The following is a 57,000-nucleotide window of genomic DNA, read 5'->3' as shown; positions in this document are numbered from 1 at the left end:
AGTTTTGGGGGCCCTCCACCCGGCCCGCGCATGGTTCTTGGTTTCGACGAAGCATTTATCCCGGCCATCGTGGCGGGCACCAAAATCCACACCATCCGCGCCGGGCAGCGGTGGCAGGCCGGCGCGGTGGCCGAGTTTTGCGCCCGGGCCCAGCAGCCCGACTGCTACGCCTTCTGGGGCCCCCGGCCCATCGTGGCGGTGCAGGCCGTGGTGCTCACGGCCACCGAGCTGCGCATCGACGGCCGCCCGCTGGGCCCCGCCGAGCAGCTGGCCCTGGCCCGGGCCGATGGTTTTGCCACGGCGGCCGCGCTGCGGGCCTATTTTGCCGGCCAGCCGCTGCCCTTCCACGGCCAGCTTCTGCACTGGACGGCCTGCCGGTACTAGGCGTATTGGGCTGTTGGTTGTTAGGCTTTTCCCCGAATTATAAAAATGAGAAAAAAGGCCGTCACGCAGCGCGCAGCAAAGCATGACGGCCTTTTTTGTGCGATTCTTTTGGTTATAAGTCTTGAGCTGATGGCTCTTGCCCGACTGCTTCACCCCAACCCGCTGGGCCGATTGGCAGGGCCCCGGCGCAGCCCGGCACGGCCGGGCCAAGCCTTGGGCTGCGGTTGGGCCGGCGGGGTCTGGACATTCGGGCGGTTGGTCGAGGTTTTGGGGCCCCTGGGCCGAACGTTGCCGGCGCGGGCCATTTGCGGCCGCGGGTTTGCAAAGGGTAGTTCAGGCAGCGGTTGCCGGCAAGTAAGTTTGCAACCGGCTGTTTGTCAAATACTTTAACCCATCTACTAGTATGAAAACTGCCCTGCTTTCGTTCGCTGCCGCCCTTGGCCTGTTTGCCGCTACGGCCGCCACTGCCGCCCCCGCTCCCTTCGACCGCGGCCACGACCCGCGCCGGATGTCGCCCATCGAGCGCGCCCGCTACGACCGCGAACAGCGCCAGCTGGAGCGCCGCCGCGCCCAGGAGCGCGCCCGCTGGGAAGCCCAGCACCGCCACGACGACCGGCACGACGACCGGCACGACGATTACCGCCGCCACTAGCCGCGGGGGCCCTGCTGCCCTCCAGTGCCGCCGCCCCGCGCTTCGCCCGAAGCGCGGGGCGGTTGGCGTTTGGGGCCCCGGCGCGTGCGGGCCTGGGCAGTGTGCGGCGGTGTATTTCTTCACTTGATATTCACGCAAACGGGCAAATTCCGGTTTATTTGTAGGAAAATTACCCGATGCGATGCTACCAATTATAAGCGCTACTTACCTTAGAAAATGCGTGTTGCCGGGCTTGCTGGCCTTCGCAGCTGGGGCCCGGGCCCAGGAAATCCCGTCGGTGCCGCCCGTGTTCCCGCCCGCGGCGGCCACGGCGGCCGACAGCGCCGCCGGGGGCCCCGTGGGGCAGCGGCAGTTTGCCAATCCCTCGGTGCTGGGCATGGGCCCCAGCAAGGGCCTGATTGTGCGCTACGAACGCATGCCGGGCTTCGAAATTCGCTCGTCGGCGCAGGTGCTGGGGCTGCGCGACTACAACGGGCGGGCCACCAAAAACGCCCGCCTGTCCATTAAAGGCTACATTCCGGCCTGGAACCGGCCCCACCTCAAGGCCATTGTGGGCCTGAGCTACGAGCGCGAGGAGTTCAAATTCCAGAACCCGCCCACCAGCTACGAGCTCTTCGACAACATCCAGGACAAGGGCCTGAAAAGCACCGCCGTGCAGCTGGCCATCATCCGGCCCGTGGATGACGTGCACTGGTACCTGGCCCGCCTCAAGGGCGAGCTGAGCGGCGACTACAACACGTCGAGCGAGCTGACCAACCGCGACTACCTGCGCTTCTCGGCCGAGGCCTTGTACGGCTGGAAGCGCAGCCCCAACTTCTCGTGGGGCGTGGGCTTCCAGTACGGCTACACGTTTGGGCGCCTCAGCCTGTACCCGGCCGTGATTTACAACCGCACCTTCAACGAGCGGTGGGGCGTGGAGGCCTTGTTTCCGGCCCGCGTCACGCTGCGCTACAACCACTCGCCCAACTCGCTCTTCTACGTGGGCTACTCCGTCGATGGGCTCAACTACATCCTCAAGCTGCGCACGCCGCTGGAGCGCGTGGGCCAGCCCGACAAAGTGCCCCTGCAAACCCTGGAGCTGCGCGAAACCGAGGTGCGCTTCCGCCTGCGCTGGGAGGGCGAGCTGCTGAGCTTCCTCTGGCTGGGGGCCGAAACCGGCTACCGCTACAACTACGCCTTCGACGCCTTCGACCGCACCAACGCCGACCGCGAAAAAATCATCGACGCCCGCCAGGCCGGCACCGTCTACGCCAGCCTGGAGTTCTTCCTCACCCCGCCCCGCAAGCTGCTGGAACGGTCGGGCGTGCGCCGCTAGGCGGGGCCCCCGGGGCGGGCCGGGCGCGGCGGATGGGCCGGTACCTTTGGGGCCCCCAGGCTTTTTTTAACCTCCCTGCTATGGCCGTCGTTGCGCCTTCCACCGTGTTTCCGCTGGCCGGCTACGAGCGGCTGTGCTTCCTGAAAAACGTGGTGGACCACCCCCAGATAACGGTGGGTGACTACACGTACTACGATGATTTTGAAGATGTTCAGAATTTTCAAAAGCACGTGCGCTACCTGTTCGACTTCACCGGCGACCGGCTGGTAATCGGGAAGTTCTGCATGATTGCCTCCGGCGTGGAGTTCGTCATGAACGGGGCCAACCACTTGGCCAGCGCCGTCAGCGCCTACCCGTTCGCGGTGTTTGGCGGCGATTGGGCCGGGGCCATGGCCGGCAAAACCTACCCTACCAAAGGCGACACCACGGTGGGCCACGACGTGTGGATTGGCTACCGGGCCACCATTTTGCCCGGCGTCACCATCGGCGACGGCGCCATTGTGGGGGCCCACGCCGTCGTCACGCGCGACGTGGCCCCCTACACCATCGTGGGCGGCAACCCGGCGCAGCTCATCCGGCCGCGATTCGACGCCGCCACCACCGCCCGGCTGCTGGCCGTGGCCTGGTGGCACTGGCCCATCGAAAAAATTACCCGCCACGCCGCCCTGCTCACCGGCGACGCGGCCCACTTCCTGGCCGCGCTGGAGGCCGCCGATTAGGGCCCCGGGGGCCCCCGGCTACTTCCGCCGCTTCAGCTTTTTCAGCCACTGGTAGGTGGCCTCCTGGGCGCGCACGCGGGGGGCATTGGCGGGCTCGGGCAGGATGAAGTGGTTGTCGAAGTCGCGAGCTTTCACGTTGTCGGTGCGCTGGAAATCCAGCAGCTGGCGCACCTCGGCGCGCAGGGTTTCGTCGAAGATCGGGAAGGCCACCTCCACCCGGCGGTCGAGGTTGCGGGTCATCCAGTCGGCCGACGACACGAACACCTTTTCCTCGCCGCCGTTGCCGAACACGTACACCCGGCTGTGTTCCAGGTTGCGGTCCACGAGGCCGCGCTGGCTGATGTGCTCGCTCAGGCCCGGCTCGCCCGGCACCAGGCAGCCGATGCCGCGGATGATGAGCTCGACGCGCACGCCGGCCTTGCTGGCGGCGTAGAGCTTGGCAATCATGCCCGGGTCTTGCAGGGCGTTGATTTTAAGAATGATGTACGCCGGGGCCCCCTTGTGGGCCAGCTTGATTTCGTGGTCAATCAGCTCGTTCAGGCGGGGGCGCAGCGCGAAGGGCGCCATCAGCAGGTGCTCAAGCGGCGCGGCGGGGGCCGTCCGGTCGTGGCAGTAGTTGAACACGGCGGCCACTTCCTTGGTCAGGCGCTCGTCGGCCGTGAACAGGCCGTGGTCGGTGTAAATCTCGGCCGTGTCCTCGTTGAAATTGCCCGTGCTGAGGTAGGCGTACTGGCGGGTGGTTTCGGCCGCCTCGCGCCGCGTGATGAGCAGCAGCTTGGCGTGCACCTTCTGCTCGGGGGGCGTGAAGATGACGTGGGCCCCCGCCTTTTGCAGCTTCTCGGCCCAGTAAATGTTCGATTCCTCGTCGAAGCGCGCTTTCAGCTCCACCACCACCGTCACCTGTTTGCCATTTTTCACGGCCTTCAGCAGGGCCTTGGCCACGGCGCTTTTGGCGGCCACGCGGTAGAGCGTGATGGACACGGCCGACACTTGCGGGTCGGCGGCGGCTTCGCGCAGCAGGCGCGTCACGTGGTCGAAGCTCTGGTAGGGCGGGTGCAGCAGGTGGTCGCGCTGGCCGATGGCGGCCAGCAGGCTGCCCGTGCGCGGCAGCGTGGGGTGGGGCAGGGGCGGCCAGGCGGGGTTGAGCAGCTTGCCCTGCCCGAAGCTGGGGAAGCCAAAAAAGTCGCGGAAGTTGTGGTAGCGGCTGCCGGCCACCAGCTCCTCGTCGGTGATGCCGGTTTTCTGCTTGAGGGCCCGCAGCGCCTCGCGCGGCATCTCGGGGTCGTAGAGCATCCGGGCGGGGTAGCCGGTGGCGCGCTTGGCCAGGCTGCTGCGGATTTTGGCCAGCAAGTCGTCCGATACCTCTTCCTCGATGTCCAGCTCGGCGTCGCGGCTCAGCTTCACGGCGTGCACGGCCACCTGCTCGTAGGCCGGAAACAGGCTGGGGGCCCCCACGCGCACCACGTCGTCGAGGAACATCACGTAGCGCTCGTCGCCCTCGGCGGGCAGCTGCACGAAGCGGCCGCCGTGGCGCTTGGTGGGCAGCTCCATGGCCAGCACGCGCTCGGCCTCGGGGCCCTTGGCCTTGCCTTTGCCCTTGCCCGCCGCGGCGCGGGGCCCCGCCAGGAAGAAGGTGAGGTACACCGCCTGGTCCTTCAAAAACAAGTGGTGCAGCGTGTCGTCGAGCACCACCGGCGAGAGCAGGTCGCGCACCGAGGCGTTGAAGTAGTCGAGCACCCAGGCCCGCTGCGCGTCGCTCAGCTCGGCCTCGCCCACCAAGTGGATGTGGGCCCCCGTGAGGGCCGGCAGCAGCTGCTCGCGGTAGGTGGTGCCAAATTCTTCCTGCTGGCGCTGCACCTCGGCCAGCACGGCCTTCAGCTGGCGCTTGGGGCTCTCTTCGAGCTGGGCGCGGGTCTTCTTCTTGAGCTTGACCAGCCGCCGCAGCGTGGCCACGCGCACCTTAAAAAACTCGTCGAGGTTGGCGCTGAAAATGGCCAGGAACTTGAGGCGCTCGAGCAGCGGCACCGTGTCCGACTGGGCCTCTTGCAGCACGCGGGCGTTGAAGCGCAGCCAGCTCAGGTCGCGGGGAAGGGTTTTCATAATGGATAACAGAATAACGGAACGGGTTAATGAATAAAATGCGCCGCCCGGCGTGCGCAGCAATACGCCGCACGCGCCGGGCGGTTGGTTACCATAATGTTGCCAAACTGGCCCGCTGGGGCCCTGGCTGGCGCGATAAAAGGAGCCGGGGCCCTAGCTGGCGTTCTTCGGGTAGTCGTAGAAATAGAACTCGGCGTTGGCGCGGGCCACCTCCTCCCAGCTATCGGTGCTGAAGCGCAGGCAGACCACGGCCGCCGTAGGAAACTCGTTGAACGAGCTGGTCGATAGGGCGTTGGCCGCGTCGGTGATGGTGGGGTTGTGGCCCACCAGCAGCGCCGATTCGGCCGCTTCGGGCAGGGCCCGGATGATGGCGAGCAGCGCGTCGGCATCGGCCCGGTAAATGGCGGGGTCGACGACGATTTTCTCGTGCGCGAAGCCCAGCTCGCGGGCCACCAGCACGGCCGTGCTCAGGGCGCGCACCGCCGAGGAGCTCACCAGCACATCGGGCACAATGCCGCGCTTGGCCAGGGCCTGGCCCATGCGCGGGGCGTCCTCGCGGCCCCGGTCGTTGAGCGGGCGCTCCTGGTCGGTGAGGTCGTCGAAGCTCCAGCTCGATTTGGCGTGGCGGAGGAGGTACAGCGTTTTCATGGTGCGAAGCTAGGCCGGGCGCATTAATCCCAGGTTTCCCCGGCCAGCGCCTCCCGGATTTCGGCAAACAGCGGCCGGGCCCCTACGGCCGGCTGGGCGCAGCGGGCCTGCAAGTTGCGCAGCGGCTGCCGGGCAGCGGCGGGGGCCCCGCAGCGGTCCAGCAGCTCCTCGAGCAGGCAGGCAAAGGCGCGCACCTCCAGCCGCTGCAGGACCAGGGCCGTGGGGCTGTCGGGGGCGAAGAAGCAGGCCGCCCCAAAGTCGCCTAGCAAGCAGTTGCCGTCGCTGGTGTTCAAAATGTTGTGGGCATACAAGTCGCCGTGCAGCACGCCTTGGGTGTGCAAGTGTGCCGCCGCCGCCGCTACGCCGTGGGCCAGCCGCCGCAGGGCCCCCAGCTCGAAGGCGGTGCCGGGCGCGTACACGTCGCGGGTGCAGGTGGCCAGGCTGGGCGGCCCGGCCAGGTTGCCGAAGGCGGGGTCAATCAGCTCCAGCACCAGGCCCTCGGCCCCGGCCGGGTGGTCGGCCACTTGGCCGCGCACGGCAATGAGGTGGGGGTGGGCCCCGGCGCTGATGCAGGCGGCCATTTCGCTGTGCGGCAGGCCGTCGCTGGTCACGGCACCCTTAAATAGTTTTACCGCCACGTCGGCCGCCGGGGCCCCCAGCGGGTGCCAGCGGGCCCGGTAAATAACGCCCGACGCGCCTTCGCCCAATTGCTCTTCCAACGCCAGGCTGTGCCACTCGATGGCCGCAATGGGGTGGCGGGCCAGTGCGGCGGCCTCGGCCTCGGCGCAAAACGGGTTGCCGGCGTAGGCCAGCCACGCCAGCCGCGGCAGGGCCAGCAGCCACTCGGGCAGGGCCTCAAAGCGGTTGGCGGCGATGCGCAGCAGCTCGAGGCGGGTGCAGGTGGCCAGCGCTTCGGGCAGGTGCGTGAGGCGGTTGCCGGCCAGCATCAGCTTTTGCAGCTGCTGGCACTGGCCCAGCTCGGGCGGCAGGCTTTCGAGCTGGTTATCGGTGAGAATGAGCCAGCGCAGGGCCGGCGTGAGGGCCCCCGCGGGCAGCGTCCGAATCTGGTTGGCCTTGAAGCCCACCATGCTCAGCTGCGGGCACTGCCCGATGACGGCTGGCACTTCGGTAAATAAGTTGTCGGAGCAAAACAGCACGCGCAGCCGGTGCAGCCGCCCAAAATCGGCGGGTAGGGAAGCAAGGCGGTTGCCCGACAGGTTGAGGATTTCAAGCGTGTCGGCCAGGTCGAAAATCTCGGCTGGAAATTCCGTCAGGTCCGCCGCCAGGTCGAGGCGGGTAGCGCCGGCCAGCTGCCCGGCGCGGAGTTGGGCGAGGGTGTGCATGGCGCAAAGGTCGGGCGCAATTGGTGTGGGCGCGCACCCGAGCCAATGTGGACAATTGCAGCATAAAATGATTTGACGAATAGGTATTTAGGAAATCTGGACCTATTTTTAAAATACACCGAACAGCACTTTAATGTGGTTTTCTTAAAAAATTCTAAGCTTTTCAACCGCGCAATATTTTGTGCAAGGCGTGCGGACGGCGCCCAGCCGCTGCCCCGCAGGCCCCAACAATAGTTGTTTGTCTATTTTTTCACGTGGCCGGTGGTTTGCCCCAGGAGGTAAAGCGGGTCAGCTTCAACACTGCGCTATGAGTATTGTCTATTTTGATTCGGCCCTGCCCGAGCCGCAGGTGCGCCAGAAATTGTACGAGGGTGACTTGTTTGTGTACTCGCCCCGCCCGAGCGTGCTGGCCCTGTGCGATTTTGCCCGCGCCCTCACCGAGGAGGCATTTGGCAACGTGCACCCCACGCTGGCCCAGCACCACCTGGGCCCCGACGAATACACCCGAATCCTGAACCAGCTGAAGCCCAGGTTTATCAATCACCCGCATGCGAAGCGACTCATCCAGAACATCTTGCGCGAGATGGGCTTCGACTTGGACCAGACGTACTTCGACGTGCCCCGGATGCGCACCGCCACCAGCCACGGCTACCTCACCACGGGCATCGCCTACTCCTTCGACCCGCACCGCGACACCTGGTTTTCGGCCCCAATGAACCAGCTGAACTGGTGGATTCCGATGTACGAGTTGGAGGCCGACAACTGCCTCACGTTTTTCCCCGGCTACTGGGACCGGCCGGTGCGCAACGAATCGGACGGCTACGACTGCCGCGACTGGTACGCCGAGAGCCGGCGCATTCAGGCCGGGGGCCTCAAAGACGAGCGCAAGCGCCCGCGCCCGCTCGATGCCGTGGACCACGCCCACGAGTTGCGGCTGGTGGGCCAGGTCGGGGGCCTCATCCTGTTTTCGGGGGCCCACCTGCACGGCACCGTGCCCAACACCACCAACGCTACCCGGTTCAGCATCGATTTCCGCACCGTGCACCTCGGCGATGTGGCCGCCCGCACCGCTGCCCCCAACCTCGACAGCCACTGCACCGGCACGCTGCTCGGCGATTTCCACCACCCCGTCACCCTGGCTCCCATAGCCGCCGAACTCATTGCCCTCTACGAGCCCGGCACGCCGGTGCTGGCCCCCGCCGCCGCCGCCAGCCGCGCCAAAACAGGGGCCCCAGCCCAGTAGCCCTGGGTAGTTATGCAGGGCGGCGTGGCCCGGCGACTTTTTCCGTCGCCGGGCCACGCCGTTTTAAACCATCACCAAAAAACGAGCCCCGGGGGCCCTAGCTGATGCTGTGGAACAGCCGGCTCCAGCGGATTTTGTGGAGGAAATCGGCGTAGGGGTCCACGGAGAGCCACACGAGCACGGCCTTGCCTACCACGTGGTCTTCGGGCACGAAGCCCCAGAAGCGCGAGTCGAGCGAGTTGTGGCGGTTGTCGCCCATCATGAAGTAGTAGTTCTGCTGGAACGTGTAGCTAGTCAGCGGCTTGCCGTTTTGCAGGACGGTGAGGTCGTTGCCGACGGCTTTTAGCGTGATGCCTTCGTTGTGCTCGTAGCGCAGGATAAGCTTATAGTAGGCAGCCGCGTTTTGGGGCGTGAGCGCCACGGTTTGGCCCTTGCGGGGCACGGCCAGGGGGCCGTAATTGTCTTGGTTCCAGTGGCGCAGGCCGGGCGTGGCGGGGGCTACTTCGGTGGCCGGGTAGTCGGGGTTGTCGGGGAAGAGCGCGGGGCCCCAGGGCGCGGGCTGGCCGGCGGGCTCCACCACGGCCACCACGCCGCGCACGTAGGGCTGGTTCTTGAAAAACGCCGCCGTGGCGGGCGTGCAATCCACCTCGTAGCCGGGGCCGTAGCGGGCGTCGTTTTGCAGCGCCGGTTTGCCCTCGTTGTCGAAAATCAGCTGGTCGTCGGCCGTCAGGTGGTAGTCCACCACGCCGTGGTCGTGGAAGTCGCGCTGCACGTCGTCGTTATTTTCGGTGGTCTGGATGAAGTACTTGTGCTCCAGCGTGCCCTGCTCGGGGGCCGCTTGGCCATTCACCCACAGCTGGCCGTTGCGCAGCTCAAACTGGTCGCCGGCCACGGCCACGCAGCGCTTGATGTAGTTGTCGCGCAGGTCGGCCGGGTATTGCGCCTCGAACGGGACGTGGAACACCACCACGTCGTTGCGCTTGATTTCCGAGAAGCCCGGGAAGCGGTACGTGGGCAGCTGAATCAGGTCGGAGTAGCTTTTGAGGTGGAACAGCGGGTCCGTTTGGTGCGTGAGCGGGACTTGCAGCGGCGTTTGCGGGGTGATGGGGCCGTAGTGCAACTTGCTTACCACCAAGTATTCGCCTACCAGCAACGTGCCCTCCATGCTGGGCGAGGGGATGACGTAGGCCTCGGCCGCCGACCAGCGGAAAATGCTGGCCACCACCACGGCAAACAGCAGCGAATCGGCCCACTCGCGGGCGGTGCTTTTGGGCCGGGCGGGGGCCCCGGCGGGCTTCTTCTTAAAAAACGCCATAGCGAAGGAGGGGTTAGGGGAGAACAGAACGCCCAAGGTATCGGAATATTTCGTCCGTTCACTATTCGGGTTGGGGCCCCTGCTTTGCCACTGCCCGTCCACCGCCGGCCCGAGCCGTCCGGGGCCCTAAATCCCGCGTTCCCAACCCACAGCCTCCGCCGGGGCCCCATAAAAAAAGCCTGCCGCCCGTGGGTGTGAAACCACGGGCGGCAGGCGAATAATCCGGGCAAAGGCCCGTTCAATGGCGCTTAGAACGCGGTGTCTTTGTCTTTGATCCGCTTGTAGAGGTAGAAAACGCCGGCGGCCAGCAGCACGCCGCTCAGCACCCGGTGGCGGGCGGTGAAGCCTTTGGCCACGTCGGCGCCGGTTTTGTCGCCGCCGAAGATGGCCGAGGCCATGTCGCCGAGCGTGCTGCCGGGCTTGGCGCTGTTGTTGCCGCCGAAAATGGAAGATACGATGCCGCCCAGCGTGCCGCTCGGCGTGTTGTTGTTGTCGCTCATCAGTGAAAGAGATTTAAAGGAGAATATGGACGTTTTACGCGGGGGGCGCGGCTGGCGTTGCCCGCCGCCGGGCGGTTCGGTTCCTACATTCGCGGCGGGGCCCCGCGGGGGCCGATTATCACTTTTTCTTTTCTACGATGCACTTACTGACGACGCGCCGCTGGCTGGCGCCGGTGGCGGCCGGCCTGCTGCTGGCCGGCTGCCAAGGCAAAACCACCACCTCGGAAACTGCCACCGCCGGGGCCCCCGCCACCGAAGCGGCGCCCACCGACACGGCCAGCGTGCCCACGCCCGCCGATGGCATCACGCCCGCGCTGCTGGCCCGGCACATCCAGGTGCTGGCCTCCGACGCGTACCAGGGCCGGCGGCCGTTCACGGCGGGCGAGGACAAGGCCACGGCCTACCTCGCCAATGAGTTTAAGAAGCTGGGGCTGCAGCCGGGCCCCGGCGGCAGCTACTTTCAGCCGGTGCCGCTGGTGGAAATTGCCGGCCGGCCCGACTCGGTGGCCACCGTGGCCGGCAACGGCAAAAGCCTGGCGCTCAAGTACCGCACCGATTTCATGTTCCTCACCGAGCGCGAAAAGCCCACGGTGGAGATTAAGGATTCGCCGCTGGTGTTCGCCGGCTACGGCGTGACGGCCCCCGAATATAAGTGGGACGACTATGCTGGCCTCGACGTGAAGGGCAAGACCGTGGTGGTGCTCATCAACGACCCCGGCAACGCGGGCAACGACACCACCATGTTCCAGGGCAAGGCCATGACCTACTACGGCCGCTGGGGCTACAAGTACGAGGAGGCCGCCCGCCACGGCGCCGCCGGCCTGCTCATCATCCACGACACGAAGCCCGCCTCGTACCCCTGGACGGTGGTGCAGAGTAGCAACGGCGGCGCCAAGCTGCATCCCACCACGCCCGACCACGGCGCCAGCAAAGTGGCCCTGGAAGGCTGGATGACGCTCGACGCCGCCAAGCGCATCTTCGCCGCCGCCGGCCAGAACTACGACGCCCTGTACGCCGCTGCCAATAAGCGCGGCTTCAAAGGCCAGGCGCTGGGCCTGAACCTGACGACCACGCTGCACAACAAAATCACCTACAAAACCTCGAAAAACGTGGTGGCCGTGCTGCCCGGCACCGCCCGGCCCAAGGAGTACATCATTTACTCGGCGCACTGGGACCACTTGGGCATCGGCCCGGCCGTGAAGGGCGACTCGATTTACAACGGGGCCCTGGACAACGCCAGCGGCTGCGCGGGCCTGCTGGCCATTGCCACCGCCTTCCAGCAAGCCAAGGAAAAGCCGCAGCGCAGCATCGTGTTCCTGGCCGTGACCGGGGAGGAGCAGGGCCTGCTGGGCTCGGACTACTACGCCCAGCACCCACTGTTTCCGGTGGCTAATACCGTGGCCGACATTAACATGGACGAGCTGCTGGCCTTCGGGCCCATGCGCGACCTCACCGTGACCGGCTACGGTCAGTCGGACCTGGACGACTACGCCCGCGCCGCCGCCAAGGAGCAAAACCGCTACGTCATCCCGTACCAGCACCCCGAAACCGGCAGCTTCTACCGCTCCGACCACTTCAGCTTCGCCAAGGTGGGCATCCCGGCGCTCTACGCCAGCGGCTCGTTCGAGAGCCGCCTGCACGGCAAAGCCTTCGCCGAAAAGGAGCGCGAAGACTTCGAGGCCAACAACTACCACCAGCCCTCCGACCAGTACAACCCCAAGTGGGACCTGCGCGGCGCCGCCCAAGACGCCCGCCTCATGTTCCGCATCGGCCAAAAGCTGGCCGCCGAAACCACCTTCCCGCAGTGGAAAGCCAGCTCCGAGTTCCGGGCCATCCGCCTGAAAAGCCGACCGCAGTAAGTCGTTAAGTTAACGCAAAAGCCCTGGGCTACGACCGCGCAAATGGTCGCTGCCCAGGGCTTTTGGTTGCTTAATAGCCTGCCAGCCGCCGCAATGCTCCGTTGGGGCCCCGGGGACCCGGCAGGGGGTTATTCGACGCGCTTAAAGGGGCCCGGGGCCGTGGTGGCGGCGTGCCACTCCGCGGCAGTGAAGCCACGGGCGCCGTTCGAGGCCACCGAATCGCGCAGGGCCTGGGCAGCGCTGGCCGCCGACAGCGTGCCCCGAAGCGGGTTGCTCATGTTGCAGTACACGCTGTCGGGGGTGACGCGCGTGACCCCGGCCAAGATGTAGGGCACGCCACTGGGCGCGGCATCGACGCGGTAGTGGGCCCCCACGGTTTCGGTTGGGCCCGCGTATTTCGTCTGCGTGGCCAGGGCGTGGCGTGCGGGGGCCAGCAAGCCCACGGCGAAGATGAACACCACCAGCGCACCCACCAGCAGCAGCCCCGCGAAGTGGAAAATGGGCGTGCGGGCCCGGCTTTGCACGGCCTGCACGGGCGCGCGGTAGGCGGCGGGCAGGGCGCTGCCTGTCAGTTGTTGCTTGCAGTGCCCGCACACCGTCACGCTGCGCTTGCCGATGGGAAACACCGGCAGGAACATGAGTTTCAGGTAGCGCGAATAGACCGAGCACACCAGTGCGTCGGGCGTGCCGCAGTGCGCGCAGGCCAAGCCGGGTAGCGGCTCGGTGGCCACGCAGGAGCTGCCGGTTCCGTAGAAAAAGATCATGTAAAAAGGGGAAAGGATTAAGGGCCCAATGCACCCGTTGCCAGGGCCCCACGCGGCCAAAACTACTAACAAAAAGCCCCGATGACGCACGCCATCAGGGCTTTCCAGAATTAATTATACGCCGCCAGCCGCGTGGGGCCCCGGGCTATTCGGCCTCGTTGGTGCCCGCGGTTTCGTAGGGGTAGCGCTGCTGGTGCAGGGCCACCACGCGCTGCCCCAGCAACTGGCGCAGCTCGTCGAGGTTCTCGCGCGACTGGGCCGAGACGAATACCACCGGGTCGTGCAGCTTGGCCATGTATGTGGCCTGGAGCTGGGCCAGCGGCGGGCGGGCGTTGGTTTCGCGCTCTTCCTCAGCGGCTTCGGCGGCGAAGTGGTCGGCCGGAATCTCGTCGGGCCGGTACTGGTCAATCTTGTTGAACACGAGCAGCAGCGGCTTCTCAGCAGCCCCAATTTCGGCCAGCGTGTCGTTCACCACCTGGATTTGCTCCTCGAAGCCGGGGTGCGAAATGTCCACCACGTGCAGCAGCAAGTCGGCCTCCCGAATCTCGTCGAGCGTGCTCTTAAAGCTCTCGATCAGCTTGGTGGGCAGCTTGCGGATGAACCCGACGGTGTCGGAGAGCAAAAACGGCGTGTTTTCCAGCACCACCTTGCGGGTGGTGGCGTCCACGGTGGCAAAGAGCTTGTTTTCGGCGAACACCTCGGCCTTGCCCAGCGTGTTCATCAGCGTGCTCTTGCCCACGTTGGTGTAGCCCACCAGCGCCACCCGAATTAGGCCGCCGCGGGCCTTGCGCTGGGTGTGCGCCTGCTTGTCGAGCGTTTCCAGCTTCTCCTTGAGGAAGGCAATCCGGTCGCGCACAATGCGGCGGTCGGTCTCGATTTCCGTCTCGCCGGGACCCTTCATGCCCACGCCGCCGCGCTGCTTGTCCAAGTGGGTCCACAGGCCGGTGAGGCGAGGTAATAGGTATTGGTACTGAGCGAGTTCGACCTGCGTGCGGGCCGTGGCCGACTTGGCGCGCAGGGCGAAAATGTCCAAAATCAGCAGCGACCGGTCCACGATTTTCACCTTCAGCTCGGCCTCCAGGTTGCGGAGCTGCGAGGGCGTCAGATCGTCGTCGAACACGGCCATGCTCGTGTTGTGGTGGTGCACGTAGGCCTTGATTTCGGCCAGCTTGCCCTCGCCCACGTAGGTGCGGATGTCGGGCTTTTCGAGGCGCTGCACGAAGCGCTCGGTGGCAGTGGCGCCGGCGGTTTCCACCAGGAAGGCCAGCTCGTCGAGGTACTCGGTGGTTTGGTGCTCGTTCTGGCGGCGCGGGGGCACGCTGATGAGCACGGCGGTTTCCTGCTCCACGGCCGTGGCGTGCAGGCGGCTTTTGCCGGTGCCGGCCGAGGCGTGGGCCTGGGTGGTGTCGGTGGAGTAGTGGCGGGTGCTGCCGCTGGGGTTCCAGCTGTTGGATTTGGATTTGGCCATGTGGGTGGGAATAAATGGAGCCGCGGGGCCGGGGCCCCACCCGGCCCGCCGGCGCGGGGCAACGCCCGGGCCCGCCGCGCCGGCGGCAAGTAACTACTTAAAGGTAAGGGAATACGCCACCAGTTGCTCGATTTGGGCCGGGGTTAGCTTGGTTTTGAAGGCCGGCATCTTGCCCATGCCGTTGGTGACGAGGTAGGTGCGCCCGAAGGCGTTGAGGTTGCTCTTGGTCAGGTCGTGGGCCCCGTTCAGGCCCAGCTTGCCGTTGGCCCCGTGGCAGCGGGCGCAGTTTTGCTGAAACAAGGCTTTGCCCGGCGGCACGGGTGGGGCCGCCCGCAGCCCGGCCGGGGCCCCCAGCAACGCAAGGAATAAGAAACGAAACATCATACGGCAACAACAAAGATTACGGCCACAAAGGTCGGCGCGGCGGCGCGCTTGTGCCGACCTTTGCCCCTGAGTGAATGGGTGAACGAGCGAATGAGTGAATCAGGAAACGCCTGTTCATTCACTCATTCGCCCATTCGCTCATTCACTCACTGAATACCGAATGCGCGTCGCCCTCGTCATCAACACCAGCTGGAACATCTGGAATTTCCGCGCCGGCCTGGTTAGGGCCCTGCAAGCCGCCGGCCACGAGGTGCTGGCCATCGCCCCGCCCGACGACTATTCCGCGCGCCTCGAAACCGAGCTGGGCTGCCGCTTCGTGCCGATTTTGATGGAGAACAAGGGCACCAACCCCGCCAAGGATGCCCAGCTCACGCGCCGCTTCTACAAGATTTATAAGCGGGAAAAACCCGATGTGGTGCTGCACTACACCATCAAGCCCAACATCTACGGCACGCTGGCGGCGCGGCTGGCGGGCGTGCCGTGCATCAACAACGTGAGCGGGCTGGGCACGGTGTTCCTCATCCGCAACGTGGTGAGCCGGGTGGCGCTGGGCCTGTACCGGGTGGCGTTCCGGTTTCCGCGCAAGGTGTTTTTTCAGAACGCCGACGACCGCCAGCTCTTCATCGAGCACGGCCTGGTGCGGGCCGAAATTGCCGGCCTGCTGCCCGGCTCGGGCGTGGACACGGCCCGGTTCCAGCCCGCCGCGGCATTCGTGCGCAACGAGCCGTTCGTGTTCCTGATGGTGGCGCGGGTGCTCTACGAGAAGGGCATCCAGGAGTACTTTGAGGCGGCCAAAATCGTGCGCCAGGCCGCGCCCGGCACGCGGGTGCAGCTGCTGGGGGCCCTCGATGAGGCTGGCGGCGTGGGCGTGGCCCGCGCCGTGTTCGAGGGCTGGCTCGAAGCCGGCGACATTGAGTACCTGGGCCGTTCCGACGACGTAGCCGGCCACCTGCACCGCGCCGACTGCGTGGTACTGCCCAGCTACCGCGAGGGCACGCCCAAAACCCTGCTCGAAGCCGCCGCCTGCGGCAAGCCCTTGGTAACCACCGACGTGCCCGGTTGCCGCGACACCGTGGAGGACGGCCAGAACGGCTACCTCTGCCAGGTGCGCTCGGGCCCCGACCTGGCCGCGAAGATGCTGCAAGTGCTCCGCCTGGGGCCCCCAGCGTTGCAGCAAATGGGCCAAGCCAGCCGCACGCTGGCCGAAACCCGGTTCGACGAAAAGCTGGTGCTGGACCAGTACCTGCAGGCCGTGGCCGCCGTGCCAAGACCCAAAAAATAACTGATTTCCCTACGCGCTATTCTATAATTTTGCTGCCCTTATGCAAGTCAAAAAGACCGCCATTGCCGGCCCCATCGAGTTCGTTCCCCGCTTATTTGGTGACCCGCGCGGGGTGTTTTACGAAACCTTCAGCGCCCGCCTGATGCAGGAGGCCGGCCTGCCCGCCGACCTCGACTGGGTGCAGGACAACCAGAGCAAGTCGCAGCCCGGGGTGCTGCGCGGCCTGCACTTCCAAAAGCCGCCGCACGCGCAGGCCAAAATTGTGCGCGTGGCCCAGGGCCGGGCCCTGGACGTGATTGTGGACATCCGCCGCGGCTCGCCCACCTACGGCCAGCACGTGGCCGTGGAGCTGAGCGCCGCGCTGGGCAACATTTTCTACGTGCCCGTCGGCTTCGCCCACGGCTTCGTGGCCCTGGAAGAAGACACGCTGTTCCTCTACAAATGCTCGAATTACTACGCGCCGCCCTCCGAAGGCGGCTTGTTCTGGAACGACCCGGCGCTGGGCATCGACTGGAACGTGGAAAACCCCACGATTTCGCCCAAAGACGCTATCCTGCCTACGCTGGCCAATTTGGATAGCCCGTTTTAGGGGCCCCAGGAATTTTGGTTTAAGGGCATTAAAACGATTTTCTGCACGACGTTCTACTAAGGGGCCCCGGCTAGTTATTAGCCGGGGCCCTAATTTTTAGTACACTACGTCGTCGCCCAGGAAGTCCAGGCCGGGCATGCCGATGGGGGCCCCGGGGGGCGTGTCCACGCCGGGGGTGGGCACGAACTTGTTGGGCTCGGCTTCGAACTGGCGGATTTGAGCCAGGCCGAAGAGCAGGCTGGCTTTGTGGCGGGGCGGGGCGGCGGCCAAGTGGGCGCTCATCCACTGCTTGAGGCCGGCAATTTCGAGCAGGCTTTCACCGCGCACGCTCTCGGCAGCGTCGGGGGTGGCGGCCAGTTGCAGCAGGGCTTTCAGGGTGAGGTTGTTGACCAAGATTTGCAGCTCGCCCTTGTAGCCGGCGGGCAGGGGCGCCTTCCAGGTTTGGGCCAGCATCTTGTCTACCACGGGTAGGAAGCCGGGCTGCTGGGCGTCGCGGGCGTGGTACTCCACGAGGCGGGCGGCCCGCTCGGGGTTCAGCACCGAGGCGATGGTGAGGCCCGCGGCCGTTTCGGCGGCGGCGATGGGGTCGAAGGTGGGGCCCGTGTGGCCGCTGAATGTTTCGAGGCTGCTGGGGTAGCCCGAGGGCCGCGGCGGAATCTGCTTGATGAGGGCCTCGGGCAGGGCCAGGGCGGTGGGCGTCACGGTGGCCATCAGCGCGTCGAAGGCCCGCCACTGCTCGGCCGGCGCCACCATCCGCGTAATCACTTGGCCGTCGCCCTTTACGGCGGGGGTGAAGTAAAGGCCGCCCAGCGACTTGGCCGCGGCCTCCACTTGGTAGCGGTGCAGCAGGTACATGGGCACCAGCACTTCCTCCAGCGTGGCCATCGGGGCCCCGGCCGGAATGGCGTTGGTCGAGAAGCCGTCGAGCACGTGGCGGCGCACGTTCATCAACGTGTTCAGCTGGGTCACGGCGTTGGTGCCCTCGTCCCACTGGTTGGCGAGGGGGTGCGCGTAGCCGCCGATATCGGGGATGAAAATGTGGCCCTGGGCCAGCGTTTCCCGCATTATTTTTTCCAGCCCGGCCGCCTCGTCGGTGCCCTTCGGGAAGTCCTGGTAGCCCCAAAGGATGGCGCGCTTGTCCCAACTGCCGATGCCCGTGGCGTAGGCTTGCGACACGTCCACGGTGCCGTCGGCCCGCAGCGTGAAACGCGGAAACGGGTAGTCCATCACCGAGCCGCGCTCCTTGGTGCTGGAGGTGAAATTGTGGTAGAGGCCCAGGGTGTGGCCGATTTCGTGGGCCGAGAGCTGGCGCACGCGGGCCAGGGCCATTTCGGCCATGGCCGTGGGCACGGGCTGGCCGGGCTTGTAGGGCTGGAGCAGGCCCTCGGCCAGCAGGTAGTCCTGGCGGTGGCGGTCGGAGCCGAGCGTGACGACGCCCTTGATGATTTCGCCGGTGCGCGGGTCGATGTACGACGAGCCGTAGGAAAACGCGCGCGGGTTGCCGGCGCGGTCCACCCAGTTCACCACGTTGTAGCGGATGTCCATGGGGTCGGCGCCCTCGGGCAGCTCCTTCACCACAAAGGCGTTGCGGTAGCCAGCGGCCTCAAACGCCTGGTTCCACCAGCTGCCGCCCTCGATGAGGGCGCGCTTGACGTCGGGCGGGGCCCCGCGGTCGATGTAGTAGGTGATGGGCTTCACCGGGTCGCTGAGGGCGGCGGTGGGGTCTTGCTTGGCCAGGCGGTGCCGCCGGGAGTAGCGGCGCACCAGCGGCTCGGTCATGGGGGCCGAAAAATCCTGGTACGCGAACTGGTTGAAGCCCGAGCGCGGGTCGAATAGGCGGGGCTGGTAGCCGGCCTCGGGCAGGGCCACGAACGACTGGTGCATGCGCACGGTCACGGCGTTGGGGTCGGGGGCCAGGCCGGGGCCCCCGCCGAAGCCGCCTGCCGCGCCGGGGCCCCCCACGAAGGTGACGATGGCCTCAAACTCGGTGTTGCGGGGGAAATTCTTGGTGTTGTCAGGGTACACCGCCGAGCGGGTTTCGTCGAAGCGGTAGGGCGTGGGGGCCCCGCCGCCGCCCGCCGCGCCCCCGCGCAGCCCGGCGAAGTTGCGGCGGCCCAGCTGGTCGGCCAGCTTCTGGCTGTCGCGCACCAGAAAGGGCGTCAGGTCCACCAGCACCCGGTTGCCCTCCACGGCCACCGGCGCGAAGCCCCAGATGATGGACTTGGCAAAAGCGCTTTCCACTGCCCGCTGCTCGTCGGGCCCCGGCGCCGAGGCCCGGAAGTTGAGGTTGGGCTCCAGCAAAAACACCTTGCCCCCGGCGCGGGTGAACTTGGCCACCGCCGCGGCGGCCGTGCCCCGCTCGGGGCCCCCCTGGCCCACGCCGTCGGTGAGGGAGCTGAAGTACAGGAACTCTTGGTCGAACTGCTCCAGCTCGAGGTACACTTTGCCGGTTTTCTCGTCGTAGTAGTACGGAAAGTAGCCCTCGGTTTTTTTCAGGCCCTTCGTCACCGCGTCGAGCGTGGCGGCGGGCTGGCCGGCGGGGCGAGTGGTGGGTGCGGCCGCGGGGGCGTTCTTGTTGGCGCGTTGCGCCGTGGCCAGGCCGCTGGTGGCCAACAAGGTAACTAGCAGTAAAGAAATGTGCTTCATGCAGAAAGTAAGGGAGGATGGCCGCGGCAAGTTGGCTGGCAATATGGGCCCGAAGCCGCCCATTGCCAGCAGTATTGCCAATTAAAGTCGAAAAAATGCCATCGACTGGCTGGCCCGTACCCCTCCTGCACGGCGTGCCGCCCGCGCTACAGCAGCTCCACCAACGTTTCCAGAGCCATGCCGCGGCTGCCTTTCACCAGCACCTGCCGGCCGCTGAGGGGCTGGGCGGCCAGCCAGGCGGCGGCTTCGGCCTTAGTGGCGAAGTGCCGGGCCTGGGGCCCCAGTGCGGGCCGGGCGGCGGCCAGCAGGGGCCCCACCAGCACCACTTCGGACAGGGCTAGGCCGGCTAGTAGCTCGCCCAGAGCGCGGTGTTCGGCTTCGGCTTCGGGGCCCAGTTCAAACATGTCGCCGAGGATGACCAGCTTGCGCTGCCCGGCCGCGGTGGGCCGCTCGGCGAAGCTGCGCAGCGCGGCAGCCATGCTGCTGGGGTTGGCGTTGTAGGCGTCGAGCACCAGCTCGTTGCCGCGGGCGGTGCGCACGAGCTGCGAGCGGTTGTTCTGGGGGTTGTAGGCGGCCAGGGCAGCGGCCACGGCATCGGGCGGCACGCCAAAAAACTGGCCCACGGCGGCGGCGGCGGCCAGGTTGGGGAAGTTGTAGCCGCCGGTGAGCTGCACGGCCACGTCGGGGCCCTGGGGCCCTAGGCGCAGGGCCAGGGCGGGGTCGGCGGCGAGCAGGGCGGCGGGGAAATCGTCGGTGGGCCCCGGGTAAGTGCGGCGCTGGGGCACGGCCGCAGCGCGCGCCACTACCTGCGCGTCGAGCGTGTTCACGAAGGCTAGTCCGTCGTTATCGCGCAGGAAATCAAATAGCTCGCCCTTGCCCAGGGCCACGCCCTCGGCCCCGCCGAAGCCTTCGAGGTGGGCCTTGCCGATGTTGGTGAGCAGGCCGTGGGTGGGGCGGGCCCACTGGCAGTAGGCCGCAATTTCGCCCCGGTGGTTGGCGCCCATTTCCACCACCGCAAAGTCGTGCTCGTCGAGCCGCAGGCGCAGCAGCGTGAGCGGCACGCCGATGTGGTTGTTGAAGTTGCCGAGCGTGGCCAGCACCCGGAACCGCTTGGCTAACACGGCGGTGAGCAGCTCCTTGGTGGTGGTTTTGCCGTTCGAGCCCGACACGGCCAGCACGGGGCCCCCGAACTGCTGGCGGTGGTGCGCAGCCAGGGCTTGCAGGGCCCCCAGCGGGTCGGGGGCGAAGAAGTAGTGGGAAGCATCCTGGGCGGCCAGCGCGGCGTCGTCCACCACGGCCATTTGGGCCCCCTTGGCCACGGCCTGGGGCGCAAAGTCGGCGCCGCGGAAGCTGGGGCCGTTCAGGGCAAAGAACAGGGTGCCCGGCTGGGGCTGGCGCGAGTCGGTGCTGACGTGGCCGTGGGCAGCCAGGTAGTGGGCGTAGAGGGCGGGAAGGTCGAAGGCGGGCATGGGCAAAACGGCGGCGGCCAAACCCGGCCGCAACGCCGGGGCAAATTAAGCCGCGAACTTTGTGCGCTGCCCGCGCCTTAGGTAAGCGCCGCCGGGTGTTGGGGCCCCCGCCACCGGTGGCGGGCCCGTTTCCATTAGGTTCTAACCGTTTGCTTATGCTGCGCCGCTACGCCGTTTTGCTGTTGCTACTGCTGCTGGGGGCCCCGGCCGCCCGCGCCCAAACCGCTACTTTCGTCGGGTTCGAGTTCCGCGCCGCGGGGGCCGTGGTGGAGGGCGCCGACACGCTGCGCCAGGCCTGGGCCGGTGGCTTCAACACGCCCCAGTTCAGCAGCATCGACCTGAACGGCGACGGCCGCAACGACCTCTTCGCCTTCGACCGCCAAACCAACCGCTGCTACACGTTTCTGAACGCGGCGCAGCCGGGCGGCGGCCGCGGCTGGCAGTACGCGCCCGACTACGAGGCCCTGTTTCCGGCGGACCTGGCGGGCTGGGCCCTGCTGCGCGACTACGACTGCGACGGCCGCCCCGACCTGTTTAGCTACGTGAACGGGGGCGACATTCGGGTGTTTCGCAACGTAGCCGGCATCGGCGGGCGGCCCATCTTCCAGCTCACCACCAGCCAGCTGCGCTTCTCGGGAGCCGGCGTGGGCACCAGCAACCTCACCATTGGTGGCTACAACATGCCCGCCATTGCCGACGTGAACGGCGACGGCAAGCTCGACATTCTCAGCTACGACTTCGTGACGGCCAACATTATCGAGCTGTACCTGAATACCAGCCCCGATGCCTGCGGGGCGGCCCTAACCTATAAGATTGACACCAACTACTGGGCCCAGCTGCAAACGTGCGCCGCCTGCGCCGCCTACCAGCTGCCGGGCCTGGCCTGCCGGGGCGGCGTGCCGGCCGCCAAGCCCACCCACACCGGCGGCCACAACCTGCTGGTGCTCGACGTGAACGGCGACGGCGTGAACGACGTGCTCGACGGCCGCGACAACTGCCCCGAACTGGTGGCGCTGCTCAACCAAGGCACCAACCAGCTGGCCCGGCTCACGGCCAGTAGCATCCGCACCGATTTCCCATCGGCGGCCAACCCCGTGCGCCTGCCGGTGTTCCCGGCGGGGTACTTGGTTGATACCGATTTTGACGGCATTAACGACCTGGTGGTGGCCCCCAACATGCTGGACAACAGCCAGGACAACGTGAGCCAGCGCGACAACGTGCGCCTGTACCGCAACACGGCCGCCACCGGGGCCCCGGCCTTCGGTTACCAGCCCAAGGGCTTCCTCACCAACGACGTAATCGACGTGAGCGAGGCGGCGGCCCCCACCTTCGGCGATATTGACGGTGACGGCCTGGCCGATCTGCTCATCGGCAACAACGCCGACCGCGTGAACGGCCAGTACCGCGCCAGCCTCACCTACTACCGCAACGTGGGCACGGCCGCCAAGCCGGTGTTCAGCCTCGTGTCGCGCGACTACATGGGCCTGGCCGCCAAGGGCACCGCGCCCAACGTGTTCCTCGCCCTCAAGCCCGCGCTGGTGGACCTGAACCGCGACGGGGCCCTGGACCTGGCCTACGCCGCCAACTACCAGGGCGTCAACCGGATTTATTATATTTTGAACACGGCCGCTGCCGGCCGCCCGGCGGCGTTCGACCCCACCACGGCCAACTACTTCAAGCCCCAGGGCGCGGCGGGCAGCGGCGTGCTGCCCGGCTTTATGGGCGACATGCCGTGCTTCACCGACGTGGACGGCGACGGCAACGTGGACCTGCTGCTGGGCACCGACGACTACACCGAGCCGGGCCAGTCGCTGCGCTATTTCCGCAACCAGGGCCCCGGCGTGGTGCTCGAAAATGCCTTCGTGGCGGTGAATAACGACCTGGGCCAAATCCGCGACGGGGCCGGCGCCCGACCCTTCCACCTCAGCCCCACCGTGGCCGACTTCGACGGCGACGGCCTGCCCGACCTCGTGACGGCCGACAACACCGGCGCCGTCCGGTTCTTCAGCAACTACCGCACGCTGCTGGCCGGCCCCACCGCGCCCCGCACCAACCTGTTCTGGAACGCCCTGCTGAGCCAGTACGAAGCCAACCGCCTGGGCCAAAGCGCCCTGGTGCGCTACGGCCTGGCCGCGGCCGACGTGAACGCCGACGGCGTACCCGAGCTGTTCATCGGCACCGAAACCGGGGGCCTCAGCAGCTACGCCGTGCGCCGCGGCACGCCCACGCCCACGCGCCCTCCGGCAGCCGCCGCCACGCTGGGCCTAACCCTGTACCCCAACCCCGCCCACACCCAAGCCACCGTCGAAACCGCCCAGCCCACCCGCGTATCGGTAATCGACGCCACCGGCCGCCTCGTCCGGGCCCCCGACGCCCTGGCCCGCCAGCACGACTTGACCCTCAGCGGCCTGGCCCCCGGCCTCTACCTGGTGCGCGCCGAAGCCGCCGACGGCACCGCCGCCGTGCAGCGCTTGGCCGTGCAGTAGCGGCTAAGTCATGCCATTGAGTTGCCAAACTTGGTTCTGGGTAAAGACGCAGGTACAGTCGGTTGCGTCTAAATCACAGGATTCTCAAGCCGTGCAGGAGGTTAGCTGTGCTTTAATTATTGAACCGCTTTTTTGAACTGTTTTTCGCTGTTTCGCTTGAAACTTATTCCCGCGCCACTGCCCGTTGACTTGTTCACTAAAACGAGGGAATAAGTTAACCCTTACGGCGACCAGTTCAAAGCGCTTAACCCAAAGGGACGAACCGGCCGCTGGCGGGGACGAATGGCTGCCCACCGGGCCGCGGGACCCTACCCCTTTGCAATCAGCCACCGCCGAACTGCCGCAGGAATTGCTGCACGCCCTCGCTGTAGCTGCGCGAGGAGCTGAGGTGCGTGCCATCGTGCAGGGTCAGCAAAAACTCGCCGTGCGCCCAGGGGTGCAATTCCTTAATGTGCTGCGTATTGACGATGAGCGAGCGGTGAATGCGCAGAAACTGCGCTGGGTCAAGCTGCTGCGCCAGTTGGCTCAGGGTCGTGCGCAGCGGGTGCCGGGCCCCTTGCGCGTGCACCGTCACGTAGTTGGCCGCGGCGGCCAGGTACTGCACCTGCTCGGTGGGCACGAAGTAAAAGCGGCCCGGCTGCTTGATCAGCAGCTGGGTCAGAAAAGCCGCCGCGGCGGGCGCGGGCGGCTGCGTTTGCAGCAAGCCGGCTAGCTGCGGCTGGCGCTCGCCCTCCGGCTGCCGACTGCTGAGACGGCGCACGTGCGCGAGGCTGCGCGCGAAGCGGTCCGGGTCCAGGGGCTTGAGCAGGTAATCGACGGCATGGTTTTCAAAAGCTTGCAGCGTGTACTGGTCGTAGGCTGTCACGAACACCACCAGCGGCAGGCCCGGCAGGTCGCGCACGCGCTGGAGCACTTCCAGGCCGCTGAAATCGGGCATTTGCACATCCAGAAAAACCAGGTCCAGGTCGCGGTCGCCGCGCAGGGCGGCTACGGCTTCCATGCCGTTGCAGCACTCGCCCTCAATGCGGAAATCGGGCCACTCGGCCAGCAGCTGCCCGATGCGTCGGCGGGCCAGGGGCTCATCATCTACGACAAGGGTACGCAGGGGGTCCAAGGGCGGCGGGGTAGGATGATAAAAGAGATTTCAGCACGCGCGGCGCTAAGCTGCAAGGGCGTTTTTCTCGCCTGGCTAGTGACTGGGTATTGAGAAATCAAATGAGAAAAGGAAGTTCGAGGCGCACCACGGTGCCCTGGTCCGGGGCGGGGTCCAGCGCCAGCACGTAGCGCTCACCGTAGAGCATTTGCAAACGCTGCTCGGTATTGGCCAGGCCCACGCCGCGCGAAGTAGCCGGCGCCAGCCCCGGCCCAGAGTCGCGCACGGCCAGCAGCAACTGGTCGCCCCGCCGGTCGGCCTCAATGTGAATGCTGCCCACCCCGGCGGCGCTCAGCCCGTGGCGCACGGCGTTTTCTACCAGGGGCTGCAGCAGCAGGTGGGGCACCACGGCCAGCCGGGCCGCCGGGGCCACCTGTACCGTCACGGCCAGGCGGCCGGCGAAGCGCACCTGCTCCATCTCCAGATACAGCTGAATGAAGTGCAGCTCCTGCGTAAGCGGCACCTGCTGGGCATCGGTGTGGTCGAGCACCAAGCGCAAAAACTCGCCCAGCTTGGCCGTCATGCGCTGGGCAGCTTTCGGCTCGTCGCCGATGAGCGTGGCAATGCCGTTGAGGGTATTGAAGAGAAAATGGGGGTTGAGTTGCTGCTTCAGCACTTGCAGCTGGCTTTGGGCGAGCTGCGCGGCCAGGCGGCTGGCTTCCACGCTGCGGTGCTGCCAGCGGGCGTGGTAGTCGAGGCCGTACACCACGCACAGCAGCAGCCAGTAGATGGGCACCCAGGTATTAACCCCCGCCAAAATTGCCGCCCAGGAAACGGGGCCCTGCCCGCCGCTGGTCAGAAAAAGCGTGCTCAAAAAAATGGCGCGGTACACGATGGTCAGCACCACGCTGGCCCCGGCGTGCAGCAGCAAGTAAGGCAACCAGCGGGCCCGCCCCGCCGTGAGGTCGAAGCGCTGGGCCAGCCAAAAAACAAAGGGCGTGAGCAGGGCCCCCGTCAGGCCGTAAATGAGGGGGGCCAGCAGCAGCGCCCGCCCGTGCCAGGGCGCCGTGCCCACGAGGGCCTGCGCATACACGAGCACCAGCATGAAGAGCGTAAAGAAGCCCCAGGCGGCCGCGATGCGCAGCCAGGTGAGGCGGTGCAAAAGGAGCATGCGCGAAAACTAGGTAAGGCCGGTTCAACGAGGATTTCTAGTTTAGAGTTGGCGCGGCCACCCAGCTGCTAGGGCCTTCAGTATGTCTTCCCTGAAATGAGTGACCTGCAACCCGGATAGCCAATGAGCACCGTATTCTGGTGAGCTCCGAAAAAGCAGGAAATAAGGTGTACGGAGTCCTACTGCCTTATAGGCTATAGAACCATCCGAACTGAAGATTCTGCCCGGCGTATTTAGACAGGCCCTTATTGGAGTAACTATTGTTGGTAATCAACACCAATACAGGCATCATTTTACTACAATTCCTTGTGAGACAAGGTATAAGAATCACGGGTGTCGGTTCTAGGCTGTCAATTGCTACTAGTATTGATTGCTAATCAGTTAGGTTGAGGAATTAAGTTGTACTTGCGGAAACAACAGGTAAAATTGGCTGCCAACGCCTTCCACCGATTGCACTTGGAGACTCCCGCGGTGCAGTTGCATGATTTGCCGCGACAAGCTTAGGCCAATGCCGCTGCCGGTGGGCTTAGTAGTAAAGAAGGGGACGAAAATTTCTTCTACTAGTGCCGATGGGATACCAGTGCCATTGTCGGCCACTTCGAGTACCACGCGGTGTGGTGCCTGCTCGTAGCCTGCCAGGCGCAATTGGGGCGTGGCCTGGGTGTGCAGCGCTTCCAGGGCATTGGTTAGCAGGTTGAGCAGCACTTGCTCTATAAGCGCTAGGTCAGCTTGGATGCACAGGTCTGGGTTGGCCAGCACTACATCGGGCTCGCAGCCGCGCTGCGCAAAGGTGGGCTCAAGTAGCGTCAGCACGTGTTCGAAGAGCGACCAGACGGGTACGGTTTGGAAAGAAACTGCCGCGAGTTGGCTAAACTGCCGGTACGTTTGGGTGAAGTGCAGCAATCCCTCGCTGCGCTGGCGAATAACGGCCAAGCTGCGACCCATGTCGGCGGGCAACGGCCCGGCAGCCGGGGCAACGGCCAACTGCTGGTGCAGCGTATCGGCCAGCGAGGCAATGGGCGCCACCGAGTTCATAATTTCGTGGGTTAGCACCCGTAGTAGTTTCTGGTAGGCGAGGGCTTCGGTTTCTTCCAGCACTTCGCGCACCGGCTGGAAAGCTACCAGCAACGAGCGGCCGTACTCATCGGTAAAAGCCGTGGCCGAAAGCAGCACCGGCTGCTGGTGCAGGCGAATCGTGCGGTTGTCGCCCGGTCGTAGCGCCAGCAGGGTCGCATAGAGCCCCGCATCGCGCTTTTCCAAGGCCTGGATATTCTTCAGATAGGGCACGCCCAGCAGGCGCTTCAGCGACTCGTTCATCCAACGTATGTCGCCGGGAGTTGACTTGCCCGGCTCGGCATGCGGGTCGTGAAAAGAAAGAATACCAGTGTTGACTAGCGCCAGCACATTCTGCAGGTACAGGTGCTGTGCCTCCTTCTGGCGGGAAAGCTGCTGAAACGAGCGATTTATTTGGTTGAACGCCTGCCGCAGCTGACTTGCGCTGGCCGGCACTTGCTGTGTGCCGAAGGTAAGGGCGTAGTCCTCGTAATGAAGTCCGGCCAAGAAATCGGCTAGATCGCGGTTACTGCGGTTGAGGTAGTGTGCTAATTCAGCCACCAGCCCAGCCGCCAGCAGCAGGCCCGGCACCCAATAGAGGGGCTGCTGGCTCACCAAGGCATAGGCCACGCCCGTGAGGGCGAGCAGCAGCAGACTGGCGCGTCCTAGCAGCGCCACAGGGTACGAGTGGCGCATGGCTAGATGTTATGCTTGCCCAGGCGTCGGTACAGGGCCATGCGCGTAATACCCAGCTCGCGGGCGGCCTGGGAGATATTGCCCTGATACTTGTCAATAACGCGTTGGATAGCTGACTTTTCCAGCTCATCGAGCCGCAGTGGCGCGGCAACGGGCACGGTACTTTCGAGGGCCGAAAACAGCAAATCCTCCGCCCGCAATGTGACACTTTCGGCCATAATAACGGCTCGTTCCAGGGTATGCTGTAGCTCTCGCACATTACCTGGAAACGGGTGCGCCCGCAGCCGCCCCAGCGCCGACGGGGTTAGCGTGAGGTCAGCTTTACGGTATTTTTCGGCGTAGTGCGCGGTGAAATAGTGGGCGAGCAGTTCCACGTCGTCGCCACGCTCGCGTAGAGGTGGTAGGGTTATTTCGATGGTGTTGAGCCGGTAGACAAGGTCTTTGCGGAATCGGTCTTCGGCCGCCAATTGATAGAGCGGCGCGTTGGTTGCCGACACCACTCGCACGTCGATAGGCACCGGTGCATTACTGCCCAGGCGCGTCACTTGGCGGTTTTGCAGCACGGCCAGCAGCTTTACTTGCTGCGGCAGCGGCAGATTGCCAATTTCATCCAGAAACAGCGTGCCGCCCTGCGCCGCCTCAAAGCGGCCGGGCCGGTCTTGCCGGGCGTCAGTGAATGCCCCTTTAAGGTGACCAAACAGCTCGGACTCAAATAAACTCTCCGTTACGGCCCCTAAATCCACGGCCACAAACGGGGCCGCCGCCCTAGGTGAGAGGTGGTGCAGCAGCCGGGCTACCACATCTTTGCCAGTACCGTTTTCGCCCAGAATGAGCACGTTGGCATCGGTGGCGGCTATTTTTTCAAGCTTGTAGCGCACAGCCTGCATGGCGTCGGACTCGCCGATGAGCGCCGCTGTGCCGCTGGCGGACTGGGTGGGGGTTGCGCCAGTTCCGCTGGTGCGGCCCAAAGCTTCCGTAAGGGCCGCCACCAGCTTCTCGTTGCGCCAGGGTTTTACCACGAAGTCGCGGGCCCCTTCTTTCAGCGCCCGCACTGCTAGGTCGATGTCGCCGTAGGCCGTCATGAGTACCACGGCGGTGCTGGGGGCCAACTGGCGCAACTGCGCCAGCCAGTAGAAGCCCTCGTTGCCGGTGTTGCGGGCGCGCTGGTAGTTCATGTCCAGCAGCACCACGTCGAAGCGCATTTGGCGCAGCAAAGTGGGCATGCGCTCAGGGTTTTTCTCCGTCGTGACCTGGCTTACCAGCGGCTGCAGCAGCACGGCCAGCGCCAACAGCACGTCGGGGTCGTCGTCCACGATAAGAACGGTAGCTTTAGCTAAAACAGGGAGAACACTGGCCATGCGGCGCAAAACGAGGGTTGGCTGCTCAAAAGTAGCCCGGTGGGGTGGGATGCGCGGCCAGTGGCCCGCGCTCAAGCGTACTTTGCGGCTTCACTACCACCTGACCCTTGCTTGCGCTGCACCACGTTCAGAAAATATACCGGCCCACTGGCTGGCTGGCCGGCGGTGTTGAAACGCCGGCCTTGCTCAACGTGAGCCTGCAAGTAGCCGCCGCCGATTTTGTGGCCATTATGGGGCCGTCGGGCTGCGGTAAATCAACTTTGCTCAACGTGCTCGGCCTGCTCGACACGGTAGATGGCGGGCAGTATCTATTCGAGGGCACGGACGTGACGCGCCTGAGTGAGCGGCAACGCGACTTGTTCCGGCAGCCCCGCATTAGCTTCGTCTTTCAGGATTTTAACCTCATTGATGAGCTGACTGTGTATCAGAACGTGGAGCTGCCGCTGGTGTACGCCCGCGTGCCCGCCGCCGAACGGCGGCAGCGGGTAGAAGCCGTACTGGAGCGCTTGCAACTGCTGCACCGGCAGCAACACCGGCCGGCGCAGCTTTCGGGTGGGCAGCAGCAACGGGCGGCCATCGCGCGGGCAGTCGTAAGCCAGCCCCGCCTGTTACTAGCCGATGAGCCCACCGGCAACCTCGACTCGGCTAACGGGGAGGCCGTAATGCGCCTGCTCACCGACCTCAACGAGGCGGGCATGACGGTAGTGATGGTAACCCACTCGGAGCAGGATGCCCTGTACGCGCACCGCACCGTGCGCCTGCACGATGGGCAGGTACTGCTCGCGACGCATTAATTATCAAATGCTTCCGCACCTACTCTACGCCCTGCGCATGCTGCGCCAGCACCCCGCCTACACGGCCCTGAACGTGGGGGGGCTGGTATTGGCATTGGCGTGCAGTCTGTTGCTATACTGGTTCGTGCGCTTTCACCAGAGCTTCGACACCTACCAGCCGCAGGCCGCTCGCATCTGCCGGCTGGTGACGGAGCAGCGTTACGGGGGCATCGCCTATAACGCGGGCATTCCGACGCCAGTAGGTCCCGCATTGCGGCGCGAAGTGCCCTGGCTGCGGGCCGTAGCCATGAGCATCGGGCAGGCCGACCAGTACGTGCGGGTGCTGGGGGTGGCCGGGCAGCTGGAAGCTACGTACGCCGAAGACAAAGCCGTGGCCTTCGTGGAGCCCGCATACTTCTCGATTTTGGCTTACCACTGGCAGGTGGGCACGGCAGCGCGGGCGCTGCGCCGGCCCTTTACGGCGGTGCTCACGCGGCGGTTGGCTCACCGGTATTTTGGCGCGGCCAATCCGCTGGGTCGCTGCCTGCGCCTCAACAACTCCCTCGAAGTACAGGTGACAGGGGTACTGGGCGACCTGCCGCCAAACACCGACCAGCCCTATGAGCTGTTCATTTCCTATGCCACGCTGCGCTATTACCAGCACGCGGGCACGCCGCTCACTTCCTGGGAGCAGGTTAGCTCGCAGACGCACGCCTGGGTGCTGCTGCCGCCCGGCGGCACCCCCGCCCAATTGGAGAAAGCGCTTATGGCGCTGCATCGGGCGCACTTTCCGGCCACGCTCGGCAACCAGCGCTACCGGGTACTGCCCTTGCTGGCACAGCATTTTTCGGCCTCTTATAACGAAGGCCGCTACATTGACCGCGCTACGTTGCAAGTACTAATCCTGATTGGGGCACTGCTGGTACTCACGGCGGGCGTCAACTTTGTGAACCTGGCCACGGCGCAGGCCCTGGGCCGGGGACGCGAAATAGGCGTGCGGCGCACGGTGGGAGCCACCAGCCGGCGCATTTTCTGGCAGTTTATGACTGAAACCTTGCTGCTGGTGCTGGCCGCTGCCGGTGCGGGCCTGGTGCTGGCCTACGCCGGGCTACCCGGCCTGCGCGGGTGGACCGATGCGCCGGTGCCGCTCCAGCTCGACGGGGCAGCGTGGCTGTTTCTGGCTGGGCTGGTGACGCTCGTGACGCTAGGCGCGGGCTGGTACCCCGGCCGGGTGCTGGCTGGCTTCCGACCGGCGCAGGTGCTAAAGGGGCAAGCCCCCACGCTGGCGGCCGGAGGCCTGTGGGTGCGGCGTGGCCTAATAGTGGCGCAACTAGCGCTAAGCCAAGGGTTTGTGCTGGCCGTGCTGGTGATGTTTCAGCAACTCACGGTGTGGCTCACCGCCGACCCCGGCTTTGCCAGCCGCGACCGGGTGCTGCTGCCCGCCCGCCCGCTGCGGCCCGCCGTTTTCCGGCAGCTCCGCCAAGAGCTAAGCCAAGTGCCGGGCGTGCTGGACCTAAGCTTCTGCTCTGATGTACCCGCTCTGAGCACCATCAATACCAGCCCATTTGCCTATGACCACCGCGCTGCCCGCGAGCCGTTTCTGCTGGCGCGCCTACCCGCCGATGCGCAGTACGTGCCGCTATTTGGCTTGCAACTGGTGGGGGGGCACAACCTACCCGCCAGCGACACGGTGCGCGGCTACCTGCTTAACGAAACGGCCGTGCGCCACTTGGGGGTCGGCTCGCCGCAGGCCGTTATCGGCCACCACCTGAGCCTTGAAAACGGGGACGAGTCGTCGGCGGGGCCTATTCTGGGGGTAGTGCGCGACTGGCGCTACCAGGGCTTCCAGAATGAGTCGGTTTCCCTTGTGCTCTATACTAACCGGACCGAATACCGGGCCCTAACTCTGCACCTGGCTCCGAGCATGGGCGGTACCCCACCGCCCGCCGTGCGCGCCATCTGGCACCGCTATTACCCCAACCAGCTCTTCAGCAGTACACGCCTCGCCGACGTCTTGGCCGGGTTTTACGACCGGGAGCGGCAGCAATTGGCCATCGTGCGGCTGGCAGCCCTCACGGCCATTGCGGTAGGGTGCTTGGGCTTGTACGGGCTCATCGCGTTTCTGGCGCAGCGGCGAGCCCGCGAAATCGGCATCCGCAAGATATTCGGAGCGCGGCCCTGGCAGATTATAGCCTCGTTTGTGGGCGAATTTGCCGGGTTGCTGGTAGCGGCTTTCCTGGTAGCCGCACCGCTTGCGGGCTGGCTCATGCAGCGTTGGTTGGTACAGTTCGATACACATATTAGCTTGTCCCCCTGGCTATTTGGGGCTACCCTGGCAGGTACGGCGGCCCTAACGCTGCTCACCATCGGCTACCTGACGCTGCGAGCGGCGCTGGCCCCACCCGCGCCGGCCCTGCGGGCAAAGTAGTAGGCTTGCGCCTGTTCAGTAGCGAGCAGTAAGTGTTCGCTTTCGAACACTTATTACGGTTCTGTATTTTTATAATTACTTGATTTAAAGTCAGTTAACTAGATGGCACAAACCTGGTAGCGGAACGGGTAAATTTAACCAAGCCCTTGCTCTCTACCTTGAAGTGCTCTGTACTTACCTTGCTGTTCACGCTGCTTAGTTACCTCACCTTCGCCCAAGCCGGTGTAGTCAAGGGCCGGGTAGCCGACGCCAACGATGCCCCCGTGCCCTTTGCCACCGTGGCCATACTTACTGCCGCCGATTCTAGCTTAGTAAAGGCTGATGCAGCCGATGTAAGCGGAGCGTTTGCCATAATCGGCTTGCCGGCCGGGCGCTACCGACTGCGGGTAATGGCCGTAGGATTTGCCACGTACACCAGCGCCCCGCTTGCGCCGGGCGGGGCCAACCTAGGCACCCTCGTGTTGAAGTCCACGGCCCACGCGCTGGGCGAGGTGGTGGTACAGGGCGAGCGGCCCGCTGTGGAGCACACGCTCGGCAAAACCGTGCTCAACGTGCGTAATCCGCTATTTAAAACCGCTAGTACTGCCCTCGACGTGCTAGACCGGGCGCCGGAGTTAGTGGTGAGCGCCGACGGCGCGCTCAGCATTGCGGGTCGGTACGCGCCAGTGGTATACATTGAGGGACGACAGCAGCCACTCACGGCCGATGAGCTACGCAATCTGGCCGCCGCCGACATCGATCAGGTGGAGGTTATCGCCAATGCGTCGGCGCAATTCGACGGCGAGACGCGGGCCGTGATTAATATCAAGCTCACGCGTGATAAAACGCTGGGCTGGAAGGGAAGCCTCTACGGCGGCTACTCCCAAAATCACCGCCAAGCCGGCTACCAAACCGGGGGCAGCGCTACTTACAAAACCGACCGTTGGGCCTATTACGGCCGCGTAGGCTACGCCCTGTCGCCAAATTACGTAACCAATGAGGCGCTACGCACCGTGCGTACCGCGCAAGAGGCTACCCTGTTTAGCAGCAGCGGCCTCCACACGACGGTGAATCGGCCGCTATCCTACCAGTTCTCGGCCGACTACGCGCTGCGCAAAAACCACCAGCTTGGGGTGTTTGCCAAAGGCAACTGGGCACCCGGCACCCAAGACTTAACCAGCCTGACCGAACAAACCGGCCAGGCTACAGGCGGCGCCACGCCGGGCCGCATACTGCTCGACGTAGCCAGCCACACGCAGTTAACGCCCAGCAACGTGGCCCTGGACTTGAACTACGCCGGCACGCTTAACAGCCGGGGCGACAAGCTGCTGGCCTTCGCCGACTATGCCACCTACCGCACACCTAGCCATCAGTTGTTGCAAAACAACTTTCGCTCGGAGCAGGGTGCGGCTTTGCGACTGCCGTTCGTGTTGGCGGGGCAGTTTGCCACCGACATCACCATCCGCTCGCTGCGCGTCGACTACACCCACGCACTCGGGAAAGCCGGCAAGTTGGAGTTAGGCAGCAAGCTGGTAGATACGCACTCGGCCAATGATGTACGCAACGACTCGCTGCAAGCTGGCGACGTTGCCACCGGTACTTATGGGTATGATGCCTCGCGCAGCAATCAGTTTCGCTACCACGAGCAGATTGTAGCTGGCTATGTCCAATTCTCGCGCGCCTGGAACGGCCTGCAGGTAGAAGCCGGCCTGCGGGTGGAGAATACCACGGCGCGGGGCACTTCGCTCACCCTGGGCCAGGAACTGGACCGGCGTTATTTTCGCTGGCTGCCGAGCCTGAAAGTGGAGCGAAAACTTACGGAGGCCAATAGCTTGACCTTGAGTTACTCGCGCAAAATGGAACGGCCTGCTTTTTGGGAGTTGAACCCCGCTCCCCTCTACGCCGACTACTACACGTACATTGAGGGCAACCCCTTTCTGCTGCCCGTGACCCACAACACGGCCAGCCTGAGTTACCAACACAAAGCACTGACGTTTAGCGCTAATTATCTGCTCGACAAAGATGTATTTGTGCAGATTCCGTTGCAAAACGACCAAACTAAGGTCATTCGTTATACACGCTTTAACCTGGGCCAGCAAACGCAGGCGTGGCTCGACGTGGCGGCCCCCCTGAGCTTAACACGCTGGTGGAAAACCCAGCATTATGCTCAGTTCTCCTCTCTGCGCACGCAGTCAGCCTACCCCAGCGGCGGCACCATCGACACCCACGGTTGGCAGTTCAGCGTCGATGGCAGCCAAGTATTCACCCTGCCCAAGGGCTACAGTTTGGAAGTGAAATACTTCTATAACTCGCCCACAACCTCCTCCATTTACTATAACTACGCCAACGGCTCCGTGTCGCTGGCCTTGCAAAAAGACGTGTTGCAGAAGCACGGTAACGTGCAGCTGAGTGTAGGTGATGTTTTCAATACCTATCGCGAGCATTTCGCCACCCAGTACCAGAACATCGACCTGGACATCCTACAGCGGCGCAACACCCGTCAGGCTACGCTACGCTTCACCTACAACTTTGGTAAGTCCACGTTTAGTAGCAAAAATCAGGCGTCGGGCAGCGCCGAAGAGGAAGGCCGCGCCAGATAGCCCCCGCTTCTTTACCTATGCAGCTCTACCTACTTCCGCTGACGTCAGCCCCTCTTCCTGCTGGTGCTAGGCACGCGTACCGTTCGTGGGGATAGCCTACCCAAAGAAATTGAAGGCATACTACTGTGAAATAGCATCCCGCCTTCAGGAGCTTTGGCGACTGGGCGAGCTACAGAGCAAGCCCGAGCGCTGCGATTATACTTGGTTCCTGTACTACATACATTATATGTAGTAGGTATTTAAACCACTTTTTAAGGCCAGATGCCGTTTTAAGGTTAGGGCGTGGCTGTTGCAGAACTCAATTGAGTATTGTATGCCTAGCCATTACGCAGACAAAGCGGGCGCGTAAAATGGTTGAAAAGCGGCTTTTGGAAAGTCTTGGCGCTAGCTACACCCCGCTTCGAACAAGCTGAAGTTTGTTGCAACAGCCACAGGCCCTTATTGGATGCTTTTCGAGAGGGCGTTTCCAGTGCGTGGAGGCCCTTTTTTCGAGCGTTTTTGGCTAACCCTTATTGGAGTAGTGTGCCTCTGCTCATATTAGCAGGGCAGGGTATCAGATAGCCAGCCATTTTTTTCAAAGAGTTGGCCCCTATGGTTAGGTTGCTACCCGAAAGCTGCTGGGGACTGTAAGCTACTGCTGTACCAAACTTCTAACTGAGACCCCCCTGCTGGCGGGCGGCCGTAATGGCCGGCAGCTGGTCGGCCGCCCAACTGCCCAGCGCCACCAGCTGGCCCAGCAGGCTCTGCCCCAGCGCCGTGAGGTGGTACTCCACGCGAGGCGGCACTTCCGCGAACACCGTGCGGGCTACGAAGCCGTCGTGCGCCAGCGCTCGCAGCGTGACCGTAAGCATGCGCTGCGAAATACCGGGGATGCGCTGGCGCAGCTCGTTGAAGCGCAGCTGCTCGGCGCTGCCCAGGTGCAGCACCGTGAGCAGCGACCATTTGTCGCCGATGCGGGCCAGCACATCGCGCACCGGGCACGCGGTAAAGCCGTCGACGGGCACCGTTATTAATTTTTTGGCTGCGGCCGCATTTTTAGTATGTTGGCTATGAGCAATAGTTACCTGCATGTGCCTTGGAAAGGAAAAAATGCCCTCTTGCGCCGCGCAAAAGGGACCGAATACCTTTGGGTTATCAAAAGTAACCATTGGACTTCAAACCCACCTTTCCCCTATGTATGCCATCACCGGCGCTACCGGCCAACTCGGCCAAGCCACCCTCCACGCCTTACTCACTCAGGTAGCCCCCAAGCAAGTGATTGCCGTGGCCCGCGACCCGCAGAAAGCCGCCGACCTGCGCGCCCGAGGCGTGCACGTTCGGCCCGGCGACTATAACGACCCGGCCTCGCTGACGGCCGCCTTCCAGGGCGTGGACACCCTGCTGTTCATCGCCACCAGCGAGCTAGCACACGCCGTGCGCGTGCAGCAGCACCAGCACGTAATTGATGCGGCGAAGCAGGCCGGCGTGCGCCACGTCGTGTACGTGAGCGGCGTGAACCCGACCCCCACCTCCAAGTTCGGGGCCTCGCCCGGCCACTACGCAACCGAGCAGTACCTGCGCCAGTCGGGGCTAGCCTACACCCTGGTGCGCGATACGCTGTACCTGGACTTGCTGCCCCTGCTGCTCGGCCCCACCGTCGTGGCCGACGGCCAGTTTTACTTCGCGGCCGGCGAGGGCCGCGTGAGCTTCGTGCTGCGCACCGACGTGGCCCAGGCGTTGGCCAACCTGCTCACCAGCCCCGGCCCTGCCAACCAGGTGTACGAGCTGGCTCCCGCCCCGGCCCACACCCTGGCCGAAGTGGCCAGCGCGTTGAGCGAGGTAGTGGGCCGGCCCATCCAGTACGTGGAGATTTCTGAGGAGCAGTTGGCCAGCGGGGCGCGCCAGCAGCAAGTGCCCGAGCCCTTCATCACGCTGCTGACCGGCATGGCCGCCGCCATGCGCGACCAGGAGTTCGCGGCCACCAGCCCCGCCCTGGCGCAGTTGTTGGGCCACGCCCCCACCACGCTCAAAACTTACCTGCAAACCGTGTACGGAAGCCAGGTAGCCTAGGCTATTTCAACGGACAGGCAGGCGTTAACAGCAACGAGCGAGCGGGTCGACCCGCTCGCTCGTTGCTGTTAACGCGTAGCTCTAGTTGCCGGCCAGGCAGCGCTACTCGACAACTCCTTGAGGGGTGCTGCATGCGAAAGGGCAGCATCACCCGCTGAGTAGCCAGCCCTACCGTTGTCCCCCGACCAGTTCGTAAGCTGCAAAGCGGGATTATCAACCAACTAGGAAAGCTACCAACGTGGAATACCAGGAGCTTGCCTGTTCGAAAAAGGCACCAACGTGCCGTAGCAAGAGACGATAGTCTTAGCCGCCCTTGGAAGCCAAACAGCGGGCAGCAGGAAGTCATTTTTCCTATCGAAAGGGGAAGCGTACAGGTTGACCTCCTGCTAATAAACTAGCCTAAGCTAAAGTAGAAAAAGCGTTGCTTATCGTCGAGTGAGGTAACTGGTTCAGATAGGTAGCAACAAGGAAACGTCATTCTCACTTATTCGTCGGGTGCTCTATCAACGCATCCAGAGTCAAACCACTCCTTATTATTTAAGGAGTAACCAGCTTTCGTGGTCAGCGAGCCAAGCGACGCTAATTCTTCTTTTTGCGCTACAAAAGCTGTCTGAACCACCTCAGCCCTTTACCGAGACTTTAGGTATCATAATACTTACTTATGAGCAGCTGGCCAATAAAAGTAGTGGAGATTCACTTACATGGACTTTAGGTACGATGAGTGTTCTATACAGACAGTCCCGACCTTCGGCCGAAGGTCGGGACTGTCTGTATAGCGCATAAGAGCAGGTATTCCCCTCCAAGTAAGGGCCGCCTTGATGTATACGGCGGCGTTTATAAACCTTACCTTAGGCTCTGGCAGTTGATGAAGAAGCCACTATCCGGCAATACTAGCAGCTCGTGTCAGCCCGAAAGCTCCAGCCACTAGCTACCCAGGTGGTTCCAGCCGCCGGACTAGATTAGGGAAGAGTTAGTCGGGCACCTCGGCGTGGCTGCGGGGCTCGGCGGGGACTACGCCATTGGCTTGTTGACGAAAATCCTGCGCTTGGATATAGACTTTGGTACGCACGCGCATGATGGAGCCTAGGGGCCGGTGGGCTTCCAGGGCGTGCACGGGGTTGAAGGCCAGGCGCTCATCCACGTACTGGCGCCGGGCTTCGGAATAGGCTTCCTGCGGGGGTAGTACCAGCCGGGCCACGGTGCGGTAGGGACTTTGCGCCTCGGGCCACACAACGGCGGCATCCTCCACGGGCATGGTTTGCAGGTCGGTGCAGAGCTGCACGCGTACCTCGTAGGTGCCCGCATGCTGCGTATAATAGGCTTGCATAGCGTGGCGCTGGGCTTCGTCGTCGTGGCTGGTGTCCAGGGCCGGGTCGCCGATGGCGGCCAGCGTTTCCGGGGTTGGGAAGACGGCGAGCTTGGCGATGTAGTCGCCGTAGCGCACCGGGGCCTGGCTGTAATAGACCTCGCTGGCCGGGTGCTGGGGGGGGCGACCGAAGAAGCGCAGGTTGCTGCTTTCCAGGCCCACGGTTTCCAACGCAGCTTCTGCTCCTCGGGCGAGGCGCGACCCGGCCACGATCAGGTTTTCCGGTATGCTTGGCGATTTGGCGGCAAACCGCCGAAACGTGCGCAAGAAGTCCTCGGCTGTGCTGGCTACGAAGGCCGGGTCGAGGGCCAGCACCCAATCCTGGGTAGTGGTTTCGCGGCTCTCGGGCAGGTGCGGGCCCTCGACCCCGAGCACCTTGAGCGAGAGGCCCCGTTGGCCGGAGGCTTTGTCGGAGACGGGGTTGCTGGGACCGGGGGCGTAGCGTACCAGCACGTCGTAGCGGCCGGGCCGGGCAAACAGGCCCTGCGCCAACTCGGGGGGGAGGTCGTCGGCTATCAGAAGCGTGCCTTTGAGCAGGCCTACCGCCTTGGCGTGGGTGGCGTGCATGGCGTGGCCGTGCGCTCGGCGCACGGTTTGGGCCATGCCCAGCACCGTTTCGCCGGTTTGAAGTAGCAGCTCGGCCTCGTTGGGCAGTAGTTGTTCGACCTCGGGCGTGTAGCGCACCGGGCGAGGAGGCTGCGGTGTCTCGGTCGGAGTGGAAGGGTGGTCAGTCGCCATGGGGGAATGAAAAGGGGGTAAGGAAGAAAGAGGACCCTAGGGCCGTTGTAGCCTAGGGGCCGTAAGTTTGGTTTTTTACTCCGTCGTATGCCGGTTGATGTTCAGGCGCTGGCGCAGCTTTTCGCCCGCGCCCCTTTTTCGCACCCCACCGAGGCGTCGGGGTTCTTGCTGTGGCGGGTGGCTCACCGCTATCAGCGCGACATCGACCGGGCGTGCGCTGCCGTCGACCTGACGCATTTGCAGTTCATCACCCTGCTGCTCAGTGGGTGGCTGGGGCGCGCCGGGGCCATTGTGAGCCAGGTTGAGTTGGCGGCCACCAGCGGTATCCACCCCATGCAGCTCTCGCAGGTACTCAAGGCGCTGGAGCAGAAGGCGCTGGTCGAGCGCCCCCGCAACCCGGCTGACAGCCGGCGCAAGCAGGTGCAGCTTACCGCGGCAGGCGTGCACGCGCTCACGCAGGCCATTCCGCTGGCCGAAGCGGCGCAGCGACAGTTCTTCGAAGGAGTAGCTGACCAGCCGCAGTTGCACCCGCTGTTGTTGCAAGTAGTCAGCAGTTGGCCTGACGAAGTGTAGGGAGCTAAGGTCAACCAGCAAATCGGCAAACGTGACCACAGGAATAAATACTAAACGCATTTAGTATTTAACACCCGAAGGGGCATAAATGTTAACGAGCCCCGACCACTAGCTACTAGTGACGCACGAAAGTTGAAACGGAAAACCCGGCGATGCCGCTGGCAGGGCTAACATTCAGTAGTGCCTGCTTTGGCGCAATTCTAGGAGCGCCGAACGGTGGTTGACCGGTCGGGCAGACATAAGCTCCTGTATCATAAAGATGCGCCGTAGCGAACCGGTCGACTTAGTGGTCACGAGCGGGAAGTGCCGTTTAGGTCTTGGGGAAAGGGTACTCGCATAAGTCGGCTTGCAAGCAGCAGGCGCTGGTGCTTGGAGTTCTTGTGCTAAGACTTTTTATGTACTAGGCAATTCTGGGCAGCTAAACAAGAAGGTTGATTGGAATCTGATAGTAGGTGGCATTCTAAGAAAGCTGCATCTTACCATGCCACCTGATTTCTCTACTTTAGTTTGGTCTAGTTTGATGGGAGCAGGTCAGTTGCCGAAGCGATACGCAACAGACTGCGTCGCCACCCGCGAACTGGAATGCGCTCGAGAATGCTCCTCATGACTGACATGTATTGACCGGGCCTTGTCACGCCGGTGATGCTCAGCACGAACTGGCCAGCCCGTTTAGCTTTTGTGCCAACCTTTTACCCAAGGCCAAGTTTCGGACGCGGTGCTCGATGCGCCGGGCTCACTTATCATTCAGGAAGCGGGCAACCGGACGTTCTCGATGCAGACCGCGCTGCACGAGCTGCTAAAATAGCCAGCCTACCTACTATATTAAAGCGCCTGTCAGGCTGAGCTGGCGCAGCATTTTTTCGCGTGAGAAATCATATTTCTAACGGAAGATGCTGCGCCAGCTCAACCTGACAGGCGCTTTGAGCTACCAGATATGGACGACGTGCTTAAAACTCCTGCACCGTGGGGCGTAGCACAATTTCGTTGATATCTACCTCGGCGGGCTGCTCGATGGCGAACGCAATGGCCCGGGCCACTGACGACGCTGGAATAGCCTGTTTGTAGAACTCTACCACGCCCTTGGCACTTTCCTCGTGCGAGCTGCCGTGCTGTAGCTCCGACTCTACCGCGCCGGGCTCGATGCTGGTGACGCGAATGCTGCCGCCTACTTCGTGGCGCAGCCCGTCGGATATGGCCCGCACGGCGTATTTGGTGCCGCTGTACACGGTGCCGCCGGGGCTGAACACTTTGATGCCCGCCACCGACGAGATATTGATAAAGTGCCCGGACTTTTGCTGCTCGAACACGGGCAAGGCGGCCGCGATACCGTAGAGCACGCCTTTGATGTTGATGTCAATCATGCTGTTCCACTCGTCCACCTTGGTGGCACTCATGGGCGCAATGGCCATCAGGCCGGCGTTGTTGATGATAACGTCGAGGCGACCAAACGCTTCTACAGCCTTATCAACCAAGGCTTTTACTTCTTCGGCTTTGGTTACGTCGGTTTGCAGAATCTCTACCTTTCCGCCTGCGGCGCGAATATCGGCAGCAATTTTTTCCAGGTTTTCGAGGCGGCGCGCGCCTAGCACTACGGCGGCACCTTTGCTGGCCAAATGGCGAGCCGTAGTTTCGCCCAGCCCGCTGCTAGCGCCCGTGATGACGACTACTTTATTTTCGATATTCTCCATGATGTTCCTCGTTTGGCCTCGCTTTACTTAAGGCGATGTGGGGGAGAACCGGTAGCTACAGCAGTTGTTTCTTGGGTGGTGGTCTAATTTAAGGTGAGAGTGTAGTTATCGATAACGATTTTAATGCGGGCAGTATGGATTGCCAAACTTTTGCTAAAGGAGCAGGATTTGCGCACCAGCATACCGCACCGCTGCCGTAAGGAGCAATTACTAGCTTCGACAATACTGGTTTGCCCTTCGCCTTTCAGATACGGGCGGTGTCGCCAGCGGGGCAGCACGTTTGTATAGGCATTCCAGCGGTCGGTAAAATACCAGCAGTGGCGGCGGTAGCGACGCGGCAAGGCTTGCCACAGCCGCTGCGCCGTTTGAGCACTGCGGTTGCCCAAAACCCACGCCACGATGCGCCGACTGGCGCGTTCGACCGCAAGCAAGAGCCAGACCTTATGCGCTTTACAGCGTTTTTTCTAAAACTTCTTCCGCCGCAGTCGGGGCAGCGGGGGCGAAGCTGCCCGCGCTTTTTTTAGCAGCTTAGCCACCGTCACGCGCGCCACGCCCGTGGCGTGCACAATGCTACGTTGGGAGTTGCGTTCTACTTAACAGTTTTTCCACCTGGGCATATTGGGCGGCTTTGGCGACAGCAGCGGGCGTAAAACGCGCTTGGTAGCCACAGGCTTTACACTGATATTCGGCATGCCCTTGGCTCGGACCATTGCGCCGAATAGGTTCGCTGCCACATTGGGCACATAGATGTTGCGTGTAAACCATAATCCCTCCTACGCTTTTCACCTCTTAATAGACCACCGCCCAGAAATTCTTCCTTGTCGGGGGGGAGGTGACTGGTTACACTCCAGTCAGCTAGGTAGGGTGTTGTTAAACAAATAGGGTAAAACCTCCGAGTCCATGGCTAAAAGGGGTTCTTCTTCCCAAAGGGCGGATTTACACGCTAAGCACTTTTTAGCTTCTGGGCGTAATTGTAGACGGTGCCATAGGCCAGGTCTAACTGCTTGATGACTTGATTCATAGATAAGCAATTGCGCAGAAGCTGCGCAATGGCCTCCTGCTTAGACTGGGCCAGTGGCGGCCGGGCCACATGCTTGCCCTGGGCTTTGGCCCGGGCCATGCCGGCGCGCACGCGCTGGCTGATGAGCGTGCTCTCAAACAGGGCCAGCGAAGCCATGACGTGGAACACCAACTCGCCCGTGGGCGTGGTGGTGTCGATATTTTCCTGGTAGGAGACGAAGTCCACCCCTAGGCTCTGGAATTCCTTCGGCGCGTTGACCAGCGCCTGGGTCGAGCGGGCAAAGCGGTCGTAGCGCCGGACCAGCACCGCGTCGAGCTACCGGTTCTTGGCCGCCGCCATCATCCGTTTGTACTGAGTTCATTCCTCGCTGGTACCCGAGGCCTAGTCCACGTATTCATCGACAACGGCAAAGCCGCGGCGCTGGGCGTACTCGCGCAGGGGGCGCAGCTGCGTCTCCGGGGCCTGCCCTTTGTCGAGGGTGGAGACGCGGGCATAGAGCGCCACGCGGGTGGGCTGGTCGGTCGGGTTGGCGGGCATCGGAGGTTATCAAAAAGGAGTTCCTTGTTGATAGGCAGCACGCACCCGCTCTACAGCGTAGAATCAGTCTTTCTCAGGCAGTACTATAACCCTCTTTGATAACCGGGCTTAGCGTGTAAATCCGCCCTTTTGGCAAAAGAACCCCAGAATTCTCAAGGCAGCTCAGCAACTACGTAGAATAGTTCCTGAGCATAGATGAACGGCCTGCTCATGTTCTTTTCTAGCCTGTCTCGAAGCCTCAAGCCCTTCACGTTTTGCATCGTGCCGAGTTCTGCAACAGCCACTGCACCATTCGGGGCCAGTTAAACCATGATACACGAGCTCACATACTGGTTTGAAGCGGCCATGGTCTTTTTGTCCAGCCACTAGTTGCGTCCGTCCATGTTAATCCTTTCAGAGAGGCAGCACCTTTGTTATATCAATTTACCTAACCCCCACTTCCATGAAGAATGTAGGATTGCTGGTCCGGCTCGAAGCGAAGCCCGGTAAAGAGCAGGCAGTACTCGATTTTTTGACGGGCGCTCTGCCCCTGGCTCAGCAAGAGCCGGCTACCATAACCTGGTATGCTATTCAGCTGGCGCCGGCCACCTTCGGTATCTTTGATACCTTTCCGGATGAAGCAGGCCGGCAGGCGCATCTGAACGGCCCTATTGCCGCTGCGTTGATGGCCCATGCGGCCGACTTGCTGGCCGTGCCGCCTGTCATTGAACAAGTAGCTATCTTGGCTGCCAAATAATTACCAGCCCCTAAAGCGACCTATGCCTGGGCATAGGTCGCTTTAGGGGCTGGCGGGCAGTTAGTCCAGTTGGCTAGCTGCTATTCTTCTCACGCGATGGCGATTGACTGTCTCCTGCTAACTCATCCGCACACGGGTGAATTAGCGTTTCGAAGCTACTCCTTTAGCGACGACACCCCGTTTAATTACTTACAACGCAATAATTATTACTCCCTCATTCTGCTTACGCAGGGCAGCGGCGAGATACGCGCCAACTTTGCCACCTACCTGTTTGCTGGCAGTACGCTGTGTTGTTTTGGCCCTTACCAACCTTACACTATCCAAGCCAGCACCGCTGTAGCGGGCCTGGTCCTGGATTTTCATGCCGACTTTTTCTGCATCTACCGGCATCAGCAGGAGGTAGCTAGCAATGGCATCTTGTTCAACACAATTTTTGAGCCGCCCTTCTTCCCGGTTACAACAGAGGCGGTGCGTGAATTTGCCGCCCTGGCAGCTGTGATGCAAGAGGAAGTACGGCGTCAAGAGGTAGCACAACAAGAGTCCATCGTATTATATCTGAAGCTCTTTTTGCTGAAAGCTATCCGTATTCGTACTGCACAGCCCGCGTTAGGCACCGAGCAGAACCCGTCTGGCCGGGAGCCCTGGCTCCTGCAGCAACTTCAAGATGCCATTAATACGCACTACCGCCACCTGCACACGGCCGGGGAGTATGCCGACCTGTTACGAGTTCCCGCCCGAAGCCTAACGCGCCTAGTCAAGTCCCATTATCAGAAGACGCTCAGCCAACTCATCACGGAGCGAATCATTATGGAGGCCAAGCGCGAACTGTACCTAACCAGTCAATCCGTCAAGGCTATCGCCTTCGCGCTGGGCTTCGGGGATGAATACTATTTCAGCCGCTTCTTCAAGAAAAATACGGCCGTATCGCCGCAGTTTTTTCGTGAATCAGTTGGGTTCGCAAAAGCAGAAGAAAGCTAGCGCTGTTGAGCTGCTAGCGTTTGGCTGGAGAAATCGTTTTTCTCAACCAGACCGCGGGCTTTCTTCTATAGGCTGCTGGCTCCGAAAGAGACCCCATACGGCGCATAGTATATAAAAAAATTATAATTATATAGGTAATTTAGGTGGCGTTAAACAAATAGGGTAAAACCTCCGAGTCGTCCGGTTAGGGGTAGCACAAGAGTAGGAACAGAAACTATCGCTAGGCCCATTCACCAAGCGATGCTTCCCAGGGTGTGAGGGTGCGCAAGGGACGCAGTTGCCCAGCCGCAACAGATTCGGGCAGCGTAAAATCGTAGCGGCCCAGCATATTCACGTGTTCATGCAGCAAGGGCGAGAGGCGGGCCACATCCTCCGGGTTTACGTGCTCCTCCGTTTCCTGCCACCGCTCTAATGCTTGTTGCAAATAGCGCGTATTCCACAGCACCAGGGCGTTTACGACCAGGCCCAGCGCCCCGAGTTGGTCCTCCATTCCCTCGCGATAGCGCTGGCGCAGCTCGCCTTTCTTGCCGTGAAAAACGGCGCGGGCCAGCGCGTGGCGGCCCTCGCCGCGGTTGAGCTGCACCAGGATGCGCCGCCGGTAGGCCTCGTCGTGGACGTAGGCTAACAGGTAGCGCGTTTTTTCCACCCGGCCCAGTTCGGCCACCGCCCGGCCCAGGCCCGAGAGCGACCCCGCCCGCTGCAAGGTGCGCATTACCGCCGTGGCTTTCACCCGGCCTAGCTTGAGGGAGCCGGCCAGCCGCAACATATCCTCCCAATGGTCATAGATGAGCCGGGCGTTGACGACGTGCCGGCTTACTTCGTTGAGGGAACCATAATCGTCGTCCTTGCTGAGGCGCCAGAACCGTTGGTCGGCGAGGTCCGCTAAGCGGGGGCTGAAACGGTAGCCTAATAAGGCGAACAGGCCAAAGACTACCTCGCTGGAGCCGTGGGTATCAGCCATGATTTCACGTGGGTCTAGGTTGGTTTGCTGTTCCAGCAGCCCGGCCAGGATGAACAGGGAGTCGCGCAGCGTACCGGGAATGACGATGCCGTGGAAGCCGGTGAACTGGTCGCCGGTGAAGTTGTAGTAGGTCACCCCGCGCTGGGAGCCGTAGTATTTGCGGTTCCACCCGGCGTGCAGCGTGCGCACGGGCACGACGAAGCGCATCCCGTCGGCCGAGGCGACTTCTCCGCCACCCCAGGCCTGGGCCAGGGGTAATTGCGCCTGGCCGTCCACCAACCGGGCGTTGGCAGCGGTGAGCGTTTCCACGCGCACATAGTTTTGCTGCACCCAGGACAAGCGGGGCAAGGTGAGGGCCGGTACCTCGGCCCGCGCCACGGCCTTGAGGCCAATATTACACGCCTGGGCCAGCAGCACCGCGCAGATGCTCAGTGGTAAATCGGCCGCTTTGCTTTGGCCGTCGGCCACGTGGGTAAAAGCGTCGGCAAATCCCGTGAACGCGTTCACCTCCAGCAGCAGCGCCGCCAGTTCCACGTGGGGCAACTGCTGGGTAAGCTGCGTCCGCAGTTGCAGCAAGCTTTCGGGTTCTTCCTGGGCGGGTAACGGGCTTACCCGCACGTAGGGCAAGCCGTCGTGCTGCAACACGTGCAGCGCCGTATTGTGGGGCAGGGCCTCGCGAACGTCCGCATAGGCCGACCGCAGCTGCGCTTGGAGCCGCGCCAGTTCCAGGGCCGGGTCGAGCGAACGGCCCAGCGCCCGCGCCACCGATTCACGCGCCGCGTCCCAGTCCTCGCCGCGTAGCATTTCCGCGCGCGGGTCGCCGTAGCGCTCACTCGTCGTCACAAACACTTCTCGACGGCGCAACGCCTGGTGTAGGCGGTCCAGCACGCAGAGCGTGTACGCGGCGGGGTTCACCTCGTCTCGACTGGCAAACACCTGCCGCGCCCAGCTTTTGGGCACAAAGGTGCGGGGCGCAGTCCCCCATTTGGGCCGGCACCGCCCACCTGCTTCCTGGGCTCGTAAAAAGTACCAGGCATCGAGCAGGGGTTTGGCCGAGGGGGAACCTTCCAACGCAATTCCGTTCAGCAGGGCCAGCAGAAACCGGCGTACGGTCGCGTAGCTACCACTCAGGGCTTGGAACCGGGGGTCGTCGGCGGGACTGGCCAGCGCCTGCACCGCGTCGGCTGCTTCTCGCAAGGAGGCTTCGCCAATGCGGCTCAGCACCTGTGCCCGAATCTGGGCTTCGGGCACGGATTCGTCCAACATCATGCGCACGGCCTGTTGCAAGACCAGCGCGGCGTGGTCCAAATCCTTCAGGGAGCGCAGCCGCTGGCGGCGGCGCTTGGTTTCGCCCCGTAGGGCGAGCGCTGTCAGCAGCCCGTCGAAGAGGTCGAGCACATCGTCAGTGGCCGTGCGTTCAAGGGCCTGGGCGAAGGCTAGCAGGGTGGCCAGGCGGCGTTCTTCTCCCATCCGCGCCAACGTCTGCCCCCAGGCCACTTGGGCGTGGCGGGCCAGCCGCACCACTCGGGCTTCGGGCAGGTCGTGCAGTGAAATGCCCCCTACGCCGAGGGCGCGCACGTGCTCCAGCCGTCCCAACGCGGCCACCAGAGCGGGACTGGAAACGCGGGTCGGCGCGGTGCGCAACGTTTCCAGTCGGGTGAGTCGCTGGCCAGGCGCTACCAGCAACAGCGATTCCAAGGCCTCTTGCTGTACCGGGTTCAACCGGTTGCGGAGTTGGTGGTACAGGTGACGGCCCGTACGCTCGCGGACCCGCGCAATCAGGCGGGCCAGCACCGTCACGCCGGGCAGCACGACGCGCTGGGCCACCAAGTGCGCGGTCGCCAAATCAAAGAGCACACTGGGCCGCACGGTGCTGGTGAGGACCTGCGCGTAGAGCCAGCGCGTGAGGCGGAATGCTTGCCGGCCCCCATAGGCCGCAAAGCCCAGGTACGCCACAATGCGGGCCTGGTGGTCCGAGAGCGTATTTGGGCGGGTATACCGCGCAGGCCACGCGTCAGTGCCTACCTGAAGCTGCTGCGCCAAGGTGGCCACCACGACGGCCGGCACCTAGGTAGGGATGGGCAGAAACGTGCCTAAAAACCGGAGTGTACACAACTGCACAGCACACCCGAGTTGGGTGTACGCCCGGCGGTAGTCGGCCAGAAACTGTAGGTCCTGCGGACTCAGGTAAAAGAAACGGGCCAGTTGTTCCGGGCTAGGGTCCGTCTGGTAGCGCCCATAGCGGGCCGCCTGCTCGTCGCTCAGAAATTCTACCGGCATTGTCCTGTAGTCGCGTGTCCCCGCTGGCGGCGGCCCTATTCGGGCCAGCCGCTCGCTTCCCGCTCGGTCTGGTAACCTGACCGAATCCAGGGTGAAATAAGCGGCCGGCCCTTTTCATTGTTCGCCCCAGACCGACAGGTGTCAGGAGGCAACCGGCACCGGGCCTGCCCGTTAGCTGATGGTGCGGTCGCTGGTGGTGTAGTTGAGCATCCAGCCGGGGTATTCAGCCGGCAGTTGGCTGACCTCTTCGAGATGGCGCAACTCCTCCGGCGTGAACGTCACGTCCACGGCGGCCAGGTTGGCGTCGAGCTGCTCGGGCTTGGTAGCCCCCATGATGACGCTGCTTACTACCGGCTGGTGCAGCAGCCAGGCCAAGGCGAGTTGGGCCACAGTGGCACCTTTGGTTTCGGCCAGCGGGTGTAGCACGTCGAGGACATTGAAGGCCCGGTTGCGGTCGACGAGGGGAAAGTCGAGCCGGTCGCGGCGGCCGCCTTCCTGGTTTTGGCCATCGCGGGTGTACTTGCCTGAGAGCAGGCCGCCGGCCAGCGGGCTCCATACCAGCAGGCCCACCTTTTGGTCAAGTAGCAGCGGCACCATTTCGCGCTCCAGGTCCCGGCCGGCGATGGTATAGTAGGCCTGCAGCGAGGCGAAACGCTCCAGCTGGCGGCTATCGGCCGTGGCCAGGGCCTTCATCAGCTGCCAGGCGGCCAGGTTGCTGGCCCCAATGTAGCGCACCTTGCCCTGGCGCACGAGGTCATCGAGCGCCCGCAAGGTTTCGTCCAGCGGCGTGAGCGGGTCGTAGGCGTGCAGCTGGTAGAGGTCGAGGTAGTCGGTATTCAGGCGCTTGAGGCTGGCTTCGGCCTGCTGCATGATGTGCTTGCGCGTAAGTCCTAAGTCGTTGGGGCCTTCGCCCATTTTGCCCCGCACTTTAGTGGCCAGCACCAACGAGTCGCGGTCCAGGCCCAGGTTGCGGATGGCCTGGCCGGTAATTTCCTCCGACAAGCCCTCGGAGTACACGTTGGCCGTGTCGATAAAGTTGACCCCAGCGGCCACGGCCCGGCGCAGCAACTCATCGGCGGCCGTCTGGTCGAGGGCCCCGGTGACGGCCGAGCGGCCTTTGCCCCCAAAGGTCATGGTGCCCAGGCACAGGGCCGACACCTTCAAGCCGGTCTGGCCCAGCAAGCGATACTGCATACGACGTAGCGCCGGGGAAATGTAGCACCCGGCCGTGCAAAGGTCCGGCGCACCCGCAGGGGCTACATAACCGATTTGCACCCAAGGGCTACGAAATTCAAACCACCAGGGCCTGGGGCTGACGGACTTGCTGCGGGGTGAGGCCGGTGTGGTGCTTGAAGAAATTGTGAAAGTGAGTGGGGTACGCAAAGCCGAGCGCTTCGGCAATATCGGTCAAGGACCACGGCGTGTGCTGCAGCAGGCGCCGCGCTTCCGCCAGCCGCCACTCGGCCAGGTGGGCGGTAGTGGTTTTGCCCGTCACGGCCCGCACGGCCCGGTTGAGGTAGTTGACGTGTACGCCCAGCAGTGGGGCAAAATCCTGGGGGGCGCGCAGCTGCAGTGGCTGGTCGGGCCGGGCTACCGGAAACTGCCGGGCCAGCAGCTCCAGAAACAGGGCGGCGAGCCGGTCGGCGGCGGTAGGGTGCACGAAGTTGGGCGCGGGCGCCCGCAGGCGCTGGAGCTGGTGCAACAGCAGGTGTAGGTAGTGGCGCACGACGGTGGCCTGGTGCGGGTAATCGGTCCCCAACTCCGTGAGCAGCTGGCTAAACAACGATTCAAATGCCGGCAGCTGCCCGGGCTCCAGTACATAGACCGGGTCGCGCCCCAGGGCCAGCAGTGGGCTTAGGGCCTGGTCGGCCGTCGCCCCGCCGTGCAGAAACTCAGGCGTGAACAGGCAAAACAACCCGCTTTGCTCGTCCGATAGGGTTTCCCAGGCGTGCGGCACCAGCGGATGCGAGAGCACTACGGCCGGCCCGGCAATGGCCCAGCCCCGCGTAGCCTGGTGCAGCTGGCTGGTGCCCCGCGTCAGCAAGGAGAGCTTGTAGAAGTCGCGCCGCTGGTAGGGCAGGGATACCTGCCCGAAGTCAGCGCGAGAATAGGCCGCAAACTGGCCCGCCTGCAGCCCGCCCACCGACGGCACCTTTCCTAAGTAGCGGTGCTCAAACTCGGGCAGGGAAATAGCGGCAGCCGGTGGTGGGGAGCAAGTCTTCATCACGAGGCGCGTATCAGGTCGTTTGGTGCGCCGCCTGCGTGCCCGTCGGTACGCCCAGCTGCCCCAGGTAGCGGTAAATGGTGGCCCGACCGACCCCGAGCAACTGGGCGATTTCCGCGACAGTTTTGTCCTGCTGCAGGTACAGCGTTTTGGCCGCCTGGGCTTTGGACAGGGCTTCTTTGGAGAGGCCTTTGGGCCGCCCGCCCTGCCGGCCCCGGGCCCTTGCCGCAGTCAACCCCGCTTTGGTGCGCTCGCGGATAAGGTCGCGCTCAAACTCGGCCAGCGAGGCAAACAGGTTAAACATGAGCCGGCCTTGGGCGGTGGTCGTGTCCAAATGGTCCTGCAGGCTGACGAAGTGAATCCCTGCGTCCTGAAAGCCCGTCACCAACGTGACTAGGTCTTTGAGTGAGCGGCCCAAGCGGTCGAGTTTCCAGACGACGAGCGTATCGCCGGGCCGCAGCCGCGTCAGCAGGTGCTGCAGGGCCGGGCGCTCTTTCACGGAGGACACTTTTTCCTGGGCCACCTCCACGCAGCCGTAGGCTTGCAAGGCATCAGTCTGCAGATGCAGGTGCTGGTCGGAGGTACTCACGCGGGCATAGCCGAAAATCATCGCCATTTTTCTCAAGAAGTCAACGAGGGCGAAGATAGCGAGTCGTTGATTACTGAGAACAGGAAATGAGACAAGCTGTGGTAGCTTTTCAGAGCGCTAAGCAGCCGAGGCAGGTGGGCCGCTAAAACGGCCGTTTTCTGAGACAGCCTACCTGCTCAGCTTTCCCTACCGATAGTTTCTGTTCCTACTCTTGTGCTACCCCCTCTACAGCTGGGAGCCGGTGGCCACGCACCGGCAACTGGGGCAGACCCTGCTGCCCGACGCGCGCCTCGACCCCGAGCGCATCGCCCGGCACTGGGACGAGGTCCTGCGCCTGGTCGTCACCCTGAAGCTGCGCCACAGCGAGGCCTCCCGCCTGTTCGGCCGCCTCAACTCCTACGCCCGCCAGCACCCGCTCTACCGGGCCCTGAAAGAGCTGGGCCGGCTGGTTAAAACCGAGTTCCTGCTGCGCTACGTTGACCAGGTGGAACTGCGCCAGCGCATCCAGAAGCAGCTCAACAAGGGCGAGAGCGCCCACCGGCTGGCCCACGCCGTCTGGCACGGCCGCAACCAGGAGTTTCACGCCGCCACCCGCTCCGAGCAGCTGGTGGCCGAGACCTGCAAGCGCTTGTTGATGAACGCCATCATCTGCTGGAATTACCTGCACCTCTCCCAGCACCTGGCCCGGCTGCCGCCCGAGCAGCAAGCGGCTACGCTGGCCACGCTCTCGCCCTTCGCCGTGCTCTCCTACCGCCACCTGAACCTGCACGGCGAGTACGACTTCTCCGACCACCCCCTGCTGGCCGAAGCCCCGTTTGACATGGACCTGATTGCTACCTGGCAGCCGCCAAGCAAACCGGCGTAGGGCCGAGTCGGAGGTTTTACCCTATTTGTTTAACAACACCCTTCTTATTGAATATCAAGCTCGTACTGCCACGCATCAGCCACCATCCGCTCCCGCTGGCGCTGCCCACTACCGAAGACCCGCGCCTGGTACCGGTGCTACGATACCTGTACGAACACATCGGGGAGCTGCTGGAATTGAACGCGCTGGCTCGGCAGCTCGGCTTCAGTCCGCGCAGCTTGTCGCGCCTGTTTCAAGAGTGCCTCAGTATCTCTTTCGGGCAGTACTTGAAGCTACGGCGCATGATGGCGGCCATGGAACTGCTGCTGCAAACCAAGCAGACGGTCACGGAAATAGCCTACGCCGTAGGCTACAACAGCTTGGCTTCGTTCAGCAACACTTTTTACAAGATAGTGGGCCGGTGACCATCCGATTTTGCCTCGCGGGAGCAGTAAGCCGGTCATCGAACGCGCCGAGTAGAAACTGTTCCTGGCACCCGGCTGGCCTTACTACCAACTTCTCTGTTTGAAAGAGGCTTAGTGAAATGAGGCCTTAAACAAGGCCTCATTTCACTAATCAGCAACCTTTTCTTCTAAACAACATGCTCCTTCCTTATCACGCCCTGGTGGGTGGCAGCACGCAAGGCATTGGTCGGGCCGTGGCCGAAGCGCTGGCCGAAGCCGGCGCCACCGTTACCCTGCTTTCCCGCAACGAAGCCGCGCTCCGCGAGGTAGCCGCCGCGCTGCCTACGCCCACCCACCAGCAGCATGACTACCTAGTGGCTGATTTCAGCCAGCCTAGCCAGGTAGCCGACGCCGTGGCCGGTTATTTGGCCGCGCACCCCACCGGCTTCCAGATTCTGGTAAACAATACTGGGGGGCCACCCGCCGGGCCGCTGCTGGCGGCCACGCCCGCCGACTTTGAACGGGCCTTTGGGCAGCATCTACTCTGCAACCACTTACTAGCGCAGGCACTGGTGCCGGGCATGACCCAGGCCGGCTACGGACGCATTATCAACGTTATCAGCACTTCCGTAAAAATCCCGCTGCCCGGCTTGGGGGTGAGCAACACGATTAGGGGCGCGGTAGCCAGCTGGGCCAAAACGCTGGCCAACGAAGTGGCTAGCCAGGGCATCACGGTGAATAACGTGTTGCCGGGGGCCACCGAGACGCAACGCCACGAGTCGCTGCTGGCGAACAAGGTGAGCGCAACCGGCCAGTCCCGGCAGCAGGTCGAGGACGCTATGCTGAAGCAGATTCCGGCCCACCGCTTCGGGCAGGCCAGCGAGCTGGCGGCGGCCGTTGTCTTTCTGGCGTCGCCGGCCGCCAGCTACATTACCGGCGTAAGCCTGCCCGTGGATGGCGGCCGCACGGGCAGCCTGTAGGGACCAGTCGCTACCTAGCGCACGGCCACGCCGTTGGCTTTCGCGATAACGTTGAAGCTGAGCAGGAACATATCGTCAATAGCCTTGTCGGCGGCAGCTCCGAACAGCGTCGAGCCATACTTCACGTCGTACTTGCTGCGGTCGATGCTGGCCGTACCGGTGGCGGCGGCTACGCCGTTTTTCACGCCTACTTTGGCCGGAAAGCTGACGGGGTTGGTTTTGCCCTTGATGGTGAGGTTGCCCGTGATGGTAGCGTTGTTACCATTAGCATTACCCTTCAGCGGCTTGATGCTGGTGATAACGAACGTAGCCGTGGGGTTCTTTTCCACGCCGAAGAAGTCGTCCGATTTCAAGTGGCCCACCAGCTTGGCGTTGTAGTCGGCATCCGTCAGGTCGGTGTTCTTGAGCGAGGCCATGTCGGCCACGAACGTACCACCCACAATCTGGCTGCCTTTCACCTGCATAGAGCCGTCTTGCAGGTTGATGGTGCCGGTGTGCTGGCCACCGACTTTTTTGCCCGTCCAGCCGAGCGTGCTCAGCTGCGGCTGCACTTTGTAGGTTTCAACGGCCGCGGTGGTCGTAGCGGGGTTGTGGGCGGTGGGGCCGGTAGCAGCTTGCGCGGGAGCCGACAGCATAGTGGCGGCCAGCAGGACGAGGAACAGGATATTTTTCATGGTTGCTTGAGAAGTATTGAATTGATTTTGAAGAGATAAAAGGGGCGGTTGGCAGTCCTGCTAGGGCTGTTTAGCCAGCCACTGGTGGGCCGCCGCCAGGCTGCTGGCCGATACTTCGTGCCCACCTTCAAAAGCCGCGTAGTGCGGGGTGATGCCCAGCGTTTTCAGGAAGTCGATAGCCTCGTCGGCGTAGAAAGCGGGCAGCTTGTCGTCGTGGCGGCCGTGGCTAAGGAAGAACTGGACGCGCTTGATGTCGGCGGCCGGGGCGTGGTGCTGGCGCGACTCGGCCAGCATGCGGCCGCTAAAGGCCAGCACGCCGCGCACCTGCGATGGGCGGGTTAGGGCCACGTCGTAGGCCATGATGGCACCCTGGCTGAAGCCTAACAGATAGACTTGCCCGGTCGGAATGTTGTACTTGGCCGAAGCCTCGTGCATCAGGTTGAGGAGTAGGCGCTGTCCATCCAGCTGCTGTGCGTGGTTGAAGACGGGCTTGCCCGACGAAAAATCAACCTGGTAGAAGCCAAAGCCCATCGGGCCGAGTACCAGCGGGGCTCGCACCGAGAGCACCAGCGTGTGGGCATCGGCCAGCTGCTCGCCCACGGGTAGTAGGTTCAGCTCATTGCCGCCCACGCCGTGCAGCAGCAGCAGTAATCGTTTAGCCCCGGTGGCCTGAGCCGGGTTTACCAGGCGGTAGGATAGGGATAAATCAGTAAGCAGCGGGGGCTGCGTGGTGGTGGCAGGTGTCATCGTAGTAGTCAGGAAAAACGCGAGAAAAAAGGCCAGCCATTGCCGGCACCAGCGACGGCTCATGCGGCGGGCTGGGCCTCGGTGCGCAACAGCACCCGGATACCCCACGGGTCGGTGACCAGGGGGCCGTCAGGGGTTTGCTCCACGGGGTAGCCGGCCGCTTGCAGGCGGGTGAGCGCGGCGTCACGCTCGGCGGCCGTAGGCAGCCACAGCTCCCAGCGCAGCAGGCGGGCATCAACCGTGGTAGCGACGGGCGAGCCGGCGGCCCACACGTTCAACCCCAGGTGGTGGTGGTAGCCGCCGGCTCCTACAAACAGCGCTCCTTGCAGGCTCCAGGTTTCGATGTCGAAACCCAAGGCCTGGTGATAGAAGGCCAAAGCCAAGCGCAGGTCGCCGGTGTAGAAGTGCAGGTGACCCATGATGGTACCCACCGGCAAGCCTTGCCAGGGCGTATCGCCGGCGGCTGCCAGCACGCCCGGCAGGTCGAGCGGTTCGAGCGCCGGTTGAATTTCGCCCTGCTCGCTTACCTGCCACTCGGTGCGAGGCCGGTCGCGGTACACTTCGATGGTGAAGCCATCGGGGTCGGTGATGTAGCTGGCCTCGCTGTAGTTGTGGTCGGACGAGCCGATGTGCAAACCCAACCCACGCACGTGGCGCATGAAGCGCCCCAGGTCGGCGCGGGTAGGCAGCAGCACTGCCAGGTGGTACAGCCCCAGCCGGCCGCGGGGCGGCACGGGCCGGGCCCCCGGCTGCTCGTGCAGTAGCACCAGCACGTCGTCGCTACCGGCTACGCCGAGGGCCGCCGTGGCCAGTTGCCCTCCGGTGGCCGGCGTGCGGCTCAGCAGCCGAAAGCCCAGCACCTGCTCGTAAAAGGCCAGCGAGCGGTCGAGGCGGGCCACCGTCAGGTGGACGGTGCCCAGGCGAATAGCAGCCGGCAAACTGGCCGGCGCGTGCACGCCAATGCGCTCGGCGGGCAGCGAGGAATACGGAAGCAGGGTAGCAGTCATGGCGGTAAGCGAGAAAGAGGAAGGAGGTTTATAGTCGGCTAGGCTACTTGGCCAGCCCGAGCTGCTTCATAAAGGATTGGTTGTCCCAGTAGAGGTATTCCTCTACCATCACGCCGTCTTTCCACACGCCGACGGTGGACATGGGCAAGCTGAATTTCTTGCCCGTGGGCTGGATGAACTTGCCGTCGCCGGTGGGCATGGGCTTGGTGAAGGTGCCCGTCATGATGCCGGATACCGACGTCAAATTGCCTTGACCCAGCTTAAAGGGGTGCTGCTTAATCTGGGTGTCGGGGGCGTACACGAACATGGCTTTCAGGTCGGCGATGTGCCGGGCAATGCCGGTAGTGGTGTGGCCATCGGGTCAATGCACCAGGATGTTCTGGGCGTGACTTTCGTGCAAGCGGTCCCACTTCGCGTTGCTGAACACGTCGTAGTCCAGCTCATCAAAGGTTTTTAGGTGCTGGGCCACGAGGTCGCCAGATTTAGCAGCGTGCTTGGCAGCGGGTTTCTGGGCGGCGGCCGTCAGCGTGGCAGCAAATAGGGCGAGGGGCAGCAGGATTTTTTTCATCAGAAAGACAAGTACTTGTCAGGATTCTCCCACGGCGAGAGAACAAGACAAAGGTCCCCCGGGGCCTACCCCCAGTGCATTATCATAGGGTAAGAAATGCGGCGACTTAGGCTCTACACGTGGCTGGTGCTAGCACCTCGGAACCACGCGGCAATGCGTGCGCGGATGAGCCTGTAGGACATGAAAAAAAGCGCCGACCCAGGGGCCGGCGCTTTATCATAAGGAAGCAGCACAAACGTGAGCAGCCGACACTTTCGGCCGCCCGCCTCGGGCTGGTCAGTCTAGGCCGCGTCGAACGCAGCCCGCAACTCCTTGGCTGCCGCAGCGGGGTCGGCGGCTCCGTAGATGGCTCCGCCGGCTACTGCCACGGCTACGCCGGCCTGCTTCACGGCGGCAATAGTTTTGAGGTTTACGCCACCCGCGATGGACACGGGAACGCCAGCGCGCTTGGCTTCGTCGATTAGCACTTGAATGGAGTAGCCGGGCAGGGCCTGCTCGTCAAGGCCGGCGTGCAGCTCCACGAACTCTACGCCGAGCTTACTTACTTCCTGGGCGCGCTTTACCCGGTCCTTTACGCCGATGGTATCGACTACTACGCCCTTGCCGTGCTCTTTGGCGGCTTTCACCGCGCCAATGATGGTCGCGTCATCCACCGAGCCAAGGATGGTCACCAGGTCCGCGCCCGCGCCGAAGGCCATGCCGGCTTCCAGCTCGCCGGTATCGGCAGTTTTGAAATCGGCAAACACCAATTTGTCAGGGTGGGCCGCTTTCATGGCCTTGATAACAGCTAGGCCTTCGCTTTTGATGAGCGGGGTACCCAACTCGATAATGTCCACGTAGGGAGCAACTTTAGCCGCTAGTTCGAGGGCTTCTTTGGTGCTTAATAGGTCGATTGCAACTTGTAGCTTAGCCATTTGGGCAAGTGGGTCTAAATGAAAAATAGCAAAAAATCCGGCACAGCTGCGCCGTTGAGAAGCCGGGAAAACGGCTGATACTCTCTATTCTAGGTTGGCGTGGCGCTTCCAGAGCTCCTGGGCCGGGGTGCCATCCAGGGCCCACAGGGTCTGAAAAATGGCGTCGGTCAGCAGCAGCACCGCCTGTTCGAAGAGGCTGCCCGCATACTGCTGCGAGATGGTGCCGCCGTGGTCCTGCTTTTGGGCGGCGGGCAGCACGACAACCTGCGTAGCCAGGGCCGCCAGCGGCGACTCGCGGGTGGTGGAAATAGCCACTACCTGTGCCCCCACGGCCTGAGCCTTTTCGGCCGCTTTTACGATGGTGCTGGTGGTGCCCGAGCCGGAGCCCGCCAGCAGCAAGTCGCCGGCCGCGATGGCGGGCGTCGTGGTTTCGCCCACTACAAACACCGTAAGGCCCAGGTGCATCAGGCGCATGGCCGCGGCCTTAAGCGCCAGCCCGGTGCGGCCCGCGCCCACAACAAATACCCGGTTAGCGTGTTGGATGAGCGGAATTATCGCGGCGGCAGCCGGGTCGAGCTGCTCGGCCAAGCGCTGGTTTTCCTGGAGTATTACCTGCAAGTTGTGATGCAGGTCGTGGCTCATTTCATGGGGTTTTTCCTCGCTCATCGGGATGCTACTACTGCGCTGCTGGGACTGGCCCATTAGCAGCTGATACGGCCCTTCAACTGGCCGTTTTGCCCGTCCGTTGAATGCTGCACAAAAGTAGAATCACCCAAAAATGGGGGCTTGCACAATACTAGCAATC

At 63.4% G+C, this 57,000-nt stretch carries 47 protein-coding genes and 3 pseudogenes; 20 read left to right on the top strand and 30 right to left on the bottom strand.

The window, feature by feature from the left end:
- Positions 1 to 30: 30 nt before the first annotated feature.
- From EAH73_RS13005 to EAH73_RS12990, 4 genes are all read left to right on the top strand, one after another.
- Positions 31 to 384 carry a hypothetical protein gene (locus tag EAH73_RS13005; RefSeq protein WP_140467201.1) on the top strand — a complete coding sequence of 118 codons (354 nt, stop codon included), beginning with the start codon at positions 31 to 33 and terminating at the stop codon, positions 382 to 384.
- A gap of 403 nt (positions 385 to 787) precedes the next feature.
- Complete coding sequence (locus EAH73_RS13000) at positions 788 to 1,036, top strand: hypothetical protein (RefSeq protein ID WP_140467199.1); 249 nt, start codon at positions 788 to 790, stop codon at positions 1,034 to 1,036.
- A 220-nt stretch (positions 1,037 to 1,256) separates the two neighbouring features.
- A complete protein-coding gene (locus EAH73_RS23115) occupies positions 1,257 to 2,351 on the top strand; it encodes a DUF6268 family outer membrane beta-barrel protein (protein ID WP_161599541.1) in 1,095 nt (364 codons plus the stop codon).
- An 80-nt stretch (positions 2,352 to 2,431) separates the two neighbouring features.
- On the top strand, positions 2,432 to 3,070 hold the full coding sequence (locus tag EAH73_RS12990; protein WP_140467197.1) for a CatB-related O-acetyltransferase: 639 nt from the start codon (positions 2,432 to 2,434) through the stop codon (positions 3,068 to 3,070).
- A gap of 18 nt (positions 3,071 to 3,088) precedes the next feature.
- On the opposite strand, the gene ppk1 is transcribed toward EAH73_RS12990, so the two are convergent.
- The 3 genes from ppk1 to EAH73_RS12975 form a co-directional block, all read right to left on the bottom strand.
- Entirely contained in the window at positions 3,089 to 5,170 is a 2,082-nt protein-coding gene (ppk1, locus tag EAH73_RS12985) for a polyphosphate kinase 1 (protein ID WP_140467195.1), read from the bottom strand.
- Between the two features lie 153 nt (positions 5,171 to 5,323).
- A complete protein-coding gene (locus EAH73_RS12980) occupies positions 5,324 to 5,818 on the bottom strand; it encodes a SixA phosphatase family protein (RefSeq protein ID WP_140467194.1) in 495 nt (164 codons plus the stop codon).
- A gap of 23 nt (positions 5,819 to 5,841) precedes the next feature.
- Positions 5,842 to 7,161, bottom strand: a complete 1,320-nt coding sequence (locus EAH73_RS12975; RefSeq protein ID WP_140467192.1) for a leucine-rich repeat-containing protein kinase family protein — start codon at positions 7,159 to 7,161, stop codon at positions 5,842 to 5,844.
- Between the two features lie 307 nt (positions 7,162 to 7,468).
- On the opposite strand from EAH73_RS12975, the gene EAH73_RS12970 reads away from it, so the two are divergent.
- Positions 7,469 to 8,404: a phytanoyl-CoA dioxygenase family protein gene (locus EAH73_RS12970; RefSeq protein ID WP_140467190.1), complete on the top strand. Its 936-nt coding sequence runs from the start codon at positions 7,469 to 7,471 to the stop codon at positions 8,402 to 8,404.
- 97 nt (positions 8,405 to 8,501) lie between these two features.
- Here EAH73_RS12970 and lepB read toward each other — a convergent pair whose 3' ends face one another.
- Both lepB and EAH73_RS12960 read right to left on the bottom strand, forming a co-directional pair.
- On the bottom strand, positions 8,502 to 9,719 hold the full coding sequence (gene lepB / locus EAH73_RS12965) for a signal peptidase I (protein WP_140467188.1): 1,218 nt from the start codon (positions 9,717 to 9,719) through the stop codon (positions 8,502 to 8,504).
- A gap of 248 nt (positions 9,720 to 9,967) precedes the next feature.
- Positions 9,968 to 10,219 carry a hypothetical protein gene (locus EAH73_RS12960; RefSeq protein WP_140467187.1) on the bottom strand — a complete coding sequence of 84 codons (252 nt, stop codon included), beginning with the start codon at positions 10,217 to 10,219 and terminating at the stop codon, positions 9,968 to 9,970.
- Between the two features lie 137 nt (positions 10,220 to 10,356).
- On the opposite strand from EAH73_RS12960, the gene EAH73_RS12950 reads away from it, so the two are divergent.
- Entirely contained in the window at positions 10,357 to 12,078 is a 1,722-nt protein-coding gene (locus tag EAH73_RS12950; protein ID WP_161599540.1) for a M28 family metallopeptidase, read from the top strand.
- A 128-nt stretch (positions 12,079 to 12,206) separates the two neighbouring features.
- Here the strand turns inward: EAH73_RS12950 and EAH73_RS12945 are convergent, their stop codons facing one another.
- From EAH73_RS12945 to EAH73_RS12935, 3 genes are all read right to left on the bottom strand, one after another.
- Positions 12,207 to 12,842 (bottom strand): hypothetical protein, encoded by a 636-nt coding sequence (locus EAH73_RS12945; RefSeq protein WP_140467181.1) that lies wholly within the window; start codon positions 12,840 to 12,842, stop codon positions 12,207 to 12,209.
- Positions 12,843 to 12,987: 145 nt separating this feature from the next.
- Positions 12,988 to 14,310 carry a GTPase HflX gene (gene hflX / locus EAH73_RS12940; protein WP_140467179.1) on the bottom strand — a complete coding sequence of 441 codons (1,323 nt, stop codon included), beginning with the start codon at positions 14,308 to 14,310 and terminating at the stop codon, positions 12,988 to 12,990.
- A 93-nt stretch (positions 14,311 to 14,403) separates the two neighbouring features.
- Entirely contained in the window at positions 14,404 to 14,694 is a 291-nt protein-coding gene (locus EAH73_RS12935; protein WP_140467177.1) for a c-type cytochrome, read from the bottom strand.
- Positions 14,695 to 14,854: 160 nt separating this feature from the next.
- On the opposite strand from EAH73_RS12935, the gene EAH73_RS12930 reads away from it, so the two are divergent.
- Both EAH73_RS12930 and rfbC read left to right on the top strand, forming a co-directional pair.
- On the top strand, positions 14,855 to 15,976 hold the full coding sequence (locus EAH73_RS12930) for a glycosyltransferase family 4 protein (RefSeq protein ID WP_140467175.1): 1,122 nt from the start codon (positions 14,855 to 14,857) through the stop codon (positions 15,974 to 15,976).
- A 40-nt stretch (positions 15,977 to 16,016) separates the two neighbouring features.
- Positions 16,017 to 16,565 carry a dTDP-4-dehydrorhamnose 3,5-epimerase gene (rfbC, locus tag EAH73_RS12925; protein WP_140467173.1) on the top strand — a complete coding sequence of 183 codons (549 nt, stop codon included), beginning with the start codon at positions 16,017 to 16,019 and terminating at the stop codon, positions 16,563 to 16,565.
- Positions 16,566 to 16,661: 96 nt separating this feature from the next.
- Here the strand turns inward: rfbC and EAH73_RS12920 are convergent, their stop codons facing one another.
- The gene (locus tag EAH73_RS12920; RefSeq protein ID WP_140467171.1) at positions 16,662 to 19,211 is read right to left on the bottom strand and encodes a zinc-dependent metalloprotease; all 2,550 of its coding nucleotides are present in this window, start codon (positions 19,209 to 19,211) and stop codon (positions 16,662 to 16,664) included.
- Positions 19,212 to 19,357: 146 nt separating this feature from the next.
- A complete protein-coding gene (locus EAH73_RS12915) occupies positions 19,358 to 20,680 on the bottom strand; it encodes a UDP-N-acetylmuramoyl-tripeptide--D-alanyl-D-alanine ligase (RefSeq protein WP_140467169.1) in 1,323 nt (440 codons plus the stop codon).
- A 155-nt stretch (positions 20,681 to 20,835) separates the two neighbouring features.
- Here EAH73_RS12915 and EAH73_RS12910 point away from each other — a divergent pair, with 155 nt between their 5' ends.
- On the top strand, positions 20,836 to 23,166 hold the full coding sequence (locus EAH73_RS12910) for a T9SS type A sorting domain-containing protein (protein WP_140467167.1): 2,331 nt from the start codon (positions 20,836 to 20,838) through the stop codon (positions 23,164 to 23,166).
- 322 nt (positions 23,167 to 23,488) lie between these two features.
- Here EAH73_RS12910 and EAH73_RS12905 read toward each other — a convergent pair whose 3' ends face one another.
- The 4 genes from EAH73_RS12905 to EAH73_RS12890 form a co-directional block, all read right to left on the bottom strand.
- A complete protein-coding gene (locus tag EAH73_RS12905; protein ID WP_140467165.1) occupies positions 23,489 to 24,280 on the bottom strand; it encodes a LytR/AlgR family response regulator transcription factor in 792 nt (263 codons plus the stop codon).
- 97 nt (positions 24,281 to 24,377) lie between these two features.
- Complete coding sequence (locus EAH73_RS12900; protein WP_140467163.1) at positions 24,378 to 25,430, bottom strand: sensor histidine kinase; 1,053 nt, start codon at positions 25,428 to 25,430, stop codon at positions 24,378 to 24,380.
- A gap of 381 nt (positions 25,431 to 25,811) precedes the next feature.
- Positions 25,812 to 27,179: a sensor histidine kinase gene (locus EAH73_RS12895; RefSeq protein WP_140467161.1), complete on the bottom strand. Its 1,368-nt coding sequence runs from the start codon at positions 27,177 to 27,179 to the stop codon at positions 25,812 to 25,814.
- A gap of 2 nt (positions 27,180 to 27,181) precedes the next feature.
- Complete coding sequence (locus EAH73_RS12890; RefSeq protein WP_140467159.1) at positions 27,182 to 28,537, bottom strand: sigma-54-dependent transcriptional regulator; 1,356 nt, start codon at positions 28,535 to 28,537, stop codon at positions 27,182 to 27,184.
- Between the two features lie 107 nt (positions 28,538 to 28,644).
- On the opposite strand from EAH73_RS12890, the gene EAH73_RS12885 reads away from it, so the two are divergent.
- The 3 genes from EAH73_RS12885 (at position 28,645) to EAH73_RS12875 (ending at position 34,317) form a co-directional block, all read left to right on the top strand.
- On the top strand, positions 28,645 to 29,331 hold the full coding sequence (locus EAH73_RS12885) for an ABC transporter ATP-binding protein (RefSeq protein ID WP_140467157.1): 687 nt from the start codon (positions 28,645 to 28,647) through the stop codon (positions 29,329 to 29,331).
- Positions 29,332 to 29,338: 7 nt separating this feature from the next.
- Positions 29,339 to 31,738, top strand: coding sequence for an FtsX-like permease family protein (locus EAH73_RS12880; RefSeq protein WP_161599539.1), 2,400 nt, complete (start codon positions 29,339 to 29,341; stop codon positions 31,736 to 31,738).
- A 158-nt stretch (positions 31,739 to 31,896) separates the two neighbouring features.
- Positions 31,897 to 34,317, top strand: coding sequence for an outer membrane beta-barrel family protein (locus EAH73_RS12875; protein WP_140467153.1), 2,421 nt, complete (start codon positions 31,897 to 31,899; stop codon positions 34,315 to 34,317).
- A 650-nt stretch (positions 34,318 to 34,967) separates the two neighbouring features.
- Here EAH73_RS12875 and EAH73_RS12870 read toward each other — a convergent pair.
- Complete coding sequence (locus EAH73_RS12870; RefSeq protein WP_240047238.1) at positions 34,968 to 35,321, bottom strand: winged helix-turn-helix transcriptional regulator; 354 nt, start codon at positions 35,319 to 35,321, stop codon at positions 34,968 to 34,970.
- A gap of 169 nt (positions 35,322 to 35,490) precedes the next feature.
- Between EAH73_RS12870 and EAH73_RS12865 the strand changes: the two genes are divergently transcribed.
- A complete protein-coding gene (locus tag EAH73_RS12865; RefSeq protein WP_161599538.1) occupies positions 35,491 to 36,366 on the top strand; it encodes an SDR family oxidoreductase in 876 nt (291 codons plus the stop codon).
- A gap of 970 nt (positions 36,367 to 37,336) precedes the next feature.
- Here EAH73_RS12865 and EAH73_RS12860 read toward each other — a convergent pair.
- Complete coding sequence (locus EAH73_RS12860; protein WP_140467147.1) at positions 37,337 to 38,470, bottom strand: catalase family protein; 1,134 nt, start codon at positions 38,468 to 38,470, stop codon at positions 37,337 to 37,339.
- Between the two features lie 87 nt (positions 38,471 to 38,557).
- Here EAH73_RS12860 and EAH73_RS12855 point away from each other — a divergent pair, with 87 nt between their 5' ends.
- Both EAH73_RS12855 and EAH73_RS23895 read left to right on the top strand, forming a co-directional pair.
- Complete coding sequence (locus EAH73_RS12855) at positions 38,558 to 39,043, top strand: MarR family winged helix-turn-helix transcriptional regulator (RefSeq protein WP_140467145.1); 486 nt, start codon at positions 38,558 to 38,560, stop codon at positions 39,041 to 39,043.
- A gap of 676 nt (positions 39,044 to 39,719) precedes the next feature.
- Complete coding sequence (locus tag EAH73_RS23895; RefSeq protein ID WP_262490745.1) at positions 39,720 to 39,848, top strand: hypothetical protein; 129 nt, start codon at positions 39,720 to 39,722, stop codon at positions 39,846 to 39,848.
- Positions 39,849 to 39,990: 142 nt separating this feature from the next.
- Here EAH73_RS23895 and EAH73_RS12845 read toward each other — a convergent pair whose 3' ends face one another.
- The 3 genes and pseudogenes from EAH73_RS12845 to EAH73_RS12835 all read right to left on the bottom strand — a co-directional run bounded on the left by EAH73_RS12845 (position 39,991) and on the right by EAH73_RS12835 (position 42,289).
- Positions 39,991 to 40,734 (bottom strand): SDR family oxidoreductase, encoded by a 744-nt coding sequence (locus EAH73_RS12845; RefSeq protein ID WP_410503764.1) that lies wholly within the window; start codon positions 40,732 to 40,734, stop codon positions 39,991 to 39,993.
- Between the two features lie 80 nt (positions 40,735 to 40,814).
- Positions 40,815 to 41,174, bottom strand: a pseudogene (locus EAH73_RS12840) (IS1 family transposase); the annotation flags it as partial.
- A gap of 500 nt (positions 41,175 to 41,674) precedes the next feature.
- A pseudogene (locus EAH73_RS12835) lies at positions 41,675 to 42,289 on the bottom strand (recombinase family protein).
- 442 nt (positions 42,290 to 42,731) lie between these two features.
- Here EAH73_RS12835 and EAH73_RS12830 point away from each other — a divergent pair.
- Positions 42,732 to 43,025 (top strand): putative quinol monooxygenase, encoded by a 294-nt coding sequence (locus EAH73_RS12830; RefSeq protein ID WP_019949546.1) that lies wholly within the window; start codon positions 42,732 to 42,734, stop codon positions 43,023 to 43,025.
- A 96-nt stretch (positions 43,026 to 43,121) separates the two neighbouring features.
- A complete protein-coding gene (locus tag EAH73_RS12825) occupies positions 43,122 to 44,003 on the top strand; it encodes a helix-turn-helix domain-containing protein (protein ID WP_140467141.1) in 882 nt (293 codons plus the stop codon).
- A gap of 220 nt (positions 44,004 to 44,223) precedes the next feature.
- Here EAH73_RS12825 and EAH73_RS12820 read toward each other — a convergent pair.
- The 4 genes and pseudogenes from EAH73_RS12820 to EAH73_RS12805 form a co-directional block, all read right to left on the bottom strand.
- Positions 44,224 to 47,244, bottom strand: a pseudogene (locus tag EAH73_RS12820) (Tn3 family transposase).
- Positions 47,245 to 47,415: 171 nt separating this feature from the next.
- A complete protein-coding gene (locus EAH73_RS12815; RefSeq protein ID WP_140467138.1) occupies positions 47,416 to 48,438 on the bottom strand; it encodes an aldo/keto reductase in 1,023 nt (340 codons plus the stop codon).
- 97 nt (positions 48,439 to 48,535) lie between these two features.
- A complete protein-coding gene (locus tag EAH73_RS12810; protein WP_140467136.1) occupies positions 48,536 to 49,468 on the bottom strand; it encodes a helix-turn-helix domain-containing protein in 933 nt (310 codons plus the stop codon).
- A 13-nt stretch (positions 49,469 to 49,481) separates the two neighbouring features.
- Complete coding sequence (locus EAH73_RS12805) at positions 49,482 to 50,084, bottom strand: recombinase family protein (protein WP_311136895.1); 603 nt, start codon at positions 50,082 to 50,084, stop codon at positions 49,482 to 49,484.
- 184 nt (positions 50,085 to 50,268) lie between these two features.
- Between EAH73_RS12805 and EAH73_RS12800 the strand changes: the two genes are divergently transcribed.
- From EAH73_RS12800 to EAH73_RS12790, 3 genes are all read left to right on the top strand, one after another.
- Positions 50,269 to 50,922 carry a Tn3 family transposase gene (locus EAH73_RS12800; protein WP_161599537.1) on the top strand — a complete coding sequence of 218 codons (654 nt, stop codon included), beginning with the start codon at positions 50,269 to 50,271 and terminating at the stop codon, positions 50,920 to 50,922.
- Positions 50,923 to 50,969: 47 nt separating this feature from the next.
- Positions 50,970 to 51,326: a helix-turn-helix domain-containing protein gene (locus EAH73_RS12795; protein WP_161599536.1), complete on the top strand. Its 357-nt coding sequence runs from the start codon at positions 50,970 to 50,972 to the stop codon at positions 51,324 to 51,326.
- A 176-nt stretch (positions 51,327 to 51,502) separates the two neighbouring features.
- On the top strand, positions 51,503 to 52,285 hold the full coding sequence (locus EAH73_RS12790) for an SDR family oxidoreductase (RefSeq protein ID WP_140467131.1): 783 nt from the start codon (positions 51,503 to 51,505) through the stop codon (positions 52,283 to 52,285).
- 14 nt (positions 52,286 to 52,299) lie between these two features.
- Here the strand turns inward: EAH73_RS12790 and EAH73_RS12785 are convergent, their stop codons facing one another.
- From EAH73_RS12785 to hxlB, 7 genes are all read right to left on the bottom strand, one after another.
- Positions 52,300 to 52,959, bottom strand: a complete 660-nt coding sequence (locus tag EAH73_RS12785) for a YceI family protein (protein WP_140467129.1) — start codon at positions 52,957 to 52,959, stop codon at positions 52,300 to 52,302.
- A 60-nt stretch (positions 52,960 to 53,019) separates the two neighbouring features.
- Complete coding sequence (locus EAH73_RS12780; protein WP_161599535.1) at positions 53,020 to 53,706, bottom strand: alpha/beta hydrolase; 687 nt, start codon at positions 53,704 to 53,706, stop codon at positions 53,020 to 53,022.
- Between the two features lie 59 nt (positions 53,707 to 53,765).
- Positions 53,766 to 54,713 carry a VOC family protein gene (locus tag EAH73_RS12775; protein ID WP_140467125.1) on the bottom strand — a complete coding sequence of 316 codons (948 nt, stop codon included), beginning with the start codon at positions 54,711 to 54,713 and terminating at the stop codon, positions 53,766 to 53,768.
- Between the two features lie 43 nt (positions 54,714 to 54,756).
- Positions 54,757 to 55,020, bottom strand: coding sequence for a hypothetical protein (locus EAH73_RS23475; RefSeq protein ID WP_205013000.1), 264 nt, complete (start codon positions 55,018 to 55,020; stop codon positions 54,757 to 54,759).
- 54 nt (positions 55,021 to 55,074) lie between these two features.
- A complete protein-coding gene (locus EAH73_RS23470) occupies positions 55,075 to 55,281 on the bottom strand; it encodes a hypothetical protein (RefSeq protein WP_205012999.1) in 207 nt (68 codons plus the stop codon).
- Positions 55,282 to 55,562: 281 nt separating this feature from the next.
- Entirely contained in the window at positions 55,563 to 56,195 is a 633-nt protein-coding gene (hxlA, locus tag EAH73_RS12765) for a 3-hexulose-6-phosphate synthase (protein ID WP_140467123.1), read from the bottom strand.
- 84 nt (positions 56,196 to 56,279) lie between these two features.
- A complete protein-coding gene (gene hxlB / locus EAH73_RS12760; protein ID WP_240047237.1) occupies positions 56,280 to 56,897 on the bottom strand; it encodes a 6-phospho-3-hexuloisomerase in 618 nt (205 codons plus the stop codon).
- Positions 56,898 to 57,000: the final 103 nt, after the last annotated feature.

The organism is Hymenobacter nivis (genome assembly GCF_006439025.1).
Lineage (GTDB): Bacteria > Bacteroidota > Bacteroidia > Cytophagales > Hymenobacteraceae > Hymenobacter > Hymenobacter nivis_A.
Note: the sequence above shows the minus strand (reverse complement) of the source record. Positions and strands in the feature narration are given on the sequence as shown.

Excerpts from the sequence above, each read along its gene's own strand:
- hflX (WP_140467179.1), bottom strand. The coding sequence starts at position 14,310 with ATGGCCAAATCCAAATCCAACAGCTGGAACCCCAGCGGCAGCACCCGC.
- EAH73_RS12915 (WP_140467169.1), bottom strand. The coding sequence starts at position 20,680 with ATGCCCGCCTTCGACCTTCCCGCCCTCTACGCCCACTACCTGGCTGCC.
- lepB (WP_140467188.1), bottom strand. The coding sequence starts at position 9,719 with ATGGCGTTTTTTAAGAAGAAGCCCGCCGGGGCCCCCGCCCGGCCCAAA.
- EAH73_RS12790 (WP_140467131.1), top strand. The coding sequence starts at position 51,503 with ATGCTCCTTCCTTATCACGCCCTGGTGGGTGGCAGCACGCAAGGCATT.
- EAH73_RS12945 (WP_140467181.1), bottom strand. The coding sequence starts at position 12,842 with ATGATCTTTTTCTACGGAACCGGCAGCTCCTGCGTGGCCACCGAGCCG.
- ppk1 (WP_140467195.1), bottom strand. The coding sequence starts at position 5,170 with ATGAAAACCCTTCCCCGCGACCTGAGCTGGCTGCGCTTCAACGCCCGC.
- EAH73_RS12970 (WP_140467190.1), top strand. The coding sequence starts at position 7,469 with ATGAGTATTGTCTATTTTGATTCGGCCCTGCCCGAGCCGCAGGTGCGC.
- EAH73_RS12950 (WP_161599540.1), top strand. The coding sequence starts at position 10,357 with ATGCACTTACTGACGACGCGCCGCTGGCTGGCGCCGGTGGCGGCCGGC.
- EAH73_RS12780 (WP_161599535.1), bottom strand. The coding sequence starts at position 53,706 with ATGACACCTGCCACCACCACGCAGCCCCCGCTGCTTACTGATTTATCC.
- EAH73_RS12815 (WP_140467138.1), bottom strand. The coding sequence starts at position 48,438 with ATGCAGTATCGCTTGCTGGGCCAGACCGGCTTGAAGGTGTCGGCCCTG.
- EAH73_RS13005 (WP_140467201.1), top strand. The coding sequence starts at position 31 with ATGGTTCTTGGTTTCGACGAAGCATTTATCCCGGCCATCGTGGCGGGC.
- rfbC (WP_140467173.1), top strand. The coding sequence starts at position 16,017 with ATGCAAGTCAAAAAGACCGCCATTGCCGGCCCCATCGAGTTCGTTCCC.
- EAH73_RS12830 (WP_019949546.1), top strand. The coding sequence starts at position 42,732 with ATGAAGAATGTAGGATTGCTGGTCCGGCTCGAAGCGAAGCCCGGTAAA.
- EAH73_RS12775 (WP_140467125.1), bottom strand. The coding sequence starts at position 54,713 with ATGACTGCTACCCTGCTTCCGTATTCCTCGCTGCCCGCCGAGCGCATT.
- EAH73_RS12825 (WP_140467141.1), top strand. The coding sequence starts at position 43,122 with ATGGCGATTGACTGTCTCCTGCTAACTCATCCGCACACGGGTGAATTA.
- EAH73_RS12930 (WP_140467175.1), top strand. The coding sequence starts at position 14,855 with ATGCGCGTCGCCCTCGTCATCAACACCAGCTGGAACATCTGGAATTTC.
- EAH73_RS12975 (WP_140467192.1), bottom strand. The coding sequence starts at position 7,161 with ATGCACACCCTCGCCCAACTCCGCGCCGGGCAGCTGGCCGGCGCTACC.
- EAH73_RS12880 (WP_161599539.1), top strand. The coding sequence starts at position 29,339 with ATGCTTCCGCACCTACTCTACGCCCTGCGCATGCTGCGCCAGCACCCC.
- EAH73_RS12810 (WP_140467136.1), bottom strand. The coding sequence starts at position 49,468 with ATGAAGACTTGCTCCCCACCACCGGCTGCCGCTATTTCCCTGCCCGAG.
- EAH73_RS12860 (WP_140467147.1), bottom strand. The coding sequence starts at position 38,470 with ATGGCGACTGACCACCCTTCCACTCCGACCGAGACACCGCAGCCTCCT.
- EAH73_RS12910 (WP_140467167.1), top strand. The coding sequence starts at position 20,836 with ATGCTGCGCCGCTACGCCGTTTTGCTGTTGCTACTGCTGCTGGGGGCC.
- EAH73_RS12990 (WP_140467197.1), top strand. The coding sequence starts at position 2,432 with ATGGCCGTCGTTGCGCCTTCCACCGTGTTTCCGCTGGCCGGCTACGAG.
- EAH73_RS12960 (WP_140467187.1), bottom strand. The coding sequence starts at position 10,219 with ATGAGCGACAACAACAACACGCCGAGCGGCACGCTGGGCGGCATCGTA.
- EAH73_RS12890 (WP_140467159.1), bottom strand. The coding sequence starts at position 28,537 with ATGGCCAGTGTTCTCCCTGTTTTAGCTAAAGCTACCGTTCTTATCGTG.
- EAH73_RS12865 (WP_161599538.1), top strand. The coding sequence starts at position 35,491 with ATGTATGCCATCACCGGCGCTACCGGCCAACTCGGCCAAGCCACCCTC.
- EAH73_RS23470 (WP_205012999.1), bottom strand. The coding sequence starts at position 55,281 with ATGAAAAAAATCCTGCTGCCCCTCGCCCTATTTGCTGCCACGCTGACG.
- EAH73_RS13000 (WP_140467199.1), top strand. The coding sequence starts at position 788 with ATGAAAACTGCCCTGCTTTCGTTCGCTGCCGCCCTTGGCCTGTTTGCC.
- EAH73_RS12895 (WP_140467161.1), bottom strand. The coding sequence starts at position 27,179 with ATGCGCCACTCGTACCCTGTGGCGCTGCTAGGACGCGCCAGTCTGCTG.
- EAH73_RS12785 (WP_140467129.1), bottom strand. The coding sequence starts at position 52,959 with ATGAAAAATATCCTGTTCCTCGTCCTGCTGGCCGCCACTATGCTGTCG.
- EAH73_RS12805 (WP_311136895.1), bottom strand. The coding sequence starts at position 50,084 with ATGGCGATGATTTTCGGCTATGCCCGCGTGAGTACCTCCGACCAGCAC.
- EAH73_RS23475 (WP_205013000.1), bottom strand. The coding sequence starts at position 55,020 with ATGTTCGTGTACGCCCCCGACACCCAGATTAAGCAGCACCCCTTTAAG.
- EAH73_RS12935 (WP_140467177.1), bottom strand. The coding sequence starts at position 14,694 with ATGATGTTTCGTTTCTTATTCCTTGCGTTGCTGGGGGCCCCGGCCGGG.
- EAH73_RS12980 (WP_140467194.1), bottom strand. The coding sequence starts at position 5,818 with ATGAAAACGCTGTACCTCCTCCGCCACGCCAAATCGAGCTGGAGCTTC.
- EAH73_RS12855 (WP_140467145.1), top strand. The coding sequence starts at position 38,558 with ATGCCGGTTGATGTTCAGGCGCTGGCGCAGCTTTTCGCCCGCGCCCCT.
- EAH73_RS12900 (WP_140467163.1), bottom strand. The coding sequence starts at position 25,430 with ATGCTCCTTTTGCACCGCCTCACCTGGCTGCGCATCGCGGCCGCCTGG.
- hxlA (WP_140467123.1), bottom strand. The coding sequence starts at position 56,195 with ATGGCTAAGCTACAAGTTGCAATCGACCTATTAAGCACCAAAGAAGCC.
- hxlB (WP_240047237.1), bottom strand. The coding sequence starts at position 56,897 with ATGGGCCAGTCCCAGCAGCGCAGTAGTAGCATCCCGATGAGCGAGGAA.
- EAH73_RS12920 (WP_140467171.1), bottom strand. The coding sequence starts at position 19,211 with ATGAAGCACATTTCTTTACTGCTAGTTACCTTGTTGGCCACCAGCGGC.